Source organism: Pantoea sp. CFSAN033090, assembly GCF_001264395.1.
Lineage (GTDB): Bacteria > Pseudomonadota > Gammaproteobacteria > Enterobacterales > Enterobacteriaceae > Pantoea > Pantoea agglomerans.
Genome location: NZ_LGYX01000006.1, coordinates 57,672 through 115,342 on the forward strand (window position 1 = coordinate 57,672; position 57,671 = coordinate 115,342).

The 57,671-nt window shown below is 49.2% G+C and carries 50 protein-coding genes and 4 pseudogenes (2 of these 54 cut by a window edge); 21 read left to right on the forward strand and 33 right to left on the reverse strand.

What is annotated here, in order from left to right; all coding sequences use genetic code 11:
- On the reverse strand, positions 1-898 hold the start of the coding sequence (locus AFL22_RS06620) for an EAL domain-containing protein (protein WP_241773163.1). It extends 1,052 nt beyond the left edge of the window; 898 of the gene's 1,950 nt are visible here — the first part of the coding sequence; it begins with the start codon at positions 896-898; the stop codon falls past the left edge of the window.
- A 571-nt stretch (positions 899-1,469) separates the two neighbouring features.
- A complete protein-coding gene (locus AFL22_RS06625) occupies positions 1,470-2,027 on the reverse strand; it encodes a GNAT family N-acetyltransferase (RefSeq protein WP_052271017.1) in 558 nt (185 codons plus the stop codon).
- A gap of 675 nt (positions 2,028-2,702) precedes the next feature.
- Between AFL22_RS06625 and AFL22_RS06630 the strand changes: the two genes are divergently transcribed.
- Together AFL22_RS06630 and AFL22_RS06635 are read left to right on the forward strand one after the other, a co-directional pair.
- Positions 2,703-4,079 carry a DUF3560 domain-containing protein gene (locus tag AFL22_RS06630; RefSeq protein ID WP_052271018.1) on the forward strand — a complete coding sequence of 459 codons (1,377 nt, stop codon included), beginning with the start codon at positions 2,703-2,705 and terminating at the stop codon, positions 4,077-4,079.
- A 92-nt stretch (positions 4,080-4,171) separates the two neighbouring features.
- Entirely contained in the window at positions 4,172-4,735 is a 564-nt protein-coding gene (locus AFL22_RS06635) for a methyltransferase (RefSeq protein WP_052271019.1), read from the forward strand.
- Between the two features lie 629 nt (positions 4,736-5,364).
- Here AFL22_RS06635 and AFL22_RS06640 read toward each other — a convergent pair.
- Positions 5,365-5,799 carry a hypothetical protein gene (locus AFL22_RS06640; RefSeq protein ID WP_052271020.1) on the reverse strand — a complete coding sequence of 145 codons (435 nt, stop codon included), beginning with the start codon at positions 5,797-5,799 and terminating at the stop codon, positions 5,365-5,367.
- Positions 5,800-7,619: 1,820 nt separating this feature from the next.
- On the opposite strand from AFL22_RS06640, the gene AFL22_RS06650 reads away from it, so the two are divergent.
- Positions 7,620-8,177 (forward strand): GNAT family N-acetyltransferase, encoded by a 558-nt coding sequence (locus AFL22_RS06650; protein ID WP_052271022.1) that lies wholly within the window; start codon positions 7,620-7,622, stop codon positions 8,175-8,177.
- A 275-nt stretch (positions 8,178-8,452) separates the two neighbouring features.
- Here AFL22_RS06650 and AFL22_RS06655 read toward each other — a convergent pair whose 3' ends face one another.
- On the reverse strand, positions 8,453-8,929 hold the full coding sequence (locus tag AFL22_RS06655) for a GNAT family N-acetyltransferase (protein ID WP_052271023.1): 477 nt from the start codon (positions 8,927-8,929) through the stop codon (positions 8,453-8,455).
- Between the two features lie 92 nt (positions 8,930-9,021).
- Between AFL22_RS06655 and AFL22_RS06660 the strand changes: the two genes are divergently transcribed.
- Positions 9,022-9,954 (forward strand): LysR family transcriptional regulator, encoded by a 933-nt coding sequence (locus tag AFL22_RS06660; protein WP_052271024.1) that lies wholly within the window; start codon positions 9,022-9,024, stop codon positions 9,952-9,954.
- A gap of 223 nt (positions 9,955-10,177) precedes the next feature.
- Here the strand turns inward: AFL22_RS06660 and AFL22_RS06665 are convergent.
- Positions 10,178-10,482 (reverse strand): annotated as a pseudogene (locus tag AFL22_RS06665) (integrase core domain-containing protein); the annotation flags it as partial.
- A gap of 154 nt (positions 10,483-10,636) precedes the next feature.
- On the opposite strand from AFL22_RS06665, the gene AFL22_RS06670 reads away from it, so the two are divergent.
- Together AFL22_RS06670 and AFL22_RS06675 are read left to right on the forward strand one after the other, a co-directional pair.
- Entirely contained in the window at positions 10,637-11,218 is a 582-nt protein-coding gene (locus AFL22_RS06670; RefSeq protein ID WP_052271025.1) for a hypothetical protein, read from the forward strand.
- A 51-nt stretch (positions 11,219-11,269) separates the two neighbouring features.
- Positions 11,270-12,256: an SMP-30/gluconolactonase/LRE family protein gene (locus AFL22_RS06675; RefSeq protein WP_179257421.1), complete on the forward strand. Its 987-nt coding sequence runs from the start codon at positions 11,270-11,272 to the stop codon at positions 12,254-12,256.
- 388 nt (positions 12,257-12,644) lie between these two features.
- On the opposite strand, the gene AFL22_RS06680 is transcribed toward AFL22_RS06675, so the two are convergent.
- From AFL22_RS06680 to AFL22_RS06690, 3 genes are all read right to left on the reverse strand, one after another.
- Positions 12,645-14,072: an amino acid permease gene (locus AFL22_RS06680; protein WP_052271027.1), complete on the reverse strand. Its 1,428-nt coding sequence runs from the start codon at positions 14,070-14,072 to the stop codon at positions 12,645-12,647.
- A gap of 99 nt (positions 14,073-14,171) precedes the next feature.
- Entirely contained in the window at positions 14,172-15,098 is a 927-nt protein-coding gene (locus AFL22_RS06685; RefSeq protein WP_052271028.1) for an arginine deiminase-related protein, read from the reverse strand.
- Between the two features lie 7 nt (positions 15,099-15,105).
- Positions 15,106-16,128 carry an ornithine cyclodeaminase gene (locus AFL22_RS06690; protein WP_052271029.1) on the reverse strand — a complete coding sequence of 341 codons (1,023 nt, stop codon included), beginning with the start codon at positions 16,126-16,128 and terminating at the stop codon, positions 15,106-15,108.
- Between the two features lie 123 nt (positions 16,129-16,251).
- Between AFL22_RS06690 and AFL22_RS06695 the strand changes: the two genes are divergently transcribed.
- Entirely contained in the window at positions 16,252-16,674 is a 423-nt protein-coding gene (locus AFL22_RS06695; protein WP_052271030.1) for an Lrp/AsnC family transcriptional regulator, read from the forward strand.
- A gap of 321 nt (positions 16,675-16,995) precedes the next feature.
- On the opposite strand, the gene AFL22_RS06700 is transcribed toward AFL22_RS06695, so the two are convergent.
- The 3 genes from AFL22_RS06700 to AFL22_RS06710 form a co-directional block, all read right to left on the reverse strand.
- Positions 16,996-17,871 (reverse strand): transporter, encoded by an 876-nt coding sequence (locus tag AFL22_RS06700; protein WP_052271031.1) that lies wholly within the window; start codon positions 17,869-17,871, stop codon positions 16,996-16,998.
- On the reverse strand, positions 17,868-18,917 hold the full coding sequence (locus AFL22_RS06705) for a phenylacetaldoxime dehydratase family protein (RefSeq protein WP_052271032.1): 1,050 nt from the start codon (positions 18,915-18,917) through the stop codon (positions 17,868-17,870). Before AFL22_RS06705 ends, AFL22_RS06700 begins: the two co-directional genes overlap by 4 nt.
- 127 nt (positions 18,918-19,044) lie before the next feature.
- A complete protein-coding gene (locus AFL22_RS06710; protein ID WP_241773165.1) occupies positions 19,045-19,920 on the reverse strand; it encodes a carbon-nitrogen hydrolase family protein in 876 nt (291 codons plus the stop codon).
- A 150-nt stretch (positions 19,921-20,070) separates the two neighbouring features.
- Between AFL22_RS06710 and AFL22_RS06715 the strand changes: the two genes are divergently transcribed.
- Together AFL22_RS06715 and AFL22_RS06720 are read left to right on the forward strand one after the other, a co-directional pair.
- Positions 20,071-21,084, forward strand: coding sequence for a helix-turn-helix domain-containing protein (locus tag AFL22_RS06715; RefSeq protein ID WP_082239146.1), 1,014 nt, complete (start codon positions 20,071-20,073; stop codon positions 21,082-21,084).
- Positions 21,085-21,496: 412 nt separating this feature from the next.
- Positions 21,497-22,555, forward strand: coding sequence for an alkene reductase (locus AFL22_RS06720; RefSeq protein ID WP_052271033.1), 1,059 nt, complete (start codon positions 21,497-21,499; stop codon positions 22,553-22,555).
- An 86-nt stretch (positions 22,556-22,641) separates the two neighbouring features.
- On the opposite strand, the gene AFL22_RS06725 is transcribed toward AFL22_RS06720, so the two are convergent.
- From AFL22_RS06725 to AFL22_RS06735, 3 genes are all read right to left on the reverse strand, one after another.
- Positions 22,642-23,118: a cupin domain-containing protein gene (locus tag AFL22_RS06725; protein WP_052271034.1), complete on the reverse strand. Its 477-nt coding sequence runs from the start codon at positions 23,116-23,118 to the stop codon at positions 22,642-22,644.
- 32 nt (positions 23,119-23,150) lie between these two features.
- Complete coding sequence (locus AFL22_RS06730) at positions 23,151-24,023, reverse strand: alpha/beta hydrolase (protein ID WP_052271035.1); 873 nt, start codon at positions 24,021-24,023, stop codon at positions 23,151-23,153.
- A gap of 96 nt (positions 24,024-24,119) precedes the next feature.
- Positions 24,120-24,872, reverse strand: coding sequence for a pirin family protein (locus tag AFL22_RS06735; RefSeq protein ID WP_241773166.1), 753 nt, complete (start codon positions 24,870-24,872; stop codon positions 24,120-24,122).
- Between the two features lie 321 nt (positions 24,873-25,193).
- Here AFL22_RS06735 and AFL22_RS06740 point away from each other — a divergent pair, with 321 nt between their 5' ends.
- From AFL22_RS06740 to AFL22_RS06755, 4 genes are all read left to right on the forward strand, one after another.
- Positions 25,194-26,069, forward strand: a complete 876-nt coding sequence (locus AFL22_RS06740) for a LysR family transcriptional regulator (protein ID WP_052271036.1) — start codon at positions 25,194-25,196, stop codon at positions 26,067-26,069.
- Between the two features lie 605 nt (positions 26,070-26,674).
- A complete protein-coding gene (locus AFL22_RS06745; protein ID WP_052271037.1) occupies positions 26,675-27,388 on the forward strand; it encodes an SDR family NAD(P)-dependent oxidoreductase in 714 nt (237 codons plus the stop codon).
- A 215-nt stretch (positions 27,389-27,603) separates the two neighbouring features.
- Positions 27,604-28,371, forward strand: coding sequence for a pirin family protein (locus AFL22_RS06750; protein WP_052271038.1), 768 nt, complete (start codon positions 27,604-27,606; stop codon positions 28,369-28,371).
- A gap of 29 nt (positions 28,372-28,400) precedes the next feature.
- Positions 28,401-29,009, forward strand: a complete 609-nt coding sequence (locus AFL22_RS06755) for an isochorismatase family protein (RefSeq protein ID WP_052271040.1) — start codon at positions 28,401-28,403, stop codon at positions 29,007-29,009.
- Positions 29,010-29,243: 234 nt separating this feature from the next.
- Here AFL22_RS06755 and AFL22_RS06760 read toward each other — a convergent pair.
- Positions 29,244-29,552: pseudogene (locus AFL22_RS06760) on the reverse strand (integrase core domain-containing protein); the annotation flags it as partial.
- Between the two features lie 345 nt (positions 29,553-29,897).
- A complete protein-coding gene (locus tag AFL22_RS06765; RefSeq protein ID WP_052271041.1) occupies positions 29,898-31,121 on the reverse strand; it encodes an oxalate decarboxylase family bicupin in 1,224 nt (407 codons plus the stop codon).
- A 660-nt stretch (positions 31,122-31,781) separates the two neighbouring features.
- Here AFL22_RS06765 and AFL22_RS06770 point away from each other — a divergent pair.
- Entirely contained in the window at positions 31,782-32,399 is a 618-nt protein-coding gene (locus tag AFL22_RS06770) for a TetR/AcrR family transcriptional regulator (RefSeq protein WP_052271043.1), read from the forward strand.
- A gap of 705 nt (positions 32,400-33,104) precedes the next feature.
- Here AFL22_RS06770 and AFL22_RS06775 read toward each other — a convergent pair.
- Entirely contained in the window at positions 33,105-33,395 is a 291-nt protein-coding gene (locus tag AFL22_RS06775; RefSeq protein WP_052271045.1) for a hypothetical protein, read from the reverse strand.
- A gap of 82 nt (positions 33,396-33,477) precedes the next feature.
- Positions 33,478-33,963 carry a hypothetical protein gene (locus AFL22_RS06780; RefSeq protein WP_052271046.1) on the reverse strand — a complete coding sequence of 162 codons (486 nt, stop codon included), beginning with the start codon at positions 33,961-33,963 and terminating at the stop codon, positions 33,478-33,480.
- A gap of 122 nt (positions 33,964-34,085) precedes the next feature.
- Here AFL22_RS06780 and AFL22_RS06785 point away from each other — a divergent pair, with 122 nt between their 5' ends.
- A complete protein-coding gene (locus tag AFL22_RS06785; protein WP_052271048.1) occupies positions 34,086-34,766 on the forward strand; it encodes a DUF3313 domain-containing protein in 681 nt (226 codons plus the stop codon).
- Positions 34,767-34,937: 171 nt separating this feature from the next.
- Here the strand turns inward: AFL22_RS06785 and AFL22_RS06790 are convergent, their stop codons facing one another.
- Positions 34,938-35,627 (reverse strand): NYN domain-containing protein, encoded by a 690-nt coding sequence (locus AFL22_RS06790; RefSeq protein ID WP_052271049.1) that lies wholly within the window; start codon positions 35,625-35,627, stop codon positions 34,938-34,940.
- Positions 35,628-35,843: 216 nt separating this feature from the next.
- Positions 35,844-36,875 carry a tyrosine-type recombinase/integrase gene (locus tag AFL22_RS06795; RefSeq protein ID WP_052271050.1) on the reverse strand — a complete coding sequence of 344 codons (1,032 nt, stop codon included), beginning with the start codon at positions 36,873-36,875 and terminating at the stop codon, positions 35,844-35,846.
- A 648-nt stretch (positions 36,876-37,523) separates the two neighbouring features.
- Here AFL22_RS06795 and AFL22_RS06800 point away from each other — a divergent pair.
- Entirely contained in the window at positions 37,524-40,655 is a 3,132-nt protein-coding gene (locus AFL22_RS06800) for an SIR2 family protein (RefSeq protein ID WP_052271051.1), read from the forward strand.
- A 1,356-nt stretch (positions 40,656-42,011) separates the two neighbouring features.
- Here AFL22_RS06800 and AFL22_RS06805 read toward each other — a convergent pair.
- On the reverse strand, positions 42,012-42,734 hold the full coding sequence (locus AFL22_RS06805; RefSeq protein ID WP_052271053.1) for a replication initiation protein: 723 nt from the start codon (positions 42,732-42,734) through the stop codon (positions 42,012-42,014).
- 656 nt (positions 42,735-43,390) lie between these two features.
- Between AFL22_RS06805 and AFL22_RS06815 the strand changes: the two genes are divergently transcribed.
- Together AFL22_RS06815 and AFL22_RS06820 are read left to right on the forward strand one after the other, a co-directional pair.
- Positions 43,391-43,876, forward strand: a complete 486-nt coding sequence (locus AFL22_RS06815) for a hypothetical protein (protein WP_052271057.1) — start codon at positions 43,391-43,393, stop codon at positions 43,874-43,876.
- A complete protein-coding gene (locus tag AFL22_RS06820) occupies positions 43,851-44,057 on the forward strand; it encodes a hypothetical protein (RefSeq protein WP_052271058.1) in 207 nt (68 codons plus the stop codon). The genes AFL22_RS06815 and AFL22_RS06820 overlap by 26 nt, the downstream gene beginning before the upstream one ends.
- A gap of 353 nt (positions 44,058-44,410) precedes the next feature.
- Here AFL22_RS06820 and AFL22_RS24420 read toward each other — a convergent pair whose 3' ends face one another.
- The 6 genes from AFL22_RS24420 to AFL22_RS06845 all read right to left on the reverse strand — a co-directional run bounded on the left by AFL22_RS24420 (position 44,411) and on the right by AFL22_RS06845 (position 50,603).
- Positions 44,411-44,614, reverse strand: coding sequence for a hypothetical protein (locus tag AFL22_RS24420; protein ID WP_241773167.1), 204 nt, complete (start codon positions 44,612-44,614; stop codon positions 44,411-44,413).
- 526 nt (positions 44,615-45,140) lie between these two features.
- Positions 45,141-45,548, reverse strand: a complete 408-nt coding sequence (locus AFL22_RS24425; RefSeq protein WP_241773168.1) for a hypothetical protein — start codon at positions 45,546-45,548, stop codon at positions 45,141-45,143.
- A gap of 563 nt (positions 45,549-46,111) precedes the next feature.
- Positions 46,112-48,280: an AAA family ATPase gene (locus tag AFL22_RS06830; protein WP_052271059.1), complete on the reverse strand. Its 2,169-nt coding sequence runs from the start codon at positions 48,278-48,280 to the stop codon at positions 46,112-46,114.
- Between the two features lie 278 nt (positions 48,281-48,558).
- Positions 48,559-48,978, reverse strand: coding sequence for a hypothetical protein (locus tag AFL22_RS24430; RefSeq protein ID WP_241773169.1), 420 nt, complete (start codon positions 48,976-48,978; stop codon positions 48,559-48,561).
- Between the two features lie 78 nt (positions 48,979-49,056).
- Entirely contained in the window at positions 49,057-49,458 is a 402-nt protein-coding gene (locus tag AFL22_RS06840; RefSeq protein ID WP_052271060.1) for a hypothetical protein, read from the reverse strand.
- Between the two features lie 9 nt (positions 49,459-49,467).
- A protein-coding gene (locus tag AFL22_RS06845) for an IS3 family transposase (protein WP_206742587.1) occupies positions 49,468-50,603 on the reverse strand; the annotation gives its coding sequence in 2 pieces (ribosomal slippage) (positions 49,468-50,348 and positions 50,348-50,603; 1,137 coding nt in all).
- Positions 50,604-50,745: 142 nt separating this feature from the next.
- Between AFL22_RS06845 and AFL22_RS23200 the strand changes: the two are divergent.
- Positions 50,746-51,119 (forward strand): annotated as a pseudogene (locus tag AFL22_RS23200) (transposase); the annotation flags it as partial.
- A gap of 716 nt (positions 51,120-51,835) precedes the next feature.
- Here AFL22_RS23200 and AFL22_RS06855 read toward each other — a convergent pair.
- Positions 51,836-52,039 carry an Hha/YmoA family nucleoid-associated regulatory protein gene (locus tag AFL22_RS06855; protein WP_052271066.1) on the reverse strand — a complete coding sequence of 68 codons (204 nt, stop codon included), beginning with the start codon at positions 52,037-52,039 and terminating at the stop codon, positions 51,836-51,838.
- A 1,190-nt stretch (positions 52,040-53,229) separates the two neighbouring features.
- Here AFL22_RS06855 and AFL22_RS06860 point away from each other — a divergent pair.
- Positions 53,230-53,598, forward strand: a complete 369-nt coding sequence (locus AFL22_RS06860; RefSeq protein WP_346459551.1) for a hypothetical protein — start codon at positions 53,230-53,232, stop codon at positions 53,596-53,598.
- Here the strand turns inward: AFL22_RS06860 and AFL22_RS24435 are convergent.
- Positions 53,560-53,763 (reverse strand): annotated as a pseudogene (locus tag AFL22_RS24435) (cytochrome c); the annotation flags it as partial. The gene AFL22_RS06860 and the pseudogene AFL22_RS24435 overlap by 39 nt on opposite strands.
- Positions 53,764-53,831: 68 nt before the next feature.
- Here AFL22_RS24435 and AFL22_RS06865 point away from each other — a divergent pair.
- Positions 53,832-55,406 (forward strand): methyl-accepting chemotaxis protein, encoded by a 1,575-nt coding sequence (locus AFL22_RS06865; protein WP_052271070.1) that lies wholly within the window; start codon positions 53,832-53,834, stop codon positions 55,404-55,406.
- A 477-nt stretch (positions 55,407-55,883) separates the two neighbouring features.
- Here AFL22_RS06865 and AFL22_RS24440 read toward each other — a convergent pair whose 3' ends face one another.
- The 4 genes from AFL22_RS24440 to AFL22_RS06875 form a co-directional block, all read right to left on the reverse strand.
- Positions 55,884-56,072: a hypothetical protein gene (locus AFL22_RS24440; protein WP_346459552.1), complete on the reverse strand. Its 189-nt coding sequence runs from the start codon at positions 56,070-56,072 to the stop codon at positions 55,884-55,886.
- The gene (locus AFL22_RS24445; RefSeq protein WP_072123818.1) at positions 56,066-56,374 is read right to left on the reverse strand and encodes a winged helix-turn-helix transcriptional regulator; all 309 of its coding nucleotides are present in this window, start codon (positions 56,372-56,374) and stop codon (positions 56,066-56,068) included. The genes AFL22_RS24440 and AFL22_RS24445 overlap by 7 nt, the downstream gene beginning before the upstream one ends.
- Before the next feature lie 26 nt (positions 56,375-56,400).
- The gene (locus AFL22_RS24450; protein WP_072123820.1) at positions 56,401-56,616 is read right to left on the reverse strand and encodes an iron chelate uptake ABC transporter family permease subunit; all 216 of its coding nucleotides are present in this window, start codon (positions 56,614-56,616) and stop codon (positions 56,401-56,403) included.
- A gap of 387 nt (positions 56,617-57,003) precedes the next feature.
- On the reverse strand, positions 57,004-57,671 hold the 3' portion of the coding sequence (locus AFL22_RS06875; RefSeq protein ID WP_052271072.1) for a hemin ABC transporter substrate-binding protein. The gene runs 157 nt beyond the window's last position; 668 of the gene's 825 nt are visible here — the last part of the coding sequence; its start codon lies beyond the right edge, outside the window; it ends in the stop codon at positions 57,004-57,006.

Sequence of the window (57,671 nt, forward strand, 5' to 3'; positions counted from 1 at the left end):
GTGTGGCCTGCAGCCGGTCAGAAATTTCCGTAAGGAGAGAGTCACCAGCAGCATGCCCCAACGCATCATTAATGATTTTGAAGCGGTCGATATCAAGTATCATGAGTGCAAAAGGCATACTCTTCTTCAGAAATCCGTTAAGCGCCGGCATGAAGCCCCGGCGGTTCAGCAGGCCCGTCAGTGGATCGTGCAGGGCTTCATAAGTTGCCCTGACAATAGCCTGCTGCTCAGCGGTTATATCCAGTAGGGTGAAAAGAATAAATTCGCGAGCCCCGCCGGTTGTCAGCTTTTCCGCCGCTACCCTCAGAGCAATTTCAGGCATCTTCTCTCCAGACGTGAGGGTTTCGACAAGTCCGTCGCCCGGCGAAAGGTGCAGGCCGCGCCTGAAGATTGTGTCCAGGCCCGCCGGCCACGTTACGGACTGGCGGGTAAGGATGTTACCACTCAGCACAAGATCTCTCAGCCAGGCTGAGTGGATGGCTGGCTGATTTGTGCGGACAATATTTCCCGATCCAGCTTCGCACAGAATAAGCGCGCAGGGTGTGTGGCTGAATATCTCATCCAGCAGCTGGCTGGCATCCGACAGTTCTGCCTCACGCCTGATGATCACCCGCTGCGCGATACTGAGTGCCATTCTCTCTTCATATTGACGTGATACATCACGTACGATTTTAATAAAAGCAGCCTGCTCACCTTCTGCCGGGTGAAGAAACTCAATTTCAACAAATGCCCTGAAGACGCTGCCGTCCCTGCGCAGACGCCAGCCCTCTGCAGAATACCGTCCGCAGTCACGGGCAGCGGCAAGATTTTCCTCCGGCACACGCCTGGTCCGTTCGTTGTCATCGTAGAAGACCGAGAAATGCAGTCCTGTAATCTCCGGCCTGTCCCATCCCTTCATGTTTCAGCCCCCCGGTTCCAGCTTAATACCTCCCCGGATGATGACAGCAGATATATGGCACACAGTGACGTTTCAGAGACCGCCACGCCGAGTCGAGCATGAATGTCAGATTTCATATTTCGGTTCCTGAAAGGATCATAGGCTACGCCGGAGACATTCCGGTCCGCAGAGTGGTTAAGGTCGGTCAGTGTACAATCAAACAGAATGGGTATTCTGTAACAGTCTCTCCGGTGAAAACTGCATCATGCGTCAGCGCACGATGACCGCGTATGGTGTGTTTCAGAAACTTTATCGGCGTAAGACGGCATGTCTGTAGGAGAATGCGAAATTAAATCGATCGCAACCTAATTGATGTCTGCTTTTAAACTTTTAATAGACTCAACCGGCAGATAAGGGTGATGGCGGAGGCCAAACTGAATATTGCAATATCAGCGGGTTTACTTTTGCGATGAGGTGACGGACCGGGCAAGGCGTGAAAGCAACGTCCGCTATTGGCACAGAGCAGACCGTTATTGTTGAATATCCGCCTGTACTAAAGAGCGGACGTTGTAGCTTCAGGCCACGGATATGATCAGCGGCTGTATTTATAAATAAAGGTATCGTCAATCACTCCCGCGCTGTCCAGTCGATCAGAAGCTAATATGGCTTCTGGTTTGAACCCACATTTTAATGCAACAGACTGACTGCGTACGTTACGTCTGGCAGTACGAATTTCTATTCTTTTAGCGTTAAAAAAGTCCGAGGCTATTTTTGTAGCCAGCTTGCATGCTTCAGGCATTATGCCTTTGCCCATCGCATCCGTGGCTAGCCAGTAGCCGATCTCGAAATAAGGAATAGCTCGATTCCTTATGAATAAGCTTATACAACCTAGTAGCTCATCTGACCTACGATCAATAATTAAAAACTTATACTCTTCTTTATCATTCAGGAAATTATCTGCTGCATCCAGCATATTATCCCTGACTGAAGAAAACGAATGAAAGCCAGGAGACCAGAGCAGAAACTCATGGTGAAACGAACTAAATTCATTGAGTTTACGTTGCATTTCTTCTGAGCGACTCAGGTCTGGAGTCGTCAGATAAAAACGGTCGTGTTGCAATAAATAAGCAGGAATTTCATCAATATGCATCTTTACCGTTCCGGTTATACAGGCTTTTTAATTACTTAACACACACCGGCAAAAAATGCATCCGGTTTATTTAGCTCAGGCCCTTGAAAAAATGGATTACGCAATGACCAATGGGAGCAATACACAGCTAAAAGTATTACTGAAAACGTTTAATCTAACGGGTGGGTAACAAGGTCCGCTTTTGGCACAGAGCGGACATTAAGATCTACATCCTGATGGCCCCCTCCGGCTCCCCGGCGCTGCCGGGTCGTCAGCCCTACTGCGCTAACCTGCGGGGCCGGTAAGCTCCGCCGAATCCCTCCGGGCTTCGGGCCTGGCGGCTGGCGTCTGATGGCAACGGCTGGGTCAACCTCTGCAGCCGGCTGTCGCCGGCGCATTCACTGGCCACGAATGGCCGTGGCCGCTGAGGACCGGACCGGCAAAAAGCCGCCGTCCGGGGCTGTGCCCTGTTCATCTCCCGCACTCTGTTTTGTTCCCTGAATCCCTTCGCCGTGCAGAAACCTGGCACCCGGGCGTCTTCACGCAAGGGTCGCACGCTAAACGGCTGCACCCGGTCCCTCCGGGCTGCGGCTTTGCCGTTTCCCCCTGCGTTCAGCCTGATGCCCGGTCGCCCGTTCTGCCCTCACGGCGAGGAACTCAGAGAAACATCACTTAAACCTGAACGGGAGAAACAACATGTCACAGCAGAACGTCAACACCACGGCTTCAGAATCTAAAGAATCATCTTTTTTTAACGGCCAGGAATACCGTGCAACGTATTCGCCGGATGACAACAAGCTGCGCCTGTACCCGCTGCACCGTCTTGATGAAGAAATGTATAAGCGTGTTAAGGATGCGGGCTTTAAGCATGCGCCACGTCAGGGGCTCTTTGTTGCGCCGATGTGGACGCCCGATCGTGAAGACCTGCTGATCGAACTGGCCGGCGAAATTGAGGATGAAGATCAGTCACTGTTTGACCGCCAGGAGGAGCGCGCGGAGCGCTTTGAAGAGTACAGCGAAAAACGCGCCGTCGAGTCCGGACAGGTGCTGGCAGCCGTGGACAGCCTGGCTTCGGCCATTCCCTTCGGGCAGCCGATTCTGGTCGGACATCACAGCGAGCGCCGTGCCCGTAAGCACGCGCAGAAAATTGAAAACGGCATGCGCCGCGCAATCAACCTGTTTGAAACGTCTGAATACTGGGAGCGCCGCGCAGAGGCCTCGCTGCGTCATGCTGCCTACAAAGAGCGCCCGGACGTGCGCTGGCGCCGGATTAAGAAGATTGAGGCCGATTTGCGCAAGGCTGAGCGCCGGCTTCAGGACGTGCAGAAATTTATCAAACTCTGGTCGTCTGAAAACCTTAACCGGGCAATGGCCCTTGTTATTGCAGGTATCGATCACCTTCACTGCTGCTTTACCCTGGAGAAGTACCCGCGCCCGCCGGAGAAAAGCCAGTATGAAGGCAGCCGCAGCATCTGGTCAGCCCTTGAAGATGACATTATTACCGCCGAACAGGCCCGGGACATCTGCATACCCTGCCATGAGCGTACCATCACGCGGTTAAGCCGCTGGACGGCGCATTACCGCAACCGCATTGCATACGAGCGCGCCATGCTGGACGAGCACGGCGGCGTGCTTGCCTCAGATGTGGACATGGTGCCGGGCGGCCAGGTTAAAAGCCGCGGGGAGTGGCTGACCATCATCCGCGTAAACCGCAGTAACGGAAAAATCAGCTCGCTGGTTACCCCGGAATATTCATTCATGTCACGGGGAAACGGTGCCGTTATCACCATCACGCCCGATCGCATTACGGAATACAAAGCGCCCAGCGCAGAGGAAGCAAAAACGGCGAAGGCGGCCGCGAAGCGCCCGCCGATTGTGAATTATCCGGGGGACGGCTTTGAGCACATGACTAAGGAGCAGTGGAGTAAAAAGCACGCTGATTTTAAACAGGTGAAGGGCATAGCGGCCGGTGACGATCACAAGCCTTATCGGTTACGCCGCGTTATGTCAACAGGTTACGCCCTGACGCCGGTTTACATCAATGACATGAAGACGGTTGAAATACCGCGCTAAAAGCCTGTGCTCCCCGGCGGTGCCGGGGAGGTTATGTATATACAGATGACTATACAAAGCGTGCCGGTAACACCGGCACGGGAGAACGATAAATGCGTACCGAACTCAGCGCGCGAATTGCGCAGATGCAGCAGAAGCTCAGCGGCCTGCTGCCTGTTGCACAGGTTCATGCAGATACACAGCTGTTTGTTTCGTCCGATCCGGTGTGCCGGAAGCTTGTCACCCTGGCCGATGTCCGGCCGGGTAGCCGGGTGCTGGAGCCGAGTGCCGGGACCGGCGCTATTGTCCGTGCGGTGCTTGCGGCCGTGCCGGGGGTAATATGCCAGTGCGTGGAAATGAACGCGGCGCTGGCCGAACATCTCAGCGCCACTTTTCCTGAAGTGGCCGTTACCTGCGCGGACTTTCTGAGCTGCGCCCCGCAGGCGGTTTATGACCGGATTATCATGAATCCGCCTTTTCGCCACGGCGACGATTTGAAGCACATCCGGCACGCGCTGAAAATGCTGGTGCCGGGCGGTAACCTGGTGGCGGTCTGCGCAAGCGGTCCGCGTCAGCAGCGGGAATTTAAGGATATTGCGACGCATCAGGAAGTGCTGCCACGCGGGGCGTTCGCATATACGGACGTTTCAACAATGATTGTCCGCATTGATGTCTGATTGCCTGCCTTACCGGCTTCGCGCGAGCGGGGCCGGATTAGTGCTTTCAGCTGGGGCCGCAAACGTCAACGGCGGCTGATAACGGCTGCGGCGGCTTCGCCGCCACGGCGGTTACTTTCCCTTCGCCTGTACTTTCTCTCTCCGGGACCCGGTCTCACGGTCTTCTCTCTCTGCTTCCTGCTGCTGTTCATTCTGCTGTGCGGCAGGTGCTTCTCCGGTTTCCTGATTCTGAAGGTCAAAGGCATGAACAGCCTGATGGCCTCCTTCGGCTCCCCGGCGTTGCCGGGTCGTCGAGCCCTACTGCGCTAACCGGCAAAGCCGGTTAGCTCCGCCGAATCCCTCCGGGGTTCGGGCCTGACGGCTAAGGTCTGATGGCAACAAACACGCTTAGAGTGAAGAAGTGAGCGAGTTAATTTCTACAAGCGCTTTGGTTTTGAAGAACTTGAAGATGATGGCTTATCTCCACTGGTTCCCATGCTTATCAATATCGATACGCTGAGAAAGACTGCAGCTCAACGCTGCGCCAGTGCGTAGAATTGATATAGCACGATGTATTTTAAGAGTATCTGAGCCTCAGCTTTTAGAGGCTCGGCTACCCTCTTTGCAGGGCCAACAAAGTAATAAGTGATTTAGACGTCATGCCGATGGATATAGGGCAATTCATGATCGCCCAGATTCTTACGAATCATTGCTACAGGCAAATCGTAAGGAACCTCTGCATTTAGACTGGAAATCATACCTTCCACAAGTTTATAAGCTCTTTCGCTCAGCTCGGCAGGTTCTAAACGGTCGAATTCATAAACCACAGAAACTATTGCAAAAGCCAGGTGCTTACACCCCTCGCCCTTATAGCCCCATGAATAGCCGCTTGTTGTTTGGAATAAGTTACGGCGCTGGATTAACACCTCTGGTGTTGAGTCAGGGCTGTACTGCCATAAAGCTACCCTGGCACCTTCTACAATGCGGAGAAGAATCATGGCCGTGTTCTCGGTAGGTTTACCCGGATTTACCTCAACTCTGCTGAAATCGAAATCATCCAGGGTAGGTCGCTTTTCATCTGACATATCAAAACTCCTGCTTAAATTAATTATTAAAAAACCCTAACTAATTTTTGCAAAAAATTCACTCAAAATAACCGGTAAGTCTCGACAGGTCTAAATGGGCTAGCTTTGTTTTTTAGCAAATGCAAAGAAAACTTTGCCTGTTTTACTTCTCCTGAATGAAATGTTTATGCCTGCTTTTGGTACAGAACGGACATTAAGATCTACACCCTGATGGCCCCCTCCGGCTCCCCGGCGCTGCCCGCAATTAATATCAGCAGGTTACAGGCAATCAGAATCAGCGCTACGCGCAAAATAGTCCTGACTTACGTCAGAAAGAAATAATCAAAATAACTAATAAGGTTTTCATACCAGCATTTTGCGTGGATAAGTTTAATGCCTTCGCTTGCAGCGGCCGCACGCGACCGCGCCGCTCAGAATCAAAAGATTAAGGTAGCTCCCGCCAGCAAGCGGCGGGTAAAGTAAATTAGTTACAACACCCAATAGTAACACTATTAACCCCGTCCCGAGCAGAACCGTATAACCCGCGCCCCTCTCCGCCCAGACCTGAGCCGGACCTGAAACCCGGTTGCCCCCACTGACCAGCCGCCGCCGCCCGGCCCGGAGGGCCGGAACAGGAGTGGCTGTAATGAATGGTGTAACTAATCCTCTAAGTTTTACTGTTCATAGTGAACAATAAACCTAAGACCCCGGAAATCACGCCCTGTACGTCGCTCTGCGCCGTACAGCCCCCTCACCGGGGCTACGGGATTAAATTAACGTAATCGTCGCTTTGAGGCCGTCTGGCTTAGCAGCTACCGTGTTAAGTTCAGTAGAAGTCGCTGAAAATTTTGATAAACACCCCCCTAAGCGTCAGCAGCAAGCTGCCGTCGCTAAGGCCCCGGAAATCACGCCCATCACGTCGCACGCGCCGTGAAGCCCGCTCACCGGGGTTAAAAGGGGTTATATAAGCTTTTTCATTGCTGAAAGCCCGCAAGGCTTTTCAGGGAAGGGTTGGGAATAGCAGTATTTATACGTCTGTAACCGGCTGCGCCGGGCGTACGGCGCCATTTAGCACTGGAATTACCTTCCACACTACCTGGCGCCTCCATGCCGCTAAAGCCGCATTCAGGGCTGGCTGCGCATTACTCACCATTTTTGTCCGCATAAAGGAAGAAGAGATTGGCCAGGCTGAATGTCCGTTTTGTGCCAAAAGCGGGTGTGGCCGGGATTTCTTTGCCTTAAAAATACGATAAAAAAATACCTGCGCCTGAGGTAGGCAGCAGGCATAAATCGCGGTGGAGATTTTGAAACTCTTAAGCGGCTTCTGAGTGTTGTGACAAAGATGCCAGGCGAGCCAGCCAGACATCATTTCAGCCAGCGGTAGGAGCGCTTGCTGTCTCACATCATGCTTCAGATTAGAAGGAGGGGGCTAAATGACAAGCGTAAGCGGTTTAAAAGTTTCAGTTCAGATTCTGTGTAAAGCTGTGCAGTTGAAAACTAATCAGCAAGATCAATCTAAGAATAGTGTCTTATTGTTCGGTAGTTGGCGTGTCTGCTTTATGCATGGAGTGAACGTTGTTAACCCCCAGTTCAGCATCATAGTCAACTTCCGCTTTTAGCTCATAGTGGATACTGAATAACAACTGTCCGCTTTGTGCCAAAAGCGGACCTTGTTACCCACCCGTTAGATTAAACGTTTTCAGTAATACTTTTAGCTGTGTATTGCTCCCAGTGGTCATTGCGTACTCCATTTTTTCAAAAGTCTAAGCTAAATAAAGCGGGTGCATTTTTTGCCGGTGTGTGTTAAGTAATTAAAAGCCTGTATAAACGGAACGGTAAAGATGCATATTGATGAAATTCCTGCTTATTTATTGCAACACGACCGTTTTTATCTGACGGCTCCAGACCTGAGTCGCTCAGAAGAAATGCAACGTAAACTTAATGAATTTAGTTCGTTCCACCATGAGTTTCTGCTCTGGTCTCCTGGCTTTCATTCGTTTTCTTCAGTCAGGGATAATATGCTGGATGCAGCAGATAATTTTCTGAATGATAAAGAAGAGTATAAGTTTTTAATTATTGATCGTAGGTCAGATGAGCTACTAGGTTGTATAAGCTTATTCATAAGGAATCGAGCTATTCCTTATTTCGAGATCGGCTACTGGCTAGCCACGGATGCGATGGGCAAAGGCATAATGCCTGAAGCATGCAAGCTGGCTACAAAAATAGCCTCGGACTTTTTTAACGCTAAAAGAATAGAAATTCGTACTGCCAGACGTAACGTACGCAGTCAGTCTGTTGCATTAAAATGTGGGTTCAAACCAGAAGCCATATTAGCTTCTGATCGACTGGACAGCGCGGGAGTGATTGACGATACCTTTATTTATAAATACAGCCGCTGATCATACCGTGGCCTGAAGCTACAACGTCCGCTCTTTAGTACAGGCGGATATTCAACAATAACGGTCCGCTCTATGCCAGAAGCGGACAGTGAAAGTATCGGTTTGCCAGTCAGCGATCGCAGGGAAAATTGTCATGCCTGTCCACAGAGGGTGAAAGGCTATCAGGTTGTCTCTACGATGGCTGTCTAAAGCGTTTGCGTTAATAAGAGTACGGGCGAGATAATCAAAGAAATAGACGACCCCGCTTCGGAAAGTCTTCTTAATTTAAAGAGCTTTTATTCTGCAAAATTCAGCAGTGCTTCACCATCAAGGCGATAGCGTACCCATTCAGACTGCGGCAATGCACCTATGCTCAGGTAAAAATCAATGGCGGGCTGGTTCCAGTCCAGCACACTCCATTCAAGACGGCCGCACTCTCTTTTCACTGCGCATTGCGCAATATTTTTCAGCAACGCTCTCCCCGCACCTTTACCGCGATAATCAGGGGAGATGTACAAATCTTCCATATAAATACCGTTACGCCCAAGCCATGTGGAATAGCTGGTGAAAAAAACGGCATACCCTACAGTTCTACCTTCAATCTCACAGATCAACGCTTCGGTTTTACTGCCTGCGCCAAACAATGTTTCCTGGATTTCTTCCGGCGTGGTGACGACTTCTTCCGGAGCTTTTTCATACACAGCCAGCTCATAAATCATCCCATAAATTGCCATTGCATCTTCCGGGCGGGCCGGGCGAATCGTGATACTCATTAGTTTTCCTGTCATTGCTGAGTCTAGGCGACATTGATGGTGCTAAGCATAAGGGTTAATGTCAGGAGAATTAAGTGCAATGAAATCACTAAATGATGAATATTATGCATCCGGCGCTGAGGCGTCTTGATTTAAACCTACTGCCTATTTTTGATGCGATTTATCGACACTGTTCCATTCGTCTGGCAGCGGATGAACTGGCAATGAGCACATCGGCACTGAGCCATGCGCTGTCGCGGCTACGCATCAGCCTTAATGACCCACTATTTTACCGGGAAGGCCACCGTATGTGCCCCAGCGCGTATTCTACACAGCTCGCGCCTTCTATTGCTTCAGCGCTAAAATTCCTCAATCAGGAACTGATTCCGCAAACGGAGTTTGACGCTGCCGATAGTACGGAGCGTTTACAAATTGCGATTACGGATTTTACGGCGTTGTGTATTTTCCCTCCTCTAATGCACAAACTGCAGCATGAGGCACCCGGTTTGCGCTTTGAGTTGCTTTATTTGCCGCACAGCCCGGCTCTGATGGAATTGCTGGCGGGAGAAGTGGATCTGGCGCTTGGATTCAGCACGTCAGATGATATCCGACATTCGGAACTGGAAGAGATCAACTGGTTTGAAGATGAATATGTTGTCATCAGCAATACAAACCGAACACAGCTGACGCTGGATGATTATCTTGCCGCACGACACCTTGTTGTCACGCCCTGGAATGAGAAGCGGGGCGTTCTGGATTTACAGCTTGAGCAGATGGGATATATATGTCAGATAGCGCTCAAAACGCCGTCTATGCTTAGTGCGCCGTTTATTGTTGAGGAAAGCGACCTGTTGATGGCGATCCCCCGTTTTGCCGCTGAAAAGCTGATTACGGCAGTGAATATCAAGATTTTTTCATTACCCTTCGCGGTACGCTCGTTTGAAGTGAAGATTTATTCACATAAACGGAGTGGTCAGCGGGGCGCGACTACCTGGCTAAAGGCGAAACTTCAAAGGCTGGCAAAAGAGGTTAATTCAGGGCGGTGAATGCAAAAATACCTTGGGATGATTCAGGAGAAAATTCGCAGAGCATCACTGTCTGAGGAAGATAACCGTGGGCTGCTTTGTGCCAAAAGCGGACACTATGCAGTTAACTAATCGACAATAAAGAGTGTTGCTCCTGTTATGGTGGTTGACTGATGTTGCTCAGCGTTATCGCCGACCTGATAACTCATTCCAGCCTTTAAAACGAAGTGTAAGTATCACAGCTTTAGCTCCACACACTTTTTGAGATTTCCGGTTTCTCAGCCATCAGCCGATATTCTTCGGGTGTCAGGTTATTCAGGAATCAAGGGGCCGCTCACTGTTGTATTCTTTCAGCCAGCGCTCTGTGATTTCCCGTGCTTCGTTCAGCGTTCTGAACAGGTAAAAATCCAGTATTTCTGTCCGGTACGTCCTGTTAAACCTCTCAATAAACGCGTTCTGCGTCGGCTTACCCGGCTTGATAAATTCCAGCATCACACCATGTTCTTCAGCCCATTGCGCCAGAGCCAGTGATATCAGTTCCGGGCCGTTAAGCGGGATACTTACAGTCCTTAATCGATTTATCTTTCATGCACGACAGATCAGCTATTCAAGTTCTTTTTCTTTTTTTCTGCAGAGTAAGGGCAATGTAAGCTATTGACCACTATTCTTTTTAGTCGCATTCCATTCCATTCAGGGATTTATGATGAAAAACAGTACACTTAGCGCACTTGCGCTTTTATACGGGTTCACCGTCGTTTCTTCTGCAAGCGCAGAAGAGAATGGAGTCAATGGAGTACATGCCGTACATGCTGACTCTGCAGAAAAAACTGTGAGCGGCGGAAAAACTCAGCCGCCTGTAAAATTTGCCACCATCTGGGCTGATGATGACGGCGCGACACACATCGGACACTGCCGCTTTGAAGGCCTGCAGTTTAAGAGCTATGCCCCCCCTTCAGCGCCGCAGTGGATTGGCGTTTCACCCGATGAGGTAGAGAGCATTGCTTATGCTGTACTTCCGCCGGGCTACGTAGGCAGCTGGCATCATGCACCAGGCCCGCAGTGGGTCATCACTCTGTCCGGAAAATGGTCCGTGGAGACTACGGACGGCACCACACTGGTCCAGGGGCCGGGCGAGGTGCAGTTCAATGCCGACAGCAACTCGCACCCGCGTGGGGATGATAAAAGAGTGGGGCACGTATCGCGAACGGTGGGAAGTGAGCCGAATGTGCAGCTGATTATTAAACTTAAGCCGGGTGTGCGCACTAACGGTTCCTGTGCAAACTGAGGAAAAAAGATGTGTTACCGCTTTACTAAAACGCCTTTTGTGCTGACTTTGATGATGATCGGTTTCTCCACCGTGGCGGCAGATATTCCCGGTGTGAAAATCATTGCGGAGAACGCCGCGTTTCACGAGCTGATAGACATTGATACCCGCCCGGAAATCATTACCGACAAGGCAGCATGGGCTGAGGGACCGGTATGCACTCCTGAAGGACTGTTTATTTTCAGCGACGTGAAGCAGAACCGGGTTATGAGCTGGTCTGAAAAGCAGGGGCTCAAGACATGGCTCGCCCCTTCAGATTATCAGAACGGGCACGCTGTTGATGATGAAGGGCGAATTATTGCAGCCTCACACGGCCGGCGTGCCGTTCTCCGTCATGAACATGACGGAACGTGGATAACCCTGGCTGGTTCATGGGAGGGACGACGGCTGAACAGTCCCAATGACGTGACGGTGGCACCTGACGGCGCGATATGGTTTACCGATCCGACGTTTGGCGTGCTGAGCAGGGAGGAAAGTTATGGCGGAAAGCCGGAGCTGGATGGCGAATATGTTTACCGCTATGACTCGACCTCTCACCGACTCTTACGCGCCAATACGCCTGAAGTGCATTCCCCGAACGGACTGGCATTTTCGCCTGACGGAAAAACGCTCTACATATCTGATACGCAGCTGGCGCACGACTTCAGCAATAAAAAATTTGCTCACCGGATTATGGCCTACCGGGTTGACGGGACTCGACTGACTGGAGGACACGTTTTTGCTGAGGTAACGCCCGGCATACCCGACGGCATAAAAACGGATGAGAAAGGGAACGTCTGGAGCAGTAGCAAAGAGGGAGTACAGGTCTTTTCTGAACAGGGGGGTCGTCTCGGGAAAATACTGGTGCCGTCGGAGGATACCGGGAATCTTGCGCTATGCCGCGGTTCTGACGGCAGAAAATGGCTGTATATAACCGCAGCAAACCTGGTGCTGCGCCTGCCGGTTAAGGTCAATGACGCCGGACAAAATCAATCCGGAAGGAACCCAAAAGGCAGTTAAACGACTATCAGACACGTTTACCTTTGAGGTATACGTGTCTGTGTCAATGCTCACATTTGGATACCACGCCTTACTGAACTACGCATCATGCCTTGTCGTGAGACAACTGCAGATGTCACGTCTGTATATTTCAATCAAACACATCCAAAGATCATGCATGAGCGTCCCGTAGAAATCTAGGCAGGCGACAACTTCCATTTCGCATCATTGTTCATGGCAGAAAACACGGATAGAAATGGAAGACGGTGCTGACAGACTGCTCATGCTCACAGACCAAGGAATCAGGGAAAAAAAGAATATCAAGGATGGCGGCGAGTTATTTTGTAAGGGCTACTGGTAATGCTTTTGGGATAATAAGGTGGAGTGCTTCGCTCCACCTTGTGCGTAGTTAGTCCGTTTGTTTACTTAAAGCTGTTCTGGAACTGTTTGCACGCTGGGTCCGCCACGCGATCGCCAGCCAGATAAACCAAAGTGGTGCAATCATCAGCCCCGCGCGCGTATCTGGTTTTAGTGTCATAGCGAAAAGCATCAGCATGAAAAAAATCAAACAAGACCATGCCATGGTTACTCCACCCGGCAGACGATATTGACTGTTACACCGGAGATCAGAACGCTGCCTATGATAAGCAAGCCATGATAACAGGATCATGCTCCATATAAAAATCAGGAGAATGGCTGACATCGTAGAGAGTAGAGTAAACACCGCCATTACGCTGGGAATAATAAAAAGCAGGGCAGCACCGCAGAACATACACAACCCTGACAGCAGGAGTCCCCGCAGCGGTATATTGAGTGATGAGAGCTTTCCTAGGGCACGCGGCGCAGAATTCTCTTTAGCCAGGCCAAACAACATCCGACTTGTGGAAAAAACGCCACTGTTCGCTGAGGAAAGAGCGGATGTTAGTACCACAAAATTTACCACGGCAGCCGCAGCAGGCAAGCCAGCCAGAGAAAAAAGTCCGACAAACGGGCTGCTGTCAGGTGAAATATGGTGCCACGAAGAGACAGAAATAATGCATACCAGCGATAACACATAAAACAGCAGAACGCGTATCGGGATAGCATTGATAGCGCGGGGGAGGTTAGTTTCTGGATCCCTGGTTTCTGCTGCTGCAACACCAATCAGCTCAATCCCGACAAATGAGAATAAGGCAATCTGGAAACCCGCGATAAACCCAGATACTCCATGCGGAAAGATCGTGCCGCTCTCAGTGAGATGCCTGAACGAAGCTTTGGTCCCCTGCGGGGATGTATATCCGTATATTACCATCGCAAAGCCAGCCAGTAGCAGTGCGGCAATCGCCATTACCTTGATTATGGCGAACCAGAATTCCATCTCTCCGAACAGTCTCACCGACAGCATATTCATAAAAAGCATCAGCGCCAGAGCGCCAAAGGCCGGGATCCATAGTGACAGCCCCGGAAACCAGAACTGCATATAGCCGCCAATGACAACGACATCGCCTATGCAGGCTAACACCCAGCTAAGCCAGTAGGTCCAGCCAATAAAAAAACAAGCCCAGGGGCCCAGATATTCACCTGCGAAATCAGCAAAGGAGTTGTAATGAGTATTAGATAGCAGTAATTCTCCGAGGGCGCGCATCACAAAAAACAGAAAAAAACCAATGATGGCATAGGTGAGAATGATTGATGATCCGGATAGGTTGATAGTTTTACCGGAACCCATGAACAGGCCGGTGCCAATTGCCCCGCCTATGGCAATTAACTGTATATGTCGGTTATCAAGTTGCTTAGCGAGTGTGCGGCTTTCGGCAGGGGCCTGAGTCAGGCAGGCCGGGGTTTTATTATTCTTCATAATTCACTCCGGTTTTGATATGTAATTGGAATAGGCTTTATCATCATTTCTGAACAGCAAAAACCCGGCTCAGGGTGCCGGGTTCTAATTAATCTTTGTTCAGGAAAAAGCCATTTTCTTTGACAGAAAGATCTCAGCAACCATACAGCGTGCACCACCACCACCGAGATCTTCGATGATATCAATAGGAGCAAGTGCCAGTGTGGCGTAACCAGAAATGAGGGCCTGCTGTACTGGCGTGAATGCAGCCCATGCGCGAGTCGACATGGCATAGACGGGATGTCCGCTCTGATTTCTGACTTCCAGCACGTTGCAGGCAAACGCTTCCATTTGCGTGAAAGTTACATCGATAATCGTTTTACCTGTCCGCTCAAGCTGCTCAAGTAGTCGAAAACGCTCCGGCTTTGATGCAAGCGATTCAAGGCAGACAATGGCAAATCGTGAGCCGACACTCATCATCACGTTGGTATGATAAATAGGATGCAGGTGCCGATCGCGCGCGTTAAACCAGTGAATGTTGTATCCGGAGAGACGTTCGAACTCGTGTCCGACTTCTTCGGAGCTACGTGATGAACGGCAGGCATAGGCGATACGGTTGTCGTGGTCCAGGATCAGAGAGCCCGTGCCTTCCAGATACAAATCGCGTGCTTCAAATACTGACAAATCGATACGTCGGACGACCTCGTAATCTTTCGTGAGGTCGGCGATGATATCCATACGTCGTTCACGACGGCGGTTCTGAGCTTCCATAGGAAAGGTATAAATAGAGCCATCTTCAAGCATGGCTATCCAGTTATTAGGAAAAAGGGAGTCTGGCGTCCCACTCTCAGCGCTGTCGTCTATCACACGAACTTCAACTCCGGCGTGACGTAATGCTGACACGTAGCCATCAAAAGCATTGCGTGCCTGTTCCGCGACATCACTGACGGCAGCGAATGGTTTCTGAAAAGCATTGCTTGCCAGCGTTTCAGGATTGGCGTAAAAGGCGGCGGGCCGCACCATCATGACGGTTTGAGCTGTTTGCATCGCGTACTTACTCCGGGCGAACCAGCAGGCTGTAAAGGTCCCGTGGATTTTTGGGAGACGGTACCAGCGCAATATCGCGGCCAATGTTATGTTCAGAGGCAATATCATTGATCAGGCGAAGGGCTGAAAAGTCCTCGATAGCGAAACCGACAGAGTCAAATACCGTCACCGCCGCGTTGCTGCAGCGGCCTGTCCGTGCACCATTAATCACCTCCCATAGTTCTGTTACCGGGAAGTCTGCAGGCATCTGCTGAATTTCACCTTCAATACGGGACTGAGGCGTGAACTCTACGTACACGTCAGCATGGTGAAGGATCTCCGCATCTAATTCAGTTTTACCCGGACAATCCCCTCCTACGGCATTGATGTGCACACCTGCTTTCACCTGTCCGGATGAAATTATCGTAGCGTTGGTTTTGTCAGCGGTAATAGTGGTGATGACATCGGCTTGGGCTAGCGCTTCTTCGATCGAATGGCAGTAATGAAGACGAATGCCGGGATAGGTGTTGAGGTTGCCCATCAGCTTCTCAGTGGCGGCATTGTCAACGTCATACAGCCAGAAATCAGTTAAACCCAGAACTTCATGGAAGCCGATGATTTGGAATTCACTTTGTGCGCCATTGCCTATAACCGCCATATGCCGGGCATCTTTACGCATAAGATATCTGGCGGCAAGTACCGATGTTGCAGCGGTGCGCAGTGCTGTGGCGAGGGTGAACTCACAGAGCAGAACGGGATAGCCGGTCGACGTCTTTGCCAGCGCACCAAATGCCATCACGGTGAGTTGGTTATGTAATGCGTTTTGTGGATGCCCGTTGACGTATTTAAAACCGTAATTCTCTGAATCAGCCGTGGGCATCAGCTCAATGACGCCAATTTCGGAGTGGCTGGCAATACGTGGGGTCTTGTCAAATTCTGGCCAGCGACGGAAATCATCCTCAATATAGTCAACCAGTCGGCTGATAAATTTTGCTACACCGGATAAGCTTACCAGCTTATGCATATCTTCAATATCAACAAAACGAGTCATGTGAAATTCTCACTGTTGTCATAAAACATCATTATGTAAAAGCAAATTGACTCGGGTAAGTTGTTGAATTGGTCATAATGTGTCAATAATGAGCAGATTGATAACGAAAAAATTCACTTTGCTATGAACCTGACAGATCAACAATTAATTGCACTGCTGCGCGAAAACGCGCGGATGTCCGTGACAGAGCTGGCCAGTCAGATGAAGGTTTCCCGCGCTACGGTGCAAAAGCGTATGGAAGCGCTGCAGCATGACGGCACAATCACCGGGTACACGGTAAAAGTGAAGCCGGGTGTAGAGCACAAATACATTCGTGCCTGGATGAATGTCGCGGTGGAGGGGACGAAGGCACTGGCCATTGTGAAGCAATTGCGCAGCGATCCGGCCGTTTATACCCTGCACAGTACAAACGGGAAATGGGATTTGCTGGTAGAGCTACGCGCTGACACTCTGGAGAATTTTGACCGGACGCTCGGGCGGATCCGCCGCGTAGAAGGTATTTATAATACCGAGACAAGCATTTTGCTGTCGACGCATAAAGCCTGACACATCATTAATGTGGCATCTCCCGGATGAACATCCAGGAAACGCTTTTACGAGCCATCTGGTTTAGTCAGATAAAGAATGGAGGCCAGCATATATTCCCCGGCTGGCAAAGGCTTAGCGCAGGAGAATACTGAAGCGCACAAATGAAAGCCGGCAGGAAATAAAGCTGAAGGCGCAACGTTTGCGCCTGAGCCGCGCAGTGGATAAATATAATAGACTGGAATGTGTGCGTTGATTTGATAAGTCAGTTAACAGATTTTTTACAGAAATAACCACACAGGCTGAACATCTCTGGCCAGAGACAGAGTCTGGCCAGTAATTTCAGAAAAGATAACCTAATCTCAGACTGATATTTGTATCCTGCCGGAATCCCTGCTCTACGGAGATATCTCGACCACCTGAGAGCTGAACCTGAACGGCTGGTGTAATGAAATGCGAAGCTGAAATACGTACATACGTGCTGTCCAGCCTGTCATCCTGAGAAACTCCGTCAATCCGGCTTCTGGCCCCGATTATCCATCCGCCGCCAAATCCAAACTGCGTGGCAGGCGTCAGGTTATAACTCAGATACGCCTGATATTCGTAACGCGGGCTCTGACTGAGTCTGGCATTATTGTTACCGTAACGGTCATTTGCTGTCGTCCAGGAGACATCCGCACCCGTAGTGAATGCCCAGGCGTATGAGAAATGATGGATCCAGACGCCCTGCAGCAGATAGCGCCAGCGGTTTTCCCCTACATTCACAGCTTTTTCATTGTTGTAGGCCCCGGTGGGCGCATAAATAAAAGGGGCCAGGGAAAGAATGTCACCGCCTTCGTTGTCCATCCTGAACTTGAAAGGCACCCCCACAATAATATCGCCCATCCCTGACGCGCTGCCGAGTGAACTGGCATCTCCCATCGTGTCCACCCTGGCAAACGGAATGATAATCTGTGGCTCAATACTGAAGTTTTTCGCAGGACGGAATCCATGAATAAAGCGCAGCAGTGTGGCCTCAGAGCGTAATCTGTAATCACCGGCTGCTCTATTGCCCTGAGAATAGTATTCATCGCTGTGAGCATACTGAAAATAGGCCAGCGCGAATGTTTTATTCGCCGGCATCATCTCGTAATCTCCGGGAGAAAACTCAAGGGCATCAGCAGGCATACTTAATGCTGCTGCAAGAGAAATACCGGTACGGCAAAAAAACGTATTCATAATGATCCTCCGCTGTCCTGCCGTAACAGGCCAGTCCCCGGGTGACAGTTAACATATTCAAAATACTGTGATTCTGCAGGTACAACGACAATTTCATGCCACAGGCGGAGCGCGATATTAAAGTTCAGCTCTTTCACGTAGCGCATGAACCCGCCAAATATTGCCACGTGTGTCGGATGGCTTTTTGCCCAGAGTTCAAGGGCGGCCATATCGGCAAAGTGCACCAGACCAAACGTTTTTTCCGTCAGTGCGTGTGATGAGGGATCTAACACCTGCATATACCGGCAGCTCAGGCAGCCTATGGTATGGCCCTGATCTCTCAGGAAATCCATTCCCTGGCGCAGTACCGGCTCTACTTCTGTGAGGTATTTTTGTCTTTCTTCCTGTTGCGTGGCCGACCAGTCCTGCCCGGAGCGAATGAGGCAGAGGTTGTTACTTCCTGACAGCACAATCCGTTTTCCGCTTTCTGCCCGCGAACGGGATTTACCGGTTCCACAGAGGGGATTGTTCTGCGCTGCTGGCAGGCGATCGCGGGCACTCCCCCAGTAACCATGCTCGCGTATCTCACCGCTCATGCCTTCAGCCAGCCAGGATGCGCCTTCCGGAGAGGTTCTGTCTGAAAATATGGTCTCAAAGTTTTCAGGCTGCGGGCTGACAATTTCAAGAAAGAAACCATTCTCCCCGTTCTCCCTTTCTGGTGAATTCCACCATATGTGGAACCGGCTGCTCTGTTTCCAGCTCTCAAACTGCTCTGCGGATGACCAGTAGGCGATGGCCATCAGGTTATAAAAACCCGCGTGGTCTTTGCATGACGCTATGTCCCAGTGGCCGGGGCCATCCGATGACGAAAAGCGATCAGTGACTTCATTCAGGGCAGAAATATCCGGACAGTTTCTCCCCTGGATACCGAAGTACGCCATGACTATCGGCCCGGCCAGGGGGGAGAATCGGGCGGTCCAGGCCGGAAAAGGCGGCTCATGTTTATCGGGCATGGCGGAGGGACATCTGCGCAGGGTACGCAGATGCTCAGGAATGGCTGATTCCATTTCTACTCCTCCTCTTCTTCGGCAGCCTGTTCGGCAATTAGCTCAGGAGGCGAATGCCGTTTGATCACAGTCTTGTTGGCCGAGGGATTGAAAAGGAGGCGGGTCACGTCAGGGCGGGAATAGTGGCCTACCGGGTCAGCCGCCAGTTTGGCAAAGGTGATGGCAGCAGGGTCGAGCTCAGCAATAAGTAGTCCTTCCTGATTTTCCCCGAGAGGTGTGACGAGTTCCCTTCCGTCCGGGCCGTAAATACGGGCATGCCCCCCCCGGCACTGAGTAACGCTCTCCGGTCATCGTCAGGACAAAGGAAATCAATCATCTCATCAGAAACCACGGCACACGGGGCTATCACGAAGCACTGTCCCTCTGCGGCATACAGGCGTGAAGCCGCCGTGTTGACGTCTGGACCCAGCGCGGCCGTTGCGCTGGTGTAAAGACTGAAGCTTGGCCAGGCGGCAATATGGATCTCCTCATGCTGGGAATACATCGCATAACGGGACAGCGGTTGCAGATGCTCCCAGCAGCAAAGGGCTCCGACGTTCCCCAGAGGTGTCTCCCAGGTAGTCAGAGAGGAGCCGTCGCTCTCGCCGAACAGCGTGCGCTCCACGTGCGTGGCCTTAAGCTTGCGCCGGATGCCAATAGTTTCCCCGTCGCTGCCAATCAGCCACTGTGAGATATAGAGGCTCCCGTGATCGCGCTCGCTGAAGCCCAGAACGACAATGATATTGTTCTGCTGCGCCGCATCCGCAATTCGTTTCGCCTGAGCACTGTCCAGCACCAGTGAGTTCTGATGGTACTGATAAACCAAATGCATATTCTGGGCAGGGGAATTCAGCCATAAAAACCACGGATAGCCGGGTATCCAGGTCTCCGGAAAAGCTATGAGTTCCGCACCTTTCTGTGCCGCTTCAGAGATGAGGGCAATTGTTTTGTCTACTGTGCCTTCTAAATCCATAAAAACAGGGGCGGCCTGAACGCAGGCAACGGTAACCAGTTTGTTCATCATGTTCTGTCTCCTGGTAAAATAATTCAGCAGACACAGATATATCCTCCCTTACGGGCGCAGTGTTATGACAGGAAGGAAAGAATACTTGTCTGAAAAGGAAGTGGTCTAAAGTTTGCATTACATGTTCAACCTGGGGTGGAGGTTGCTGACATGAAGACGTATAACACTGCTGATGTTTTGTATGCTGAGCGGAGTGACTACTGGCGGCATGCCATCAGCCGCACGTTTGTTCCACTGGAAAGTATTTTTTCCGGAGACGACAGGTACGGCGTTATCAGATCGGGGAGCTGGGGAGACCTGCGGCTTTCAGAGGTCAGCTGTAGTGCCCAGGACGTCATAAGACGCCGAAGGGGGGCTGATAATCATCCTGACAATGTCATGCTGCTGAGTTTTATCAGTCAGGGTAAAACGTCCGTGACCCAGGCAGGGAGCCACGCCGGCCTTGGTCAGGGTGAGTTCGGGCTATATGACACTCGCTTTACTTACGAACTGCACCTTCATGGTGAAACGCGTCAGCATGTGGTGCAGATACCCATAGAGCATCTGAGACAGAAACTGGGTAAGACAGAACATCTTGTTGCGTATTCCTTTGGCAAAAAACATTCCCTGACGCCTTTTCTCCACATGCTTCTGAATAACCTGATGGCGCAAGCGGAAGATATTTCATCCCGTCATACCAGCGTCCTTTACAGACAGCTCCTTGAGCTGATTACAGTTGTTATCTCAGATGAATGCAGATCAGAAAGATCGTCCCGTTCATCTACAGGACTGCTTCTTCAGGTTAAAATAATGATAGATCAGCAGCTTTCGGATACAACGCTTTCAGTATCACGCATTGCTGATTCATTCCGTATTTCACCACGTTATCTGAGCATGCTCCTGAAAAATGACGGTACTACCTTTGGCCGGTATGTCCTGACTCAGAGGCTGAATAAAGCTTCGCTGGCTTTGCAGTCTCCTCTCTATACAGATATACCCATCAGCCAGATTGCATGGAAGTTTGGGTTCAGTGATATGGCCTATTTTTCTCGTGCATTCAGGGCAAAATTCAGCTGCTCACCAACGGAGTATCGTCATAAGGCTGGCGATGGTCATATGACAAGTACGCATGCAGGAAATAAAGGTGATTCCTGTCTCGATAACTGGCTTAGAGAAATTCAGTAACTTGATTTTCAATATACAGAGCATTATCTCGCTTCAAAAAGGTTGAGATGGATTAAATTATCTCAGGTGTGGCTTTTTTGTTTTAAACATGCCGTATTGCAAAATACTATTTGTACACATTCAAAAATATGCAGTGCAAATTAAACACCTCTCTCTTTAATACTAATTGAGTAAGTTATAATTTTGGTAAGAATACGCGCACGAAAGTAATTTGTAATGCTTGTCAAAATTAAAATTTCTATTGCTCCATTTTTGGAATGATGATTTCCATTTTATTGCATGTATTCATTGGGCGATTTCATAGATTATTAATGCAGGTTTAATCTGATGTAAATACAGTCGAATGATAGCTATTCATTGAAATTAATATACATGCACAGGCTTTTTAGCCATGAATTAAAGGAAAGAGTCAATGAGAAAAATTTTCACTCCTGCCAAAATGGGGCCTTACACGCTTTCAAATCATCTGGTAATGGCCCCAATGACACGCAGTCGTGCAGACTTCGACGGTACGCCTGGAAAACTGATCGCTGAGTACTACGGACAACGTGCCAGTATCGGGTTAATAATTGCTGAAGGCACACAACCTTCAGATGATGGTCAGGGGTATCTCATGACACCAGGCATCTATACTGATGCGCATGTTGCTGGCTGGAAAAAAGTGACTACTGCCGTTCATAACGAAGGGGGCCACATCTTTATCCAGCTTATGCACGCCGGTCGTATGTCCCATCCGGATAATACTCCTCACCATCGCAAGGCCGTTGCGCCTTCTGCTATTGCACCTGAGACGCCAATTTTCACTCCCACGGGTATGCAGGACATTCCTGTACCACGTGCGCTGACGACTGAAGAAGTGCGGGATACGGTAAATGACTTTCGTATTGCGGCTCGTGCAGCCATTGAGGCTGGAGCCGACGGTGTAGAAATCCACGGTGCGAATGCATACCTGATTCAACAGTTCCTGGCACCAAGTGCGAATACACGTACAGACCAGTACGGCGGATCTATTGAAAATCGCGCCCGGTTTGCGATAGAAGTTGTTAAAGCAGTTTCAGAGGAAATTGGCGCAGAGAGAACAGGTATCCGCCTCTCGCCAGGCACGCTTATGTGGGGGATCGATGAAGGTGAGCATGGGCCTGCACTGTATCGTTATCTGGTCGCTGAGCTGAATAAGCTGGGCATTGCCTATGTTCATATTATGCATCTTGGCAATGATCAATTGCTGGCTGACATTCGCAGTCTGTGGACTCAAACGCTGATTGTTAACCGTCCGGGACAGGAGCGCTCGAATGTTGGAAACGACGTCGCTTCTGGTCTGGCAGATCTTGAATCATATGGGCAGATGGTGCTGGCAAACCCGGATTTTGTAGAACGCCTGCTGGCGGATGCTGCAATGAATCCTGCGGATCACACGACTTACTTCGGGGGAACTGAGGTGGGTTACACGGATTACCCTCGCCTTTCGTAATCAATAACGTGACAATAAAAAAACCCTGATTTTCAGGGTTTTTTAGCGCCATCATTCAAGATTATTTTAACCTCAGTAGAGATTAATCAATGCTCCGGTACCTTAATCTCAATACCATATTTAGGAGCAACTTCAATCATCTTATGGATCTGGGCATCGTCCATAGCAGGGGGATTTTCTTCCGAGAAAGTCCCTTCCGGCTGACTGACTTCAATAAAGTAATCATCCAGACCTGCGGGAACCGCAATAATCAGCATTCTCGCCGGCGTGTCTCCCAGATTTTTAAAATAATGGAGTGATCCTTTTGGAACGGTTACCGACGCGCCAACTCCCGCTACTGTCCGTTCTCCATCTGCAAAAAATTCCAGTTCGCCATCCAGTACAAAAAATGATTCTTCTTCACGTGAATGAACATGTGGCGGCGGCCCTTTCTGAGCTGGAATGACGGCTTCCATGATGGTGTAAGCGCCATTGGTGTCACGGCTGCTGGCCTTGATGGTGTAGATATCCCCGGCGACGCCTGTCATCTGGCCATCGCCCGGTAATAAAACTCGTGCGCTCATGGTTAATTCTCCTGCTTTTGCTTCGCTAATATTTATTTAAAAAACGCTAACAATAATGCAGTTAACTCTTCCGGCTGCTCTTCTGTAAGCCAGTGACCGCTGCGTTTAATAACGGAAGTCTGCACATCGTCAGCCAGGGCGTTCATGATCACGCCAACCTGATCGTTCATACAAAATTCTCCACCCACAGCCAGTACCGGCATAGGAAGTTTGGTTTTTGCATTTTCCAGGTTGTTAACCGCATCTACCGGGAAGGCTCGGTAATGTTCAAAGCTTGCGCGCAGAGCACCGGGCTGGCTCAGACGTTCTGCATATTCATTGAGATCTTCGTCGGTTAAAGCATAAGTATCGTATGAGAGATGGCGAATGAAATGTGTAATGAACATTTTTTCGCGACCTGCAACCAGTGCCTCGGCAAGGCCCGGAGCGCTAAAGAACGAAAAATGATAAAACTGTGGAAACTTAGCGCCATCCATCAGCATTTCCAGACCAAGACCGGGTAAACCAGCCTCAAGCATAGCTAGCTTACGCACTTTGCCCGGATGGGCTGAAGCATATTCATAAGCGACCATCATGCCTATATCATGGCCGACAAGGTTGATTTCGTCGAAGCCGAGATGATTTACCAGTTGGTAAATGTCCTCCGCCACTGTGCGTTTTTCATAGCCGCTTCCTGGCTTATCTGAATCGCCAAAACCACGCATATCCGGAGCAATGACAGTGTAATGTTTAGCGAGTTCCGGGATCATGGTTTTCCATTCACGCCATGTCTGGGGCCAGCCATGAAGCAATATCAGCGGCTCGCCAGACCCTGCCATAGCGTAGTGGAGACGCACGCCATTAACGCGAGCAGTGTGATGAGCAATTTTAATTTCTGGGACTGAAACTGTATTCTGAGTTGTCATGTCATATCACTCTAAAAATTCTAGCAATCAGAGAACTGGCCTCATGACGCGCGCTTAAGCCACTGCATAACGCGTTATGAACATTTTTTGGAGTGTTTAACGAATATTTCCGCTAAACATGCCTTCGCGGAAAAAGTCTGCTTTTGGATCAGTGGTGAACAGTACTAAATCGCTATCCTGTTCAGCTTTCAGTATGTGTGCCACGTTATCGTTGATGACGACGCTTTCACCGCTTTCCAGTTCGACGTTCGCTATTTTTGCCCGTCCCTCAAAAACATAAAGGATTCTGGAAACGCCCGGAACTGGCACAGTTGGCAGTGGAACCTCTTCATCTTTGCTCAGACGAATGTCATGCAGCCATGTCTGTGAACGGAAAATTAATGGTGCCTCTTCGGGACCGGCTATCAGCCGCCATGCATCATGACTGTAGGGTGTACCAAAATCATGGAACTGCACCTGAGGTTCAAGGTCGCTTTCAGACGGGCGAACAAATATCTGCAGGCACTGCATCGATTCGCCTTTAGCACCAAGAATGCGTTCTTCATGCTGGAAGCTGTGACCGGCATTCATCAGCATCAGGCGGGTATTGGAGACTTCTTCTTCATTGCCCACTGTATCCAGGTGCAGCATTTTTCCTTTACGCATGTAGGTCAGGATTTCATCATCTTTGTGCGGATGCATCGGGATCACGGTACCTGGGCTGACATTGGCATGATCAATACGACCAATTCCGCCAATACCACTGTCTTCAGACTGGCGGACCATGCCGGGCCAGAGGATTTCAATACCAAATCCACCTGAGCCGTGGCGGTGCTTACTACTGCGCAGAATTTTTTGCATGTTACTCATCGTAGTTCCTTATCATGGAGCAACCAGCCTGACTGGAGTGTTACATCACGCTGAGTCGCTAATGCCAGAGTTGTGGTGACTTTGGTCAGGACTTACTGGAAAGCTTTCATGATGACCCGGACCAGTTTTGCCATCAGAGAGTGTGCACACCTTCCAGCCAGATCGGCATTAAACTGATTAATAAAGGTTATTTTCATGTTGCTATGTAACTCCATCGCAAAAAAGTGTTAATTCGGTGCGAATGATTGAATTATAGGCTGACAATAAATGGAATAAATAGCTAAAATCAGAATTGAACATTCCACTGATGGAACAATTTTTATGGAACTTCTGAATCACATGTCATATTTTGTCGAAGTTGTTAAAGCGAAGAGTTTTCGTGGCGCGGCTGAGTCGTTAGGCATGCCCAACTCTACGCTTTCACGCAAGATCGGGGAGCTTGAGAAAACAATAGGTCTTAGATTACTGCATCGTACAACGCGAAAAATTGAACTCACGGAGGCGGGGCATATTTATTATGAGCGTTGCAGGCGGATTGTGGATGAAGCCCGACTGGCACATGAGCAGCTGGGTACCATGCTCGCAAATCCCGAGGGACTGTTAAGGATTTCACTTCCCGCCGACTTTGCCATCGTAATTCTGACCCCGATTATCTGTCAGTTCTCTGAGCGATATCCCGGTATCAGTTTTGATTTCGACCTCACGCCCAGAAATGTTGACCTCGTGTCGGAACCTTTTGACCTGGCTATCCGAATGGGGACACAGCCTGACTCAGGTCTGATAGCGAGGAAGCTGGGAGCATTGCCGCGTTACATTTATGCTTCACCCCAGTATCTCAGGATGAAAGGGGAGCCTGTGACGCCGCAAGATCTGTCTGGACATGAATGTCTGATTATGCGACCTGAAAAGACGGCAACATGGCATCTTTATCAGGGGCAAGAGAAAGAGAGCATCCGCGCTTCCGGACGCTTTCAGATGAACAGTATCGGTATGATGCGTCGGCTTTCAAACATGGGGATGGGCGTTGCGATTTTGCCTGAACTCATCGTTGCTGAGGATGTAAAAACCGGGGGCCTTACTCGAATACTGTCATCTTTTGAAGCAGAAGCGGTGACCATCTATGCGCTCACTGAAACCAGATTGTTACCGGCAAAGGTTCAGGTGTTTATCGAGTTTATTCGGGAACATCTGAAATGATGAAATGCAATTATGGTTGGAAATGTTTCTGCGATAATTTTATATGTAAATATCGTATCAGTGATCAGGCGCATCAAAAGTTGAGGGAATTTTAAGGAACCGGAGAGAAAAAGAAATTGAGGGTATTTTATCTCATGTTCATAAAGTATGATTAAAAGCGGCGCAATCCTAACAACAGAAGCTGTTACTGTACCAGCAAAAACTTCCTTTCTATTCCTCTGAGGATAAAAATCTACGGCTGTACCAGCCTGGCTGGTCACCTCTTTACGAACAAACCTGAGGTCAAATGAATCCAGGTAAAATCGCCTATGAATTTATGATGCAATCCAGAGAACAGATTCATTCATTTTTATGATTTTTTTAATTCTATCTAATTTTAAAAAGCTAAATTAACTTAATGAAATATTTTAATGTGTTCTTTTAAAGCTGGCCCTTCTTTAGGGCGGCATTTAAACGCGCAGCATAAAATCCTTTCCGTTCAGTCTGATTTTTTATAGTTCCATTAATGGAAAACACTATTCCAAAAAGCACTCATTCAGGCAGTGGCAGTGTGTTCTAAAATTATATCCCTAGAGCTATAGCCATTCATAATGAAGGAATAAACCATGAGTGACAAAAATGCCCGCCCCGTTGCAGTTGTTGCTGGTGCCGGTGCCGGAAATGGTCTGGCTCTGGCAAAACGGTTTACAGATGCCGGGTATGCTGTTGCCTTACTGGCCCGTAGCCTTGAAAAAACCCAGAAGCTGGCAGATAAACTCAGCCATTCCAGAGCTTATGCCTGTGATGTTGGTGATCCAGTCTCGGTGGCCGCGGCCTTCAAGGCTATCCACAGTGAGCTGGGAGATGTTGAGGTGCTGATCTTCAATGCAGGTTCAGGCGTTTTTGCCGATGTTGAAACCATCACCCCGGAGCAGTTTGAATCTTCATGGCGCATCAATGCTTACGGCGCTCTTCTTTGCGCACAGCAAGTTATCCCATCAATGAAGGCCAGCCAGAAAGGCGACATTGTTTTTATAGGTGCAACAGCTTCACGGCGTGGTGGCGCAAACACAGCGGCCTTTGCACCGGCGAAAGCCGCACAGCACAGTCTGGCAGAATCCATGGCGCGCAAACTATGGCCGGAAGGCATACACGTCTCCGTCGTGATTATTGATGGGATTGTTGATTTGCCCAAAACGCGTGAGAGCATGCCTGACAGGCCAGAGGATGAATTTGTTGAACCGGAAGCAGTTGCTGAAGCTGCCTATTTTCTGACAACACAGCAAAGGAAAGGCTGGAGTTTTGAGACTGAAGTCCGGCCGTGGCGCGAGAAGTGGTAGTGTGCTGAACGGCTCAGTCACTGGCTTGATGAGACATTCGTCAGCTTCGATTGTATGAGGCGATGTTTTTGTCGTTCCCATAAACAATGAAGGATGTGGCCAGATTACCCTCCCTGATTGCTCCATAAATGGAGCAATGTAATCCATTTAGGTATCTTTATTGCTGATAAATAAAAAGAGATGATTATCCCACGTTATTATTTTGGGAGCAGAAAGTGAAAACGCAGTCCCCACAGTTTGATGCATTGACATCCCCGGTGATAGCCAAAGTTAACTATGCAAATCATGACAGCAGCTTCCGCAGCTACGGACTACGGGCAGGCGGAAAGCAGGCATTATTTTCTCCTTACATTGGCGTAGATCATTACTGGATGGGGGCGCCCACCTTCCCTCCGCACAGACACCGCGGAATCTCGGCGGTGTCTTATCTGTTATCTGACTCTCAGACAGGGATGCTGAATCGCGACTCTATTGGTACTCAGAATTTGATTCAACCGGGAGGGCTTCACTGGACGACGGCAGGAAAAGGGATTGCGCATGAAGAAGTGCCGGCCGTGCAGGGAAAAACCGTTCACGGATTACAAATCTTCGTCGCGCTGAGTCCGGACAATCGTGATATCGATCCATTTCCATTGATGCTTGAACCACAGGATGTTCCCATCGTTCAGCAACCGGGAGTGACGATCCGTATCCCGCTGGGCAGCTTTAAGGGCAAGCGTTCACCACTGAATCCGCCAACTGATGTAACGCTACTTGATATCTCATTACAGGCAAATGCCGAAATGACGGTGTCCATCCCGTCAGGCCATATTCTGTTTGCGATGCCCATTTCGGGTGCTACAGAAATTGATGGCCACAATTACAGCATTGAAGACCTGAAACTGCCGGTTTATCCGGCGTCCGATTCTCCTCGCGACATTGCGTTGAGAGCTCCAGAGGGCAGTAGCCACGTGGTGCTTTTTACAGCACCTCCGCTACATTAAAATTGATCAACACTAAAGAGGATTTACCCATGGCTCAAGAAAGATTTACCGCTGATAACACTGCATTACTGCTGATCGATCACCAGGTAGGCACTATGCAGCTGATTAAAAATATTGACTCGCAGCTTGCAGCGAAACAGTCGATTGCGCTCGCAAAAATGGCGAAAATTCTGAACCTGCCAACGGTTATCACCTCCAGCCAGGAAGATAATGCTCAGGGGCCAATTTTACCTGAAATCGCCGAAATTCTGCCATATGAGCATACGGCGCGTATTAAACGGCCAGGCGTAGTTAATGCGTGGGCATACCCTGCTTTCCATGAAGCGGTGCTGGCTACCGGTCGTAAAAACCTTATTATGGCGGGCGTGACCACTGACGTTTGCCTGATTTTCCCGGCGATTGATGCTGCACTGGAAGGTTTTAATGTACAGGCGGTAATGGATGCTTCGGGTTCCCCAAGCGACCTGTCTGAAGAGTTCTCACGCCAGCGCATGCACGATGCCGGTGTAGTACTGACGGCAACAAATACCCTGATGGCTGAGATTGCACAGGACTGGTCAACGCCTAACGGGCAGCAACTGATTGGCCTCTTGTTCAGCGATGTCTTCCCGGCGTTGGGAGCGGGAATTTCTGCCTGATAGTGAGCGTTACAAATTTTAATATTAAGATCGCCGGATTTATTCCAGCGATCTTAATTCTTCATAAAATACCCGCGGCAATTCATTTAATATGACTGTTGATGATTAGTGTCTTTATATTCCAACGTGAGTCAGCAACCATTCTGAGTAAATTGTCCAAAAATGAAAATAGTTAAAGTCTGCTCATAATTCAGGCAGTTTCAAAACATACTTAAGGATGTAAGTATCCCAGCTTTACTTCCACACACTTTTTGAGATTTCCGGTTTCTCAGCCATCAGCCGGTGTTCTTTCGGTGTCAGTTTATTCAGGGATTCATGGGACCGCTCACTGTTGTATTCTTTCAGCCAGCGCTCTGTGATTTCCCGTGCCTCGTTCAGCGTTCTGAACAGGTAAAAATCCAGTATTTCTGTCCGGTACGTCCTGTTAAACCTCTCAATAAACGCGTTCTGCGTCGGCTTACCCGGCTTGATAAATTCCAGTATCACACCATGGTCTTCAGCCCATTGCGCCAGAGCCAGTGATATCAGTTCCGGGCCGTTGTCCGGGCTGTTGTGCCTCAAACCTGACGGAGCAGAAATGAGAACGCAAAAGCGATGCATGGGATACGTGGCGATCGTTGGTGGTTGTATTTGAGGACATCTACGGCAATCGCTGGGACCTCTACCAGAACGCACAGCCCTAACCGCTCTAAGGCTGCACGTGTTCCGTACGTGGCCGGGGTGTTATGTCTTATGTGGCAGAACTTCCCGGTCGCCATCATTTTAACGTCCGCTCCTCGCTCATAGCGGACCCTAGCCTGCCGTCAGTCCGCTTTGTGCCAAAAGCGGACACTTTAGTTTGAATATGGACATGTCAGCGTCTGTCTTAATTGCTTCAGACTGACCTGGTTACTTCACAACCGGATCCTTTTTAAGGGAAAGCATGTTCATAAATTCGTCATCCAGATGAAGGTGTTGCCGGACAAGATCAGGAGGTGTACTGGCCAGCCACTGGTTAAGTGAAATATCGGCATAGTAATCACTTTTGAAAAGCTCAAGAAAACGCAGTGGCCCCTTACCGGTGTTTTCGATGTAGTGTCCCATAGCAAAAGGAACATATCCCACATCTCCAGCGCGATAGTCGAAAGTCCTTGCCTGGCCGGATGATGCAAAGACCCCCATCCGTCCCTCTCCTTCAAGGTAATACTGCCATTCATCATTGTTAGGGTGCCAGTGTAGCTCCCGCAGGCCGCCCGGCTCAATTTCCACCAGTGCGGCGGCAATCGTTTTTGAAATCGGAAAATTGGACGAATCTGTGATCCTGACGGTTCCTCCCGGTGCGCGTACAGGCTCCTGTGCCAGCATCCTGTGCGTAAAGCGGGTTTTCGACTTCGCCGCGCCTTTAATGCTATCTGATTCCAGGCTACCTGGAACGTTGCCAGCAAAAATATACTCATCATCAGGTGAGGGCAGGTGCGAAAATGAAGATACTGGTACCTTAAAATTTTTGGCGAGAATGTCCGGGGGAACATGCCTGAACCAGTCTGACAGCAGAAAAGTGCTGTCCTCATCAAAATTACCGTCGTCAAAAGCCAGTAAAAATTCACAGCCATCGGGACCGAGCCCCTGAATCGAGTGGGGAATACCGGGTGGAAAATACCACAGATCACCAGCAGCAATATCATCTACGAACCACCCTCCGCTGGCGTCAAAAGCGGTAACCCGCGCGTTGCCGTAAGTCATATAAGCCCACTCCCCCTCTTTATGCCAGTGCAGCTCACGGATACCTCCGGCATTGAGACGCATGTCCACACCCGCGATTGTGGTAGATATGCCCAGCTCCCGCTGTGTCACCTGACGCGTCCAGCCCCCGCTTCCCTTGCGAACGTGTGCATCACTGAAAGAAAAGCGAAGATTTGGCAGCGTTCCGCTGTCTGTGTCGGGTGGATTCACGATGTCCGGATTTTCTGCCTCACGGGTAGGATCATGGGGCCCCGGATCCCGTCCCCCACCTTCGGTCCCAGCCGAAAACGTCTTTACGGTGTTGTCATGTGCCATGGCCTGACCGGCTGCAAGCACGACAGTGCCACCTGCCGCAAAAGCCATAAAGTGTCGTCTTGTCAGTGATTTCATATCCATCCCTCCTCAGAATAATTTTTTATACGGCTTATTTTTATTACCGCTCTGAAGTTATAAACGGGCTCAAAGCTTAGGGAACAACAACTTTGTAACACTGAGGAAAGGGGTAAAGTGGCCATAAATAATAAAGATTATTGAATGTATTAAGTAAATTTAATGTTGTTTAATCACCGTATATTTATAAGGGTATTATCCTGAAAAACTAAGCACTTATCGTCAAATAAAGCGGGCAGTTATGATTTTCTTTTTACCATTCATTAGTAACTATTGATAAGAATTTTTACGAATTAAGCGGTTTGATAAGGCCTGAGTCATGTGAGCTGTAAACTCTCACGCACAATCTCAGATAGGGGTAAGGTTATTGAGGGCTGCACTGTTACCCCTGATTACACACCAGACAACGAAGTCCGCTTCTCGCTCACAGCGGACGAAGTCCAGCGAATGTGGGCGGTTTGGTGGAATTGGCGTTTTACCGAATGCTGGCGAACGTTAAGGGATCGGTCCGCTTTGTGCAGAGCGGATATTGCTGAGCCTGCATTCCATTAATTATGAGGAGCAGTTTAAAGTCAGCAATCTGGATACTGAACTAAAAATACACGCCTTTAATGAACCAAGTGGTTCTGTTAACATAATCCTGTTTACAGGGAGAACCACATGCGAACACTGACTGAAAAGAAACGAACTGACATCCTTAACGCCGCCACGACCGTTTTTCTTGAGCAGGGTTACGAACGCGCCTCCATGGACGCTGTGGCCAGAGCCGCAGAATGCTCAAAAGCCACGCTCTATAACTATTTCTCCTCCAAGGAGAGCCTTCTTGACGCCGTTGTCAGGGCCTACGGCACCAATTTTCTGACGCGCGCGGCAGACGATATTCACAGTCAGGATAGTCGTCATCTTCCTCTGGCTGACAGGCTGCAGCGCTTTGGTGAGGGCATGCTGGGTGCAATGACATCGGACTGGAAGGGGCTCCAGCTGTATCGCATGGTTATCGGCGAGGCCGGACATTCCGGCATCGGCGATATTTTTTATGAGTCCGGTGTCCGTGAAAGCATGAACGCTCTGGCAACACTGATGAAACAGCACATCGAGGCTGGTGATCTGGCTCCCGCCCGCCCCGACCTCAGGGCGAAACAGTTTTCTGCGCTGGTAAAAGCCGAGGCTGATGAACTCTTTCTGCGTTACAAAATGCCGGTTTATACACACGAAGATATCATCTCTATGGTAAAAAGCGCTGTAGAGGTGTTTATATCAGGTGCATCACCACGCTGATCTGACCAGCAAAGACGGATTATTCACCCTGAACAGTTGACTAATCTCAAGGTATATATACTGATACGTACAGTTTAATTATTGAGGGTTTAAGTCAATGCTTAATCGTTTCATTTTGGTGGCAGGTCTGACCGTGTGTTCGCTTCTGCTAAGCGGCTGCGTTTCTTTATTCTGAGGAGCTGATATGCGTCTTTTTATAGCCTCATTACCGGCATAGCCGTACTGATGCTCACCGGATGTCTTTCTATCGGCAGCCACATCTGAACTTTACCTGCCCGTCTTCAGGCGGGTAATTTCCTAACACCGCCTGCGCACGGTTAAAATGATACCTCCGACAGCATGAGCACAATCAGGGTACTTATGGCCATAGCCACCATAATTTCTGCAACAAGCAGCGTAATTAACGAGCCCTGGTGGCCCCCCAGGCGCCGTCTGTATATTTTCTCCCGCGGCGGGTTTTCAGGCGCCGGATATGGAGGATTTCTTTTACGTTATTGATGACGTGCCACCACATAATCACGACGGTCACCGCAAGAGCGCCAGATAAAATCAGGATGCTCAGGATGCTCCAGTCCAGTCAGGAGACCCCGCCGTTGATCACTGGCAGTTTATGTCCATCATTGTTTTCTCTTTCATGTAAAGTCTTCGCTTATGGGGTTCTGAAAACGCGCATACCTGAGACCCGGGCTAGGCACTGCAGGGCTTTCACCAGAGGGTGATATCGCTGAGCACAAGCAGCAGCAGTACAGATAACGCGTTCACAATGAGGCATTCCGCCGCCAGAAGTATCTTCACCCGTCCTGATGAGGCCCCCCACACCCTGACTGCATAGTATCCGGCCCGGCGCTGCCCGAACCGGCGCAGATGGCGTATTTCACTGAGGTTGCCGGCGGTTCTGAGCAGGGCGCATGCCACGGTCAGCAGAATTGCCCCATATACCAGCCATTGCCCCGGCGACGTATTTTTCAGCAATCCGGCTATCAGCCATCCATTCATCAGCTGACCCGGGCGTCAAATGCGGTGAAGAGGCCGCCGGCAATAAAAACAAGCGCCAGAACGACCCGGATAAGCAGTATCTTCATGCTCCTGAACCCGCCGCATACCGCCGAAGAAAATCAGCTGTTCTGCGCCTCACCTCTGTACGGAGCAGCGCCTTATCCTGCTGAAGGCCAGCCATCTTGCTCCGCAGCTCCTCTGCCAGCTTCAGGTAAGCATCAGCCATTTCGCCAGAGGGCCGGCAGCGCAACTCTCCGCGCAGCATTGCCGTATCAATAACGCTCCGCGCATAGTCCGCTGCCGGTGTAACGGCATCCTGCCCCGGGCCATCAGGGATGCTCCTGGCTTCGCCATATTTTTGCAGCGTCAGCATCGTTCTGATCAGCCTGCGCCGCACCGGCAGGCCGGAATAGCGGAGCGGCAGGCTCGGGATAAAACAGGCGCGCTCAGCACACACTTCCCGCACGGGCTCCGGTATGCCCTCCCTCAGTACCGGCGTGATGGCCAGCCGGGAACGGGGCCAGTGCGTGATGCCTGACGACGAAACTTCCGGACCGAAATAAAGCATTCCGCACTCCTCATGTGAAAGTTACTGACACGTACTGAAACATTTTCTTGACAGGGTCAGGATAAACCATAATAACTATACCGTACAGTTCAATATATCAGAAGATTAGCCGGAGAATATTTATGGTTTGCCTCACAAAACAGCTGTCCCGTACGCTTATCCTGACCGTCGTCATTGCCGCCGCGGGATGTTCGTCCACGTCACCGGTAAAATATTCCGGCATACAGGCCACATCACGCATGACGCCTAACACGGCTGATGACAGCGACCGGATCCCCTTCCGCTATGCCACCCCGGTTGACTGGAGCAAATATCGCAGCATCACCATCGATCCTGTTGAAATCTATGGCGGCAGCGACGCACAGTTTAATGACCTGTCTGAGCAAGACCGGCGCAATCTGGCAGACTACATGCAGAAGAAGTTTGCTGACGTGCTGCGGGAGAAATTTACTGTTAACACCAGCGGCGGGAATGCCCCTTCTCTCCGGCTTAAGCTGACGCTGACCGGTGCGGACACGACGCCGCAGGTAGTGGGGACCTTTACGAAGTTCGACCTGGCAGGCGGTCCTTATAATATCGTTCAGTCCATACGCGGCGGGCGCGGACTGATGAGCGGTTACGTAAACTATGCAGTGGAAGTGAAAGATGCTGCGACCGGTGAACTCCTGCTGGCCTACGTGGCGGAGCAGTACCCTAATGCGATGAACGTAGGTGCAACGTTTGGCTCAATGAGTGCGGCAGAAACAGGTGTGGACAAAGGCGCAGAGCAGTTACTGGAAAAACTGCGCAAGGACAGACGATAACCAGAACGTGACAGTTTGGGGGCATGGGCTTTGTCAGTGTAGCTATCGCTGCACTGGCAGGAGATAGTTTCAGGCATCGTTAATAAAAGCTATTCTCGCGCTGAAAAGGGCTGTGTTATGAATTTCCAATGTACGCTTTTCGCTCATAGCGGACACTGAACAATTACCGGGTCACCAGTAACGGGGCTTATCAGCAGGCTTCTTCTTAGTGGGGACGCGATCTGGAAACTGATGCGCCTGTAGCTCAGCTATTTTTACGTTCTTTCTAACCCAGTGTGCGTAATTTTTGAGGGAGCCAGGAACTTCACGATCTATTCCTTCCCGATGGGGAAGAATGATGCCTACTGTGATTTCGGGGAAGTCTTCCTTTATCGCTTTTAGCGCTGGCGTCATATCAGTATCGGCAGACACCAGAACTATCTGTTGTATACGTTCATCAGCCTGCAGTTTCTGCTGTTGTGAAAGGAGCCTGTACATACCTATGGCTAAGCTTACATCGGTCTGTTTCTCTTCCAGATCCCATATATCCACCTTATCCTGCCTTGAAGCCGGCGTGTGTTTATCTATGTAGCGGGGAGCTGTGCCATGCTCTAACCGGTGTTTACCCAGTGTCACTGTTACGCTTTTCGCAATAAGGGCGCGAATATAGGTATCCTGAGCTTCTTTAGATTGGATTCCCAATGTTGCAAGGCTTGGTAATACCGGAGACGTGAAGTAATTTACCTGGATAGTCTCAGAAGCAGGATTCTGTATTTTCGTTATGTGGGTTAGCAGGGCTGGCAGGTCGAGCCACTTATAATGTGTACCGGCCAGCAGGCCGTAAAAGAGGTTGTATCCGTCTATAAAAAAAGCTGTGCGCACGTTTGCTTCCCTTCAGATACGAAAAAACCGGCTCGCTGGCCGGTTTTTTCACCCCAACTGCCAGTGAACTTAATCGCTGCGTTCGGGGTTGAGTTGTATGAAAAATAGTATTATACATTGACGAGTACGTCAACCCAATTCGGTATCACGAAGCCATAACTCAGCCGACAGGCAAAGCTTTAGCGCCTTTTCACTTTCACTGGATCGCTTTATCAGCTAATCATCATCGTTTTCCATCAGAGTGACCATTGCTCCGCGGTGAGCTTCAACCATACGAATGTAGCGCATGACAGTCTGGGTCTGCGTCCACGTACCTTCCTGCATGATCTGCGCAATGGATATTCCTTTTCTGGCCATATCCTGTGCGGCGCCGACGCGGGCGCTGTGGCCGCTCCAGCTTGCATAGCGCCCTTTGTTGGTTTCAAGAGGCTTCGTCTCACCCGCAGCCTGACGGGCACGACGATAAATCGCTTCCAGGCAGGGTGCGCTCATGGGAACTTTTGACACCCTGGCGATACGATTAGATCGATGAACAGGACAGAAGATAACAGCATCAGGTTCGCCGGCGAGACCCGCCGCGGTTATCCATTCGCTCAGCCTGTGGGATGACTTCGCACTGAGGGCCTTAACGATGCCTCCTGACTGCAGGATGGTTTTGGTCCAGCCAACGTCCAGAATGATACGCCCGTCTGCTGCACGGGAGATATCCCTGATCCGCAGACGGGAAAGCTCGCTCATACGGAGAAGCGTGCCATAAGCAACGTGCATAAACGCGAGGTCGCGCAGCTGCTGCAGACGGGATGAATGAGCCCATTCAGCATCCAGACGGTTCAGGTCCGGCCGGCAGAATGGCGCCGCCTGCCCTGTGCGCTCACCAGACATGACTGCTGTGCGGTTTATCATTTTCCTGGCACGCACGACGTCCGTTGAAACCGTTGGCGGCACCAGTCCCGCGTTACGGTGTAACAGCGATATCAGCGCCGCGTGCACCGAAATGGTGGAGGTCGAACGGCCGATGGCCTGCAGGTGAAACAGGTAGTCCTGCATATCATCCGGGGTCATTGGCAGAAAGGACCGAAGATTCTCCTGTGACCAGCGCCAGCAGATCCGCATCACGCTCAGCAGCTGACGCCACGTGTTGGCCGAAAAAGCCTCCCGATGGCGAACGAACGCGGCCAGTTTCGCGGTGAGATCATCACCAGCGCTGCTGCCGAGAGCTACACCGGTAAAATCGGAGAGATCGTTCATGTTTGCTCCGTTTACACCTGTTGACTGGAAGGCAGCGCTACGCGAATTCTGAGAAAGAAGCAGGGGCAATGCCCGTCAGATTTTACGTAGCGCTGCCGGATTTGTAACCACCCTCGCCAGGGTGATGTTCTGCAGCACACCGTCCGGAACATCGTCGTTTCGTAGAACTGCACGTAAAGCTCAGGATCCGGCCCGGATCTGCATGATACAGGCTTTCTGAGACCCTGTCTGTCCTTATATAAGGATAATTATATAAGGTTAAAAGATCATAAAGTTGAACAATGATTCCGATAAGAGCAGGTGAATAAAAAAAATGAGTTATAGGTTTTTTTAATTATTTACCAAAACCCAAGGGTTAATGAGGAAAACAGCCCATACATTAACTATGAACAACTTAAAATTATGAAAAAAAACGCTCCCTTGCAATAAGAACCTATTTTAAGTAGTGAAAATAGTTAAATAAGCTAAAAATAGAAAAACAGTAGATTTTTAGTCCAAAAAACTCTTTATCATGTAAAAAAAGTGCAAAATTGAATAAAAAGTAGCATTAAAAATACTTATCTTTTATGCATAATCATCGCATTTCAAGCTTCGAAATTTGAACTGTTGATCATAAAATCATACGAACTAGAAGGAAAGTTAGATCTCATGAAAATAGCTCCAAAAAACGCATTTTTAAGTGCAATGATTGACGTTATTGAAAAAAAAACACCACTTACTTTTCTTTTTGGCTCAGCTTTTACCTCTCCCGACATTAATGGTGGAATCGGCGTTCCGAATGTTGATGGGATTTTAGATTTAATTAAGAATAAAATGGAGGAACAAAGGCTTTTAGACGAGTATTTAAATGAGATTGGTGATTGTGAAGGAGCAACCCGCTATCATAACTCATTCGAGTTTATTTACACGTGGAAAAGCCCTAGCTTTGCAAACTCTATCATAGAAGAAGCCATTGAAATTGGATGTAATGCTAAAAACGATGAGGAAATGGATTATCCACCGTCTTTAGATCAATTTTCCGAGTTTGTTAAGAATAATAATGTATCTTCAATCTTAACCACAAACTTTGATCCATTAATTGAAATAGCGCTAAGTACAAATGGTGTTCAATATTCAGCCTATACACTAGATACTGATGGGTCTATTCCACAAAAAGTCATGAGCCGTAAATTAACTGAAATTTATCACATACATGGTTTTTGGAAAGGTGATGTTACTTTGCATACAGAAATGCAACTTAAAATGCCCAGAGAATCACTTCAAGAATCACTTGAACAGATAATAAAAAATTCAACATTAGTGATTATGGGGTACGGTGGATGGGATGATATTTTTTTAAAATCCTTAAAAGCTGTTGCAGCTAAAAAAAATTCAAAGATAGACATTTTATGGTGCTTTTACAGTGATAGTGATGATGATATTTCAGAAAATAACTCAACTTTGTTTGATTCAATAACGCCTGCTATTTTAGGATATAAATTCAGACCGTACAAAGGTATTAACTGTAAAACTATATTTTCTGAATTGAAAAGTTACATTGAGTCCAGAACAAAATTTCCCACAAAAATAAATACAGAAATAATTAAATCAGTTAATGATTCAATTAGTGGCCTGAATGAAAAAAAATCAATTACAGCTAACAGCGATATAAGAAATGAAATTCTAATTGAAACATTTATTGACATTAAAATTACTCACAGACATATTAGACTGAACGAACAACAAAAATCACAGAGCATTTTAAATTCCAATAAGGTTCTAGCGATTGTTGATAAGCTAGGTTCAGGAAAATTAGGTTTCCTTTCCTCTGTCATACATTCAAATAATAATCTATATAAAAGCACTGTTTATAAAATCGACGCAAGCGGCATTAACAATATTGAAAATCTACATGAGATATTTAAAAAACAAATAGGTGCATACCCCGCACCATTTTTATCCTCGTTTTTATCAGAGCCCACCTGTATTTTGTTAATAGATAACATATCTAACCTTGATGATATTAATTGGAGGAAATCGTTACTTGAAACAATCAATACTTTCCAGGAAAGTAAATCAAATATTAAAGTGATACTATGTGGTGATAATACATTAAGTAAACTCCCTTATGAAACTATATCACTTTACCCCTTAGATCATCCGGATTTCTATACCTACTTAACACAGCACGAGAATTTTAGAACAGATTTTTTAGAAGCCAATAATTATAACCAGCTGTTAAAAATGTCACAATCATTACCTGATAAAATTGATAGTATATTAGAAGAATTGATACTAATGACTCCTCAAGATTACAAAGATATAATCTTCGACAAAACAAACAGTTATAAAATATTGAGTGATGATTATCAGGATGAATCTATTCCAAAAAGAATGCGTGATTTTATAATAGAGCTATCATTATCTGAAAATAAAGAAAACAAAGATTGCTTTATTATTTTGATGATTCTTTCATTGATGGAATCTGGAGAAAGCTTCAAAAACATCACAAAATACTTTTCACGTTATAATTTGAAGCAAAAGTCTTTTCATAGGTTAAGAAGTTTAGGGTTAATAGATGTAAGGAATAGATCTATATTAATTAATAAAAAAATACCGGCCCGTACTAGTTTGTTACTTTTTGTAGATCCAATAATTTCAGTCTATGTCAGAAAAATCATGAATCAAGATCATGCGTTTGAACTATCAAAATTAGGTCTGGAATTATTATTAGGACCTGAGTGGATGTCCGGGAAAATTAAAATAAACGCGACTGTAACTGATTTTTTAAGCGAAAATTATGAGTGTGGCATGGGTAATGTTCATTCTTTGATAATGACTTTTATAAATATTGCAATACACAGAAACCTCAAAAGGGAAATAAAATCCGTGTACTATGCTGCATTATCATATATTGATTATTTGTATGATTTAGGCCGATTTGATGAAGTGTGTTCTTCTGCGAGTGAGTTCCTCGCAGCATGTGATGGAATCGAATCAATTGTTGATGTTTATAAAATAAAAATAAGGATGGGAGAAGGGTTGAGAATGATCGGCATGCATTCTGAATCAAATCTAATTTTGAATGAATTGTTAATTTCATATCCAAAAATGAGCAATACTGAAAGGACCGGTGTGCTTATTGATTTAGCATATATTGCTGCTCACAAAGAAGATAGTGACACTTTAAAAGTAGTAACAAAAGAGATAAAGAGATTAAATCCTAGTAAAATGTCATCATCTTGGATAACCGCTCATAGCATGCAATTGAGGTATATAGATGCGGGTAATAAACTACTTGAAATGGCTGCTCTTGAAAAAAGATCCAGAAAGTTGGGATATGAGCTTACAGCAAACAATATAGCTCTTGAAAGAGCAAACTTAATTAAATCATCCCAACACCGTGAGGAGCTTTATGATTCAATAATAAATTCAAGTAAAGATATATATACGAAAATCAGGGCGTCAGTAAGAAAAGCAAGAAGCCTGATAAATAACAATGAGGTTTATAGATTAAGTGTTGCTGATCAAGAATTTTTGCGCAATGCATATATCTATAGTTATTCTCAACGCCTTAAAACATTAATAGATCAATGCCACGACATCTTATGGGTAATCTATAGTGAAAATAATGACATTTCTTCATTACTAAATCTTTATCGGCATAGTGCGATAAATTGGAGTTTAAATGGAAACGAAATAATGAGAGAAAAATATACATCTGAATTGAGAAAGCTTGAGCATTGCTTTGCTTCTACAGAACTTAGTGACATATTTAATTCAGCCATTAGAATTAAGTAATAGTGTGAGGAAGGGCCATCCTTCCCTCACATTTATTTTTTTATCCGACATTTGGGATGTTTATTTCGATTAGCATCATAACAATATTAACTCAATTTTTATTAGACATTTAACAATCATAATAGATTAAAGAGTTTATTATAATTTTCTCTCATTCAAACAGCAACTAGTACTGGGAAGGAGATTAAAATAATGCAAGAGGATGATTTAGCATAACAAGTATTATGCGCATTTACACAAGAATGTTCGCGCTTGACGTCACACGCCAGCTCGGCGTGCGGTTCTCGATGGATGCGGGTGAATTCTCGCGGCTTCTCCTGCCTGCGGTTCGCAATCTTGGTTAATCGCCGCCGACGCGTCCCCCGTAACGCCGTATGGACACTACGCGGCCTCTGTCCCGTACAAAAGAAAAATCGTTACATCAGGCTGAAGTACTTTCCGCAGACTGAACGCTTCATGGGGCCGGCATGCCTGCCTGCCCTTTTTGTTAAGTCAGAAAGGAAGTAACGATGAACCATACTACGCTCCGAACGGCTATTCTGGCACGCTGCCGAGATGAGTTTGCAACGCGATACGCCAAAAAATCTGTTCCATAAGCTGGTTTCCGGACGCGCGGCCACCCAATGACGTCATGCGGTACTTGAGGCAATGCGGCGCCACGACATCATCTCCTGTCCCCGCGGGAGCAGCCAGGTCATGGATGGCTTTTTGCTTAACGTACAGGGGGGCCGGCCACTATGAGTGATGATACCACGTCTGGGTAAACGGTGAGTTCAGGCTGCCGGTCATTGATTAGTACTGACGGGGAGAATGCTACCTGACCAGCCTCACGTACATCACCACAATAACTCTTTCGACAGCGCGGCACATCATGGCGCGGCCGCACAGAAGACGCGTCGGAAGACACGGCTGCCGGCAGGATATTCTGGCGACCAGTATGGGAAACAGGTCATGTTTCAGTGAGGGTGTTATGGGAAATACATCAAGTTGCCGGCGCTCAACAGTGGCCTAAAACCCCGCCCGGTAAGTATGTGGGAAAGACATCATGTTTGTTCCGGGGCGTGCTGTGTGGACAGCTGACTGTGGGAAATACATCAACTTTACCGCGCTGCAGGTGCGAAGACGCGGATTCACGCTTTTAAAGGGTAGCCGGTATGGGAAACAGGTCAGATTTGTGCATGCGTCCGCGGGAAATACCGTCAGGAGTCAGCAATCTGTGGGAAAAAGGTCACGTTTGCTGGGGAAACATCAGGCCTGCATGGGAAACACATCAAGTTCAAAGCAGAGCCACTGTGGGAAACACATCAACTTCAGAACCCTATGGGAAAAAGGTCAACTTTTGCGATGCCACACCCGTCAGCTGATGGCCAGCGGCTTATCCATTACGCTGAACAGCAGCCGGCCGTCGTCCTGAGTGCGATAGCTAACCCGTAAAGGCGTTTTTTCGTTGATTTTCTTGATAGCTGGCTCGAGGAAAGTTCGCTTCATCTCCGCTTTATTCGACCGCTGCGAGTCCGGGAGCATAAAACGTTCACAGAGCCACTCGTGATCCGTTACCCATGTGCCGGTGCTGCGGAACTGGCACAGGCTCTCATAAAGGCGGATGACCTTCACACTGTTGAGCTGGCCACAATCATAAAGGGAATACGTGGTGAACTGAGAGGACAAACCCACCAGGAAAGGCATCACCTTGTAGTTGAACTCGATCTGCCATGAGCCCCTGCCACGCTTCATTCCCGCCTCTGAAAGCCACGGACGCGTAACCTGCTCAAACTCCCCGTCCCTTGGATAAAACGTCACGGTGGACTCACCCAGCGCCTTCACGCCGGCCTTCACATCCCGGCTGGCCACCGCGGTAGCCACGTTAAAATATCTGACATAGTCGGAGACGCTTACGCTGAATAGGGGCAATACATCAGACTCAAGGTCTTCGGAGGCCTCGCTGAAATAGGCCTGCATCAGGCACAGCCACAGTACGCGCTTTGCCTGAAGAGGAAGGTAATAGGCTGCTTCTGTAAGTTCATTAGATTGCTTGATGCTTACCTTTTTTTTAAAACTTTTCAGCGAGATAGTGCTCATTCAAAGCCTTTGTGGGTAAAAAAATAATTACCCATATTCGCATCAAGAGAGAAAATTGCAACTTCTGATCTAGCACTTATCAACATGTGCATAAACAAATTTTCAACTTGATGTGTTTCCCACTGTTTGTTGATGCGTTTCCCATCTGAATATGCTTCAAATCCCACGGAAAGTTGCGCAGCCCCCCATACGGAGTTGTGCAGGATCCCATTACGGATCCGGTCCAGGCCACGAACAGCATGGCCTGGCAAGACGCTAAAAAGCCTAAAAAACATAAAATACTAAAAAGTCCTTTAAAACTTAGTCCTGTGGACAGTGTGCATAACCCCTTCCTGCGAGCAAGAGCCGGGCGTAAGCAGAAAATACAGATGCGGATAACGTTTCGCTTCCTCGGTCATTCGCGAGCGGGCTCGGTCATGACCTGCGGCGAGCGCTAATGGATACGCAGTAAATCAATGCATCGCCAAAGTATATGGGTTCCGGATTTGTTATGTCTTTCACCAATCTCCTCTGGTTATCGTGGTTCCGAAAAAAGGCAAAGCTGGAAATAACCGTTTTAATCAGCAGTACGTCATAAGCACATGGAAGGGGCAAACGGTTTGCTTTAATATATTGAATATACTGAAGGAAATTCACGAGCAGGATTTGAATATTTTATGGACATAAAAGTCAAGGAGTATTCAGCAGATACGAATCCTTTCCGCTATCTGGTTGAGGTGGATAAAGGAAATAGCCTTCGGGCTGACTATATCGTTGAATTTAAGGGAGGTACTGATTTGGTTCCCTATCTTGACTGCTATTACACTGAGGCTGAGCTCAGTGAAAACACCTTAATGGTGGACTTTTTCGATCTACAGACTCTTTATGATATCAGCGGCGTTCAGAAGTTTGAGCAGCTCACCGATATGCATTATACCACCGATGAACTTGAAAATTTTTTCATAGAGGGTATCGCGGTGGCTATTTTTGATGTGGTTGAGCGTACAGGTGCAACCATCGTCTTTGCCGCGCCTTTTAAAGATTCGCTCGCACGTTATTACCATCGGTTATTGAAGAAATATGCACCTGATGTAAACTATGTTTACCGGGAAGATATCCGTGAGGAGGTTAACTTTTATGTACTCGAAACTGACAAAAGATAAAGTGATGCGTCAGAGTCCGCGTCCCCTTTCGGCTCAGGAAATCTCACGCAATCAGTCCATTCATGAAGCTTTGAAGGCTGAGTTGACAGCTGAACTGAAGCAAAAAGGTACGCTTGGTCGTGAAGGACGTCTGATCTCAACGTCTTCGCCGCGATTGAAAGCGCGGTTAGTTCGTACCTAAAGGCTAATATGTTCTTCTCTGAGCCCGGCGACAGACCGGGCTCAGCTCAAAGAATTCTGCGGCCCGCCCTAAAGTTTCTCTTACGCGCCATTCATCCACGACTTTTAATGGGCTAAAATCCTATTTAATCAGGCGTTTAATGCCTGATGTGCGTAGCAGGAACCATGATGGATGGTGTGTAATTTCTCTGTGATTGCAGTATGCTCCTAGCGTCGCCTGCAGCGGCTGGCAGCCCCCGAAGAAAGTATGGAAAAGGCTGGTGCCCCCACGTATCCGAAAACGGCCAGTACAGTGAGCAGGGCCTTGTCCTGCAAACTCTGCCGTTTCCAGTCGCTAAGCTTCCTTTTCAGGTCCTAAAAACCTTCATCAGCGATGCGTTCCCGGAATCGCAGCTGTAACTGACGAATTTTTTCATGATCGGACGCCTGCTCCATTTCAAGAGCACAGTCGCGCAGCGAGCGCCTGAAGGCCGTTACGCTTGGCTCGTAATCAGTCCGGATTCGAAATATCTCCTCAAGTGACAATTCTTGAAGAAACGGCACTTCAACCTCAAGCATTCTGCGCGAAAGACGACCTGATGCGTCCAGCTTCTGCAGTATTTTCCCCTGCAGCGGACAGCGTGTTACCAGGGAAGAACCTGTCTGCGATGACTCATTCAGGTCGGCCAGAAGCCCTCAATAATGAAAGTAGATGCTGCGATTAGTTGCACCCTGAACCCAGCGGTTGTAGCTACTCCGATTTTCTGGTCTGCCCCTAGTGATTTCCACTGCCAGGGTGCCGTCCTGGTTTTTCTGACTGGCCGGAGATTCTGGAACATGTGGCCGTTTGTATAGGGGCTGAGGCAGTCCCGTAATTCCAGCCTAATTTCCCCTGGCAGTTTTTTTCTGACACGTAACGGATATGATCTACATTACTTACGCGCTCAATTCCCCGTATTCTCAGACTGCGTTCATACAACTGCGCGATAGCCTGCGGCATCACACTCTGCAGGAAATGACGATCGCTGTTATCCTCGAGCAACTGGGCTTTACGCTGCTGTTCCAGCCGGGTAGAGACAGAAGGTGAGAAGGCAATAACACCGGCCTAGATAAGCGCAAAATGTCTCCTGACGAAGCGCATAAACTGCGCCACGCCATTTTTGACATCTTTTAGCCTGTCCATGTCACGATTCTGTACCAGCAGATCAACCGCTGCCGCCATTTCAGAGCTTTTAAGCCGTAATGCCACCTCTCCAAGAGCATCAGTCAGAAAGATCTGTTCGGCTGAGAGCAATCCCGGACGATAAAGCGTAAGCTGATCGTGGCGGGCGATCCACAGCCTGAGTAGCGAATCTTGAAGAGCATGCCATTCTCCCTTCATGGCCCTGACCGCCTGTAAATAGCTCTGCAAAGCAGCGGCTAGCGCCCCTTCACTTATCGCCTCATAATTTGTAGAAAGAAGTTTCTCATCCCAAAGAAAGCTGTCGGTTAGAGCAGGCAGATTATTGTACATATTTGTCTCCTTACAGATTCCCATAAAGGGCCCATAACTTAGCCAGTACCGTAGCCATTTCAGGTTCCTTTACCGCATTCAGAAAACTCGCCTCCAGCGCCAGATACTCTTCCTATTCAACAAAGAAGTGCACGCCGACCAGCCTCCCCCGGTCGCTCCATCCCTTTGTCACGTTCAGCCACGACCGGAATAAAAGCAGAATATCGATGCATTGCGTGATTGCTGCCGAGTTTAACGGGCATAGGTATGAAGTCAAAAGTCTGGCAAAACCTCTGATCACGATAAGCCATATGGGCAACGTATTGTATATTGTTGAAAACAAGGTTAATATTTATTCGCTACTATCCCGGGAACCCTTTATCCCTGCACGACAGTCATGCTCGTACGAGGTGTACGGGGCTGGCCGGTAGTAAACCGGCGCCATAAAGGAGTCCGGTATGAAACAGAAAACTGTTCTGGTACGTCAGTATCAGCGTTTTCGTTTAGGCCGCTGGGAAGACGTGTGCATGCACACGCGTTCCCTGCCTAACCGTTAACGTCATCTTCCCGGCGGTGGTAGCACCTTAATTCTCATTCATCATCATATGGTAGTGTTCGCTGTCACCGGTGCGCTCAAACATCTCAATGTATAGCGCCGCTGGCGTCTCTTCCTGAAGGCGTATGTTACGGCTGTCTGCATGAGAATGTCGGTTAATAAAACGGTAAAATGCGTTAAAGCGAGGCTCACTATATTCGTGAGCCAGTGTGGCCAGCACGCTGTAAAGTCTGTCGCTTTTGCCTGAAAAGCTAAAATAGTGCTCAAGGATTTGACGCATAATGTTGGGGATAATCACACCCGATGGCCCGTCATCCTGGGCTTTGCGCAGTACGTACCAGAGCGCCTGGTAGTCATTCATTAACTCTTTTTCAGTCACCGGGCTGATGCTGCTGTAACGCTGCTTTGCCAGTCGGTACAGGCGCCAGTTTGACGGAACCTTTCCGGCTGGCCGGCCCCCTGAAGACATCACCATCTCTTGGAAGAAGAACAGGCTGTGCGTTAGTACTAGCACCTTACCAGCCAGCCGCGGCCGAATAAGAGAGTGCTGAATCAAGGCTGCCACCTCAAAAACATAATTCTGAGATAGGCTGGAAATCGGATCGTCAATAACGATCAGGCATGGCCGACTGTCATGCTGGTCCCGGCTGCTACGTCCTTTGCAAGTTTCAATAAAGTAGAGAAAGGCAATAAGCGTTTTTTCTCCTTCACTTAAGCTGTGAAAAATGGGCCGATCAGCCGGTTCGCCTTGACGGCTGAGCCGGTAAGCTTCAATGCCCTCCTCGCAGCGGACAATCCGGAAACTTTCTATGCCCAGCGACGTCAGAGCATCGTTGATGCTTTGCACTGTACTGTCAATGTTGACCGTACTGGCATACCTGAGCTTAAGCATCTCCTCAACGCGCCAGACCTCCGCCTCCAGCGCTGCTCTGTCTGCCTCAAGACTGCATGCTGATCCGTATAGCTCTTTCAACTGTAAGTCTTGGTTAGCAATGGCTTCTGACGACATGGCTCGTATGTGCGCAAAAACGCGACCGGTAAGAGCCGTACGTTCATTTAAGTAGTTTTCGGCCAGCCGGTTATTCTCGGCTACGCGCCGGTTCAGATCAGAAAGAGCCTGTTGGAGTCTTTCACACTCATCGTCTGTGCGGCGAAGACGCACTCTCTGTGAAGGAGCGCTGAGCTTCCGGGCGATGGCGTTTTCATTCAATTCACAGCGATGCTGTAGCTCGGAAAGCAGGGCGTAAGCAGGATCATTTTCGTCTGCTAGGCTGCATATATTCAGTGCTGTACGCAGCCTGCTGAGTTCAGCACACCAGCTGGCTTGGCGACGCTGAAGTTCACGAAGGACGCTGATGGCATTTTCCCAAGCACGGTCAAACAGTGCAGTGATCTCACGTCGCAGATGGTCACCATCAACAGCGGACTGACAAAAAGGGCATAAGTTACCATTCAGCCATTCCTTACCTTGGGCAATCCAGTCCCCGTTGCCTAACTGGCGCACTGCTGCCGTTAGTACTCCATCGCCAGCTGGAATCAGCGGCTCAGAAAGTAAGCTGAGATCTTCTTCCGAAATACTAAAAGGAGCAACATAATCCAACGGTTCTATCCGGTTACCTTGACTTGCTTGAAGCTGCCTGAGTGATTCACAAAGAGATTCAGTGCTGGACACAGCTTCTACATCAGAAGAGAGGATGCGCTGGTAAAGTGTATCGGTACGCTTTGCACCGTTCATTAGCCCACCGGCTGCAGAGTTCCGGATTTCAGCCGAACTGCTGAAAATTCGCTCCGCACAGCGCTGACGCACCGTCTGGGCCATGGCCTCATTATCTTTATGCTTGTCCTGTATTGACTGCAGGGCCTGTTGCAGTTCGCTGGCTCTTGCTTCTAGCTTGCTGATTTCAGACGCAATATTTGCATTTTCCTCGCTGAGCGTAAAAATGCCAGGCTGGACCTCTTGAGAATGAAAAAGATCGTCGACAAACTGATGATTGAATACCAGCTGACGCATATTCAGCGAAGGATTCAGGCCACACTGTTGAAATTCTGCATCTTCCTGACGATAAAAAAAGCCGGATATTGTCGACTTACCTGCTCCGTTCTGGCCGTAAATGAGGGTAACATAGCTGCTCAGATCGATTTGAACCGCATCGAATGGCGGATAACTCCGAACGCCGCGTAGGGAGAGTATGCTCATCGTTTCGTCCCTGATTGATTGAATAGATATTCATCATATTCTCATTGCGTCATCCTTTAAAGTCTGTTTCTCCTTTTCGCATAAGCCAATACACTTCTGCAGCGCTTCCTACAGCCAATGTGCCTTTTAATCAGTTTTACTGATGTTAGTTAACGCGCATCATGATGTTTTTTGACTAATTTCGAAATTTAATCCATTTGTTAATTTTCTAGGATCCGGAAAAAGGCAGACCCGGAAGCGCTCCGGGTCGGCAGGATACTTTGATATTTAGCCAGGGGTTATTGAATCAGGATGGAATTGTCAGTGCCGATAGCGAGTACCGTCTGGCCCTCCTTTACAATCCGGATGAACTCATTTTTCTCGAGGACTTTAATTAATCTGCTGATACCTTTACCGCCACGTGTAACCTTTATCTGCGCTTTGATTTTTTCGGGGGCAATATAGCTGTTCAGCCCGTCCACTGAACACAGAGCATAGAATCTCAGATTGGCTGAGTGGCTGAGAAAATTCGTCTTACGGTCAGGGCTCATCCAACCGATCATATTCAGAATGTCATCATAGTGTTTTCTCAGCAGGCTACAGCTGGCCTGAGCGCCATAAACCGGGTTTCCGTAGTCCGGCAGTCCTGTTGCCGGGTCATCATAATGAAACTTCCATATGGCCTCGTGATGTGACAGACGGTTGCGTAAATCCTTCATTCTCATGAACTCATTGCAAATTTCTTCCCGCGTGAAATGTGCCGGGGCATGAGGGAAAACCGTACCGGTCAGGTGAGGTCAGAGTAAAGTCTTATGTCCACCTTTGGGATTTTCATAGTAATGAGTGAGTAGCTGCGTCCAGAACCCCAGGGTCAGCCCTGATATGACCCGGTTTGGCGTGATCGGTTTTTTCATTCTAACGATTTCTTTAATCGCGTTATCAACAAGACTTTCCGACTGGAGCTTGTTTCGCAGCACCCGCTTGCCATATTTATCCAACAGGAAGCCTTGCTGGTCAGTTACCTGGCCCGGTTTTGCTGCAGTGATCTGAATATATCGTTTATTTTTTTTCGGCCAAGTCCGGTCTCCCATGTAGCGGGGCAGATCGAAAATCCAGTTATGATCGGTAAGCCACAGCCCGGCAGCAGCCGGGGGCGGGTTTGATTGTATGGCCTGGAGTGACCCCGTTCCCGTAGACATTCGCTGTCCTCACGACGAGGCCTTTTCAAAGGCCTCAGGACTGACGCCTCCCAGGTGGCTGTGGCGTCGGGTCCGGTTGTAGAACACTTCGATATAATCAAAGATATCAGCCCGGGCCATGTCCCGGGTTCTATATATACGCTTTCTGATGCGCTCTTTTTTAAGCGAGCTGAAGAAGGGTTCTGCCACGGCATTATCCCTGCGGTTGCCGCGCCGGCTCATGCTGGGTGACGGGTTATTAGCCTGACAGAACCGTCGCCACTCATCGCTGCCATACTGGCCGCCCTGGTCGCCGTGCTCGATAACGGTTTCCTCAGGTCTTCGTCTCCAGACGGCCATCAGGAGAGCATCCAGCGCCAGTTCGCGCGACAGCGTTGGTTTCATTGACCAGCACGCCACATTAGGGGCAAACAGGTCTGTCACCACGGCCGGATACAGCCAGACCTGCCAGGTGCGTATGTAGGTAATCTCCGTTACCCAGATCTGGTTCGGTTTAACTACTGTAAACTCCCGCTGTACCCGGTTAGGAGCGATTACTGACGGACGTCCCCGTGTTGCTCGCGGGATTTTATAATCCATGCACGGCATTTTTCGGTTCTGCCGCATAATTTTCGCTACCCTGTTTTTACTGCATATATATCCGACTTCTCGCAGGTAACTGTGGACCCGCTGGTATCCATAAACGCCGCCACTCAGGGTACATGAGTCGCGGATAAGCGTCAGCAACCGCTGATTATCCTGCTCTCCAGCTGATATCGGGCAGTGGAGCCAGACGTAAAAACCGGAACGGGCAACCTTCAGAACCCGACACATCAGTGTAATCGACCAGACCTGACGGTGATCGTTAATGAAGCGGTACTTTAGTCGGGCTCCCTTGCAAAGTACCGCGCCGCCTTTTTCAGGATATCCCGATCCTCCTCAGTTCGCCTGCGCTGCGCTTTCAGTCGGAGGATTTCCGTCCGGTCATCCAGCAGATCCTGCGCCGGGTGCCCGCTGGCAGCAGGTTTTATGGCGCGGCCCCATTTGTAGAGTCTGTGTTGCGAGACGGCAGGACGTTCAGAAACGTCGGCGACGGAATAGCCCCGCTCGGTGATCTGGCGGACAGCTTCTTCTTTAGACTCAGAGGTAAATCGTGGTGTGCCCATAGACTCCTCCCTGTATCTCTAAAGCGGATTACTATTAACGAGCTTGGATTTAGCCTGTATAGTCCGATTCCTCCCGGGGTTATTCAAGCCCGCAGTATGGCGACTGACACACAGGCTGAACCGTCCATCTGAAGCCCGAACCAGTGCCGTAAAAGGCGTAGGAGCGGCGACTGTGGCTGTGCTACTTGCAGAAGCTCCAGGGCTTGGATCTCTGTAACGTCGTGAATTCAGTGCGATAATTGGGGTTGCGCCAGTCAATCGTGATTCTGGGACAATGCGAGGTGGACGCACAGTATTTGGGGACGAGCTTCAGTCCGTACGGCCCTGTATATGTCAGCGCTGGCAGGAACCCGGCACAATCCTGTAATTAAAGAATTTTACGAGCGGCTGGTTACTGCCGGAAAGCCTAAAAGGGTCGCATTAACTGCCTGTATCAGAAAAATCCTGACCATTCTGAATGCAATGCTAAAGAAGAATGAAGCATGGGATCCTTCGTATCATCGCCATGCTTCGTAATAAGCGGCTTAAGACAGTTGCTTGTATCTAACATTACGTGGTGATTAGCTACCATCACACGAAGCAGAGGGAGCCAGTCCCCTCCCTGAGGACGATATCTGCTCCTGTCTGGTAGCTTACGGCCCTCTGTTTCACCTTTCACGCTCGCACATTTTGTTGAACGGCACCGGTCTTACTCGCGACGTCGCTAATGGTCCGGTAGTCCACGCTGTAAGCAGACGCCGGGCAGGACGCGGCGCACAACAGGACCGCCGTCTGAATTTTAATCAGTAGCTTCATGATTTACCTGCGGATCAGGTAATGTCTGGATGGGAAAGAGTGAGAGACCCCTATGCGGCCGTGTGCAGGGATGTATCAGCGGCCGCAGGGGGGGAGGCGGCGTCGATCAGGATAAGGTTCAGGTATTTTGTTAGTACACCTGCCGCAGCACGAAGCATGCAGAGCAAAAGTATGCCTGCCACGATGACAATCGCCATTGTAAACGTGAGGCAGAAAAGCACAACCGCGGTGATAAACTTCTATTCACTCAGAGAAGCTGTTCCGTTTAATATCTTATCCCACAGAACTTTGGCCTGTGACCATGCCATATAAACAAAGTACGCGCCCACGCCCACCAGGGCGATAAAGCTCATTGTTTTAGCATGGGAAGGGTTCCTGAATGCGCCCGGTCGTCGCCGGCTAATGGAAACAGCCCGAGAGAACGTCGTCAGAAGGATTTATTTCACGTAATGCCACACGTGCTTCGGCACGCGGTCAAACAGTTTCCCCGCGGCAAGCTCTGCCTTACGGTGATCATAGGCTTGCGTCATCGCAGACTCTTCTTTGCGGTCGCCGGTATAGCTCAGATGCTCATAAACCTTCTCAAGTGTTTCCAGATTCTGGTAACGCCGGAATTTAAGCAGCCATTCGGTTCGGGTCATCGTGCACTCACAGATCAGAAGTAAATGGGAAAACGTGATAGTGACGTAAAATGGAAATACGTAACAGACTGAATATGCCAAATTTAAGTGACTTTTTTGCCTGAGGATTGCGGCATTCGGTAACAAGTTTTTCCAGGGTATCCTGTTTAAACATCAGTTGCCCAACTTCCTTCAGAGCCACCGGCAGCCTGAGGCCGCAAAGTCGCTTTCTGCCACAGCACCAGCGGGGATACGCAAAGGCATCAAGTGGTATCAAAGGCCCACCGGACGCCTCGGGTGGGGTGCCAACTCAAGCTTCCGTGCGTGCTAGCGTTCGGCGCATACATCATCGCCGCCAACGCGCTCGTGCCGGGAGGCGTGCTCGCCCTTGGTGTGTACGGCGTTTAGCAGCTCGCCCGGTCTTACTCTCAGTAGGATGGCGAACTCATCAAGACGGATATACATAATTATCCCCCTCTTGGGTATGATTTCAGACATGCAGCAGAGGCCCAACCATCCAGAAAACGGCTGCCAGCTCCAGCGTGAACCCCGTAGCAAAGAGTAGATACTGCTACTCCAGTGAGTGAACCATCAACGTTGCTCCCAAATCAGACTGAGCTTCTTTCTGCTCCTGAAGCAACAATTCAATGGCGGACTCCAGCAGAGAGATGACCTGATCTGAGGCGCCCTGGACCCGCAGGATGTGGCGCGCCGTGCGCTGTCCAGCTGATTTGAAAAAGTCTCATTACGCTCACCCAGTTACACCGAGTCTAGCAGGGTAATTGACTGAATAATAAGATGTTCGCGTGTTTTAATTCTCATGTGCATTAGCTCCCAAAAACATGCCGTCACTCAGCACCTGGCGACATCAGCGCTTCTCCTGCAGAACATCCTGAAAACAGCCCTTTTCTGACGCCGACACCCGTCTTTCAGTCACCTTCCACATGCGATAGCTCACTTTGATCGCGAGTACGAAGCCGGTATACGTCACTACCTGTCATAAAGGTCAACGCGATCACAACACGGAAAAACCCTATTCTGCAAACCCTGGTCGGACCGGCAGAAGAACATGTAAGCTTGGCGGGTATTCCAACCGAAGCCAGTACTTATATGGAATGCGAAGACGCCCTACCGGGGCTGGTTCAAAATGTTTATGCCCACAGTTTCTCGCCGTATTGCAGGTAATGAAACGCAATTCCGGGGATGATGGTATGACATGCCAGGTGGCACTGATTGCGCTGTCGGTATACCGCGAACTGAAGAACGTAATTTTAGCCGATGAGGATGTCGATCTCTTTGATACAGATGACGTGCTGTGGGCAATGCAGACACGTTATGTTGGCGATTTGGATACGTTTTTTGTTCCGGGTATAGCCGGCCATGTGCTGGCCCCGTCGCAGCAGCCCTTTTACGACACGCGTCTTACGGCTAAAGGCACAACAAGTAAAACTATCTTTGACTGTACGGTTACTTTTCACCTGAAAGAACATTTTGTACGGGTGCAGTTCCAGGAGGTTGAGCCCAGCCTGTGGGCGCCAGAGCTCTTTCATACTGCCGGCAGCTTGCGCTTTCCCCAGTAGATTACCTGTTCTCAGATATTGAACAATCTCCGACTTATTCCAGTTACCAATGCCCGATTTTTTGTCCGACGTTATATTTGGCGCAAACCACGCACCAACTTGTCCACCACTCAAGAACTTGCTGTTTTCCTCTTCCATTAACGGCCCACGTGGCGTATGGCAAGTGTAGCCACTGCGAGCTTCCGATGGGGCTCATGGCTGACAACACACTCAAACTTAAGTCGGGGTTACTCATGTATCGGAATAAAAGAATAAAATTAAGCGTTATGTTCACTACGGCGTTTGTTGCTGTCATTTTAACGGGTGTTTTTGTGACAGCATTTGCCGGGTTCAAACTCAATACGGCAAGCGATCAGCAGGAACTGACGAGCGCGCGGCTGGCCGATCTCCAGGCCCTTCAGTCGATAAAAGACAATCTAACGCAACAAACGGTCCTTTTACTGTCAGTGCCCTCAGGCCCACAGACGCAGGCAGAGGCAACATTAAAAACGCAGTTTTTTGCACTGCAGGCCACTAGTGATGATACCACTGCATATTTTCGCGGGCTTATCAACGACGCTAAAAGTATTCCGGGTATTAATCTCGCTGAAGTTGAAGAGGCCTCCACGCACTTGAAAAAAATTGAGGTGGCGTCGGGCCCGCTTAATCGGGCATCGCAGCATCTGTTTGTGCCCAGCGCTATTCCCTTGCAGGATAAGCTGCGTGGCGAAGTGCTCCCTGTGCTTTCTCAGTACCGCGAAGCCGTAAATGAGATGGTTGATTATCAGGCCAGGGTAACAAGAAAAACGGCGCAGACGCTGAGCCAGGCGCTCTCCGGTGTCTATATGACCCTCGCGGCAATGACCACTCTGTTTGTAATTATGGGTTTTGTAATAAGCGGGTTAATTACCCGCTGGATCAAGGTTCAGCTGGGTGGGGAGCCTTTTCACGCACAGGACCTGGCCACGGCGATTGCTGCCGGCGACCTGACGACTACCGTAAAGCTCCGTCGGGGGGATGCTGCCAGCCTGATGGCCTCGCTGAGTGTCATGCAAAATAACCTGCGTGATCTGGTGTCGAAAATTAAAGACTCCTCCACCTCGGTGGCGCTTGCCGCCGACGAAATTTCGCAGGGTAACATTGAGCTTTCCTCGCGCACGGAGCAGCAGGCCGCCGCACTGCAGGAAACCGCAGCCAGCATGGAGCAGCTGACCGCCACGGTGAAAAGTAATAGTGAGGGTGCACAGCAGACTGCAGGTTCAGCGCGCGAAACAGCTCATCTAGTCCGTTCAGGTGAAGCAGACGTGCAGCGCATGTCGGACACCATGAGTGCAATTTCAGTGAGTGCTGCGAAGGTAAACGACATTACGTCAATAATTGAAAGCATCGCTTTCCAGACTAACATTCTTGCTCTCAACGCCGCGGTGGAAGCCGCCCGGGCCGGTGAGCAGGGCCGGGGCTTTGCCGTAGTGGCCGGCGAGGTCAGAACACTTGCGCAGCGCAGCGCCAGCGCTGCGTATGATATCAAGCAGCTGATGGCTGAAGCAGTAAGTGTTGTTGATAACGGAGTGGTTGCCGCAGCTGCTGCCGGAAAGAGCATCCTGAAAATCGTCGGTAGAGTGGGTGAGCTGGCCGAAACCATGGATAATATTTCATTGGCTTCATCAGAGCAGATGCAGGGCATTTCTCAGGTGAGTGTTGCAATCAGCCAGATAGACGGGGTAACACAGAATAACGCCGCACTGGTTGAAGAGTCTTCGTCAGCCTCGCATTCGCTGTCGGAGCAGGTGCACGCGCTGCGCGGGATTGTTGAGTCCTTCCGTGTCTGATTCATGTCCGGAAGACGGCGGACGTCCTGCTCCCGGAATCACTGCCGCCGTTCTTCCCGCAATGAGGCGGGATATACACTTGTCCATTATCCTGTTCGGCGAACTGCTGCAGCGCCGCGTGTAACAATAACTGATCACTGTGAGTGTGAAATACGTATGGATAAGAGTACCGGCGCATTACAGAAATCAGGGCGCAGACGGATGAACTGCTCACGTAACCCGGCCAAGGTGAAAACCGGCCACTTGTACAGTAATGTTCCTGAAGATACGCGGAGACCTCTGAGTCACTTAACCTTGGGATAACGAGCAGCTGGCTGTACCTGGAGTGTGAAGGATGAAAACGCGGACGGCCATTAATTATGGCTCTGGAGGTCACATTTTCTGTCAGGATGGATAATAAATAAATTCATTGCCGTTAATTATGTTTCATACTTGTTTCTTGTAATACTCTACCATATTCATTCCTTCATCTGCTTTTCAACAATGACCGGGACAGCCGGGGGAATGTGCTAAACAGTGATAACTTAGATATATTATTGATTGGCAATAAGTTTTATGTGTCGACAGCAGAAAGCTCGTTTCGGTATTATAAATATCCTCAATACGCCGAATTCTCCCCAAAATTCTGTCGAAATTCTCCAGTGAGTCAGAGCGCAGTTCTACCAGTAAATCCCACTTACCATTTTACTGTGCAGGGCGTAAACCGCAGGATCGCAACGTAATTCCTGCACAATGGCCATCGCCTTTGTTTCTTCAACCGCCACGTTCATCCATGCGCGAATACGATTAGGTTCCACTCCCGGTCTGACCTTAATTGTGTATCCCGTAATGATCCCCTGCTGTTCAAGCGCCTCCATGCGTTTTTGGACCGTTGCCCGCGATACTTTCATTCTGTTGGTTAATTCTGTCACGGACAAACGCGCATCATCACGCAGCAGCACGATTAATTGTTGATCTGTCCGATTCATATCAAAATGCGGTGGGCGGTGACTGCCTAGGAAAAACCGACGTGCCGACCAGTAACGCGCTCAGCACCAGTAGCTGACGCTGGGTATGTTTCACATCGGTCCCCCATGTAATGCGTATCTTCTTCACTCAGTTGCAGCAGGTTGAAACGCCACGCACATATCTGGATAGCAACCAATGCCGGTAAAATCAGCAACGCGCACACCGCCAAGCTCGACCACTGTGCCGAGCTGAAGCTGCCCATACCCCACAATGCCAGCTGGCGCAGTTATTGATCATTATAATCTACGCCCCCCTACCGCCGCTCCTCACAACGCATTGATGGGGATGCCCACCAACAGCAAACGCGACAGATTGCCCAGTGCCAGGCGGCTGAAGCTGAAGATCAGCAATGCCACAACCATTCTGCCGACAAAGGCCTCCAGCATCGGTAACTAGAGGACGAGGTTCGGCGGCAACGCCATCGGCATGATAATCGACAACACCATGCCAAGCAGAACCGCTAACAACATGCGCGGCAGACGGATATTCAGCCAGATCTGCCACACCATATCGCTGAGCGGTGTGGATTGACAACGGCATCGCGCCAAAACTGATGGCCATCAGGCTGAGGCAGCGCAACACTGAAGCGCTAGTCATGTTTTACAGCTTCGGCTGCGTGGCGTAGCTTGACGATAGCCTCCGGTGTGTCGAGATCAAAACTCAGCAGCGCCATCTCATCTACCACTAACAGCGCGTGATGCTGCCCGGCTGGGCTCAGCGCCAGACCCGGTAGTGACCAAACCTTCTTTTCACCGCCGAGAGTCCGCAGTCCATCCTGACCTACCACCACTAGATCCGGCGCGGCAGCCACTACGCCTTCCTGCGAAAGCAGTTGATAATGCGGTACGGCTCCCATCGCATTAACTAGGCCAGCATTGCGAATGGCACCATCCGCCCCGGTCTGCGATCCTGCAGCCACGGTGTTCATGCCGCTGTGCGCCATGATAAACATTACCTTCACCGGCAGCGGCTGACTCGGCAGTTTTGCCAGTTGCTTCTGCACTTTTTCAGTCAGTGCTTTGGCGGCGTCTTCACGATGCAGCGCCTTGCCAATGGTCGCGATTTTTTCCGGGATCGCTTCGAGACTGTTTTTGCCGGTGACTTCCACCACCTTCACCCCTGCCTGCTCCACCTGTTGCAGCACCAGCGACGGTTTTGCCAGTTCGCTACTCAGTACCAGCGTCGGCTTCACCGCCAGAATGCCTTCCGCATTCAGCTTACGCATATAACCAATGTTCGGCAGCTTATTTACCTGAG

Coding starts and splice junctions, on each gene's coding strand:
- AFL22_RS06625 (WP_052271017.1), bottom strand. CDS start 2,027: ATGCATATTGATGAAATTCCTGCTTATTTATTGCAACACGACCGTTTT.
- AFL22_RS06630 (WP_052271018.1), top strand. CDS start 2,703: ATGTCACAGCAGAACGTCAACACCACGGCTTCAGAATCTAAAGAATCA.
- AFL22_RS06635 (WP_052271019.1), top strand. CDS start 4,172: ATGCGTACCGAACTCAGCGCGCGAATTGCGCAGATGCAGCAGAAGCTC.
- AFL22_RS06640 (WP_052271020.1), bottom strand. CDS start 5,799: ATGTCAGATGAAAAGCGACCTACCCTGGATGATTTCGATTTCAGCAGA.
- AFL22_RS06650 (WP_052271022.1), top strand. CDS start 7,620: ATGCATATTGATGAAATTCCTGCTTATTTATTGCAACACGACCGTTTT.
- AFL22_RS06655 (WP_052271023.1), bottom strand. CDS start 8,929: ATGAGTATCACGATTCGCCCGGCCCGCCCGGAAGATGCAATGGCAATT.
- AFL22_RS06660 (WP_052271024.1), top strand. CDS start 9,022: ATGATGAATATTATGCATCCGGCGCTGAGGCGTCTTGATTTAAACCTA.
- AFL22_RS06670 (WP_052271025.1), top strand. CDS start 10,637: ATGAAAAACAGTACACTTAGCGCACTTGCGCTTTTATACGGGTTCACC.
- AFL22_RS06675 (WP_179257421.1), top strand. CDS start 11,270: ATGATGATCGGTTTCTCCACCGTGGCGGCAGATATTCCCGGTGTGAAA.
- AFL22_RS06680 (WP_052271027.1), bottom strand. CDS start 14,072: ATGAAGAATAATAAAACCCCGGCCTGCCTGACTCAGGCCCCTGCCGAA.
- AFL22_RS06685 (WP_052271028.1), bottom strand. CDS start 15,098: ATGCAAACAGCTCAAACCGTCATGATGGTGCGGCCCGCCGCCTTTTAC.
- AFL22_RS06690 (WP_052271029.1), bottom strand. CDS start 16,128: ATGACTCGTTTTGTTGATATTGAAGATATGCATAAGCTGGTAAGCTTA.
- AFL22_RS06695 (WP_052271030.1), top strand. CDS start 16,252: ATGAACCTGACAGATCAACAATTAATTGCACTGCTGCGCGAAAACGCG.
- AFL22_RS06700 (WP_052271031.1), bottom strand. CDS start 17,871: ATGAATACGTTTTTTTGCCGTACCGGTATTTCTCTTGCAGCAGCATTA.
- AFL22_RS06705 (WP_052271032.1), bottom strand. CDS start 18,917: ATGGAATCAGCCATTCCTGAGCATCTGCGTACCCTGCGCAGATGTCCC.
- AFL22_RS06710 (WP_241773165.1), bottom strand. CDS start 19,920: ATGATGAACAAACTGGTTACCGTTGCCTGCGTTCAGGCCGCCCCTGTT.
- AFL22_RS06715 (WP_082239146.1), top strand. CDS start 20,071: ATGAAGACGTATAACACTGCTGATGTTTTGTATGCTGAGCGGAGTGAC.
- AFL22_RS06720 (WP_052271033.1), top strand. CDS start 21,497: ATGAGAAAAATTTTCACTCCTGCCAAAATGGGGCCTTACACGCTTTCA.
- AFL22_RS06725 (WP_052271034.1), bottom strand. CDS start 23,118: ATGAGCGCACGAGTTTTATTACCGGGCGATGGCCAGATGACAGGCGTC.
- AFL22_RS06730 (WP_052271035.1), bottom strand. CDS start 24,023: ATGACAACTCAGAATACAGTTTCAGTCCCAGAAATTAAAATTGCTCAT.
- AFL22_RS06735 (WP_241773166.1), bottom strand. CDS start 24,872: ATGAGTAACATGCAAAAAATTCTGCGCAGTAGTAAGCACCGCCACGGC.
- AFL22_RS06740 (WP_052271036.1), top strand. CDS start 25,194: ATGGAACTTCTGAATCACATGTCATATTTTGTCGAAGTTGTTAAAGCG.
- AFL22_RS06745 (WP_052271037.1), top strand. CDS start 26,675: ATGAGTGACAAAAATGCCCGCCCCGTTGCAGTTGTTGCTGGTGCCGGT.
- AFL22_RS06755 (WP_052271040.1), top strand. CDS start 28,401: ATGGCTCAAGAAAGATTTACCGCTGATAACACTGCATTACTGCTGATC.
- AFL22_RS06765 (WP_052271041.1), bottom strand. CDS start 31,121: ATGAAATCACTGACAAGACGACACTTTATGGCTTTTGCGGCAGGTGGC.
- AFL22_RS06770 (WP_052271043.1), top strand. CDS start 31,782: ATGCGAACACTGACTGAAAAGAAACGAACTGACATCCTTAACGCCGCC.
- AFL22_RS06775 (WP_052271045.1), bottom strand. CDS start 33,395: ATGAATGGATGGCTGATAGCCGGATTGCTGAAAAATACGTCGCCGGGG.
- AFL22_RS06780 (WP_052271046.1), bottom strand. CDS start 33,963: ATGCTTTATTTCGGTCCGGAAGTTTCGTCGTCAGGCATCACGCACTGG.
- AFL22_RS06785 (WP_052271048.1), top strand. CDS start 34,086: ATGGTTTGCCTCACAAAACAGCTGTCCCGTACGCTTATCCTGACCGTC.
- AFL22_RS06795 (WP_052271050.1), bottom strand. CDS start 36,875: ATGAACGATCTCTCCGATTTTACCGGTGTAGCTCTCGGCAGCAGCGCT.
- AFL22_RS06800 (WP_052271051.1), top strand. CDS start 37,524: ATGAAAATAGCTCCAAAAAACGCATTTTTAAGTGCAATGATTGACGTT.
- AFL22_RS06805 (WP_052271053.1), bottom strand. CDS start 42,734: ATGAGCACTATCTCGCTGAAAAGTTTTAAAAAAAAGGTAAGCATCAAG.
- AFL22_RS06815 (WP_052271057.1), top strand. CDS start 43,391: ATGGACATAAAAGTCAAGGAGTATTCAGCAGATACGAATCCTTTCCGC.
- AFL22_RS06820 (WP_052271058.1), top strand. CDS start 43,851: ATGTACTCGAAACTGACAAAAGATAAAGTGATGCGTCAGAGTCCGCGT.
- AFL22_RS24420 (WP_241773167.1), bottom strand. CDS start 44,614: ATGCTTGAGGTTGAAGTGCCGTTTCTTCAAGAATTGTCACTTGAGGAG.
- AFL22_RS24425 (WP_241773168.1), bottom strand. CDS start 45,548: ATGTACAATAATCTGCCTGCTCTAACCGACAGCTTTCTTTGGGATGAG.
- AFL22_RS06830 (WP_052271059.1), bottom strand. CDS start 48,280: ATGAGCATACTCTCCCTACGCGGCGTTCGGAGTTATCCGCCATTCGAT.
- AFL22_RS24430 (WP_241773169.1), bottom strand. CDS start 48,978: ATGAAGGATTTACGCAACCGTCTGTCACATCACGAGGCCATATGGAAG.
- AFL22_RS06840 (WP_052271060.1), bottom strand. CDS start 49,458: ATGTCTACGGGAACGGGGTCACTCCAGGCCATACAATCAAACCCGCCC.
- AFL22_RS06855 (WP_052271066.1), bottom strand. CDS start 52,039: ATGACCCGAACCGAATGGCTGCTTAAATTCCGGCGTTACCAGAATCTG.
- AFL22_RS06860 (WP_346459551.1), top strand. CDS start 53,230: ATGACATGCCAGGTGGCACTGATTGCGCTGTCGGTATACCGCGAACTG.
- AFL22_RS06865 (WP_052271070.1), top strand. CDS start 53,832: ATGTATCGGAATAAAAGAATAAAATTAAGCGTTATGTTCACTACGGCG.
- AFL22_RS24445 (WP_072123818.1), bottom strand. CDS start 56,374: ATGAATCGGACAGATCAACAATTAATCGTGCTGCTGCGTGATGATGCG.
- AFL22_RS24450 (WP_072123820.1), bottom strand. CDS start 56,616: ATGGGCAGCTTCAGCTCGGCACAGTGGTCGAGCTTGGCGGTGTGCGCG.